Source organism: Actinomadura harenae (assembly GCF_003696215.1).
In the GTDB taxonomy this organism is placed as follows: Bacteria; Actinomycetota; Actinomycetes; order Streptosporangiales; family Streptosporangiaceae; genus Spirillospora; species Spirillospora harenae.
In genome coordinates, this window is record NZ_RFFG01000013.1 from 54,392 (window position 1) to 110,273 (window position 55,882).

Sequence of the window (55,882 nt, forward strand, 5' to 3'; positions counted from 1 at the left end):
CGTCAACACTTTGCTACGCTGGCACCATGGACGAAGGACTCGCAGACCTGCTGCACCGCGTGGTCATGCTGTTGGGCGAGGCGGCGCGGCAGCGCACCGACGACCGCGACGGCCTGACCTACAGTCAGATACGACTGCTGGGCACGCTGGAGGACATCGAGCCGGTGACCCAGCACCAGCTGGCGCAGGCACTGTCGGTGTCCGACCCGGCGATCAGCCGGGCGCTACGACCACTGGTAGCGGGCGGCATGGTGACGGTCACCGTCGACCCCGAACACGCACGACGGCGGCTGGTCCGCCTCACCGAGGCGGGCCGGAATGCCTTCCGCACCGCGGGAAAGCCCCTCCACGACGAGTTCCGCGCCGCACTGGTCGCGGCCGGCTTTCCCTACGAGCGCTACCTCCAGGACACCCACCGACTGGCCGAGCTCCTCGCATCCGACTGAGCCCCCAGGCCGATGGCCGCCTGCCGCCGCTCCTGGCGACCGCTGAGCCCCAGAACCGCGACCGCTCACCACCATCAGATGACCGCCAGCAATCTTCAAGACCCTGCACCTGCCCGCTTCCACCGACCCAACCTGCGAGGACGGCTCCGGGACCTGCGCGACCCGAACGCCGTCGAGGACGAGCCGGAGGAGTAGGCCTCATGGTGAACGGGCGCGACGATCTGCGACGCGTCCTGGACACCGAACCCCGATCCTGGCGACCCGGCCGCCACCTCTGTCCCGCCGTTCTTGGCCTACCTGACCATCGATGCCTCACCAGCGGAAGCGACCCGCACAAGGCGATGCGGCCACGCGGCCGCATCCTGGCCGCCGCGCGCAGCACCGCCGAACAGCGCCGCACCACCCTTCCACGCCACCGAGTCCACCGTGACGATCGGAATCTCCGGCCATGACGTGGGGATGTGCATCGTCCACCTGCGCGCCGCGCTGGCGACCGAGCACAGGCTGACGCTGCGCGACCGGGCCCGGTGACCCGCGGAACAGAACATCGCCTCGCCATGGTGAGAGGGGTGCCGGTGGGGTTTTCTCGTCCGCTGATCAGGCGCATCCTCGTGGCGAAGGCAGCAGCGAGGAGTTCGGTATGGCGCGGACGTGGACGGGCGCTGACGCCACGGCCCTGCGTCGGGGGCTGGGGTTGACGATCGAGGCGTTCGCGCGCCGGGTGGGGGTGGCGGCCCGCACCGTGGATCATTGGGCGGCTCATCCACAGGTGGTTCCGCGTTCTGGCCAGCAGGCGGCTTTGGACCGGTTGCTTGCGGCGGCTCCGGCGGGGGTGCGGGATCAGGTGGCTGCTCCGGCGGGGCGTCCGATGCGGGTCGCGGTCGCGGTGGTGGCCCGCGCGGGCATGGTGCTGCTGGTGCGGCGGCGGGACGAGGGGCCAATCGGCTGGCAGTTCCCCGCCGGGGTGATCAAGCCCGGTGAGGACGGCGGCGCCGTCGCCGTCCGGGAGACCCACGCCGAGACCGGTGTGCATTGCACGGTCGCGGAGCACCTGGGGTGCCGGGTTCATCCGGTGACCGCGGTGGTGTGCGACTACTTCGTGTGCTCCTACCTGGCAGGGCGTCCGGTGAACCGGGACCCGGCGGAGAACACCTCGGTGGCGTGGGCACCGATCGGTAAGCTGACCGAATTCGTCGGCCCCACGATCTACCCGCCCATCCTGACCGCTCTGGAGGAGTGCCGTGCCTGACCTCCCGCCGGTCGCCGCCGCCGTCATCGTCGAGCGCGGCCGGGTCCTGCTGGTCCGCCGCCGCCATCCGGAGGGCGACCTGGTCTGGCAGCTTCCGGCCGGGGAGCTGGAGGACGGCGAGACCGCCGCCCAGGCCGCCGAGCGCGAGACCGCCGAGGAGACCGGCCTGAAGGTGACCGCAGGCCGTCTGCTGGGGTCACGGGTCCACCCCGACACCGGCCGCTTCCTGCTGTACGTCGTCTGCGAGGTCACCGGCGGGCACGCCCATGTCGCCGATGACGAGGAGATCGCCGAGGTCGCCTGGGCCGAGCTCGACGGTCTGGCCAACTACCTGCCGCACCCGTTCTTCGGCCCGGTCCAGGAGCACCTGGACGCGCTCCTCCACGCCCGCTGATTGCCGAACATGCGCCCGGTGCGCAACGGCGTTGCGTGGCCGGGCCGGGCGGCGCGGGCGAAGGTCGAGGAGACAGCACAGTTCGTCCTCTCGGGAGGTATCCCATGGCCACCGAAGTGCTCGCCACGACCCGCGACCCCCGCACCTTCGTCGACCCCGACGTGTGGGACCGCGAGATCGCCCTGTTGGTCCGCGACAACCCGTTCGACCGCGTCATGGCCGAACGGATCTTCGGGCAGGGCATCGCCTACCTCATCACCGCGATGGAGAAGTGGGACGACAAGGCTGTCCGCGCTGTCGAGTGGAGGTCTTTGGCGGGAGCTGAAAGGTTCGCGTGATGTGAATTACATTTCTTTCGCCGTGATCTTTAGAATGGCCGGTCGTGGCCATATGCGACCTGGCGTGTTTTCTTGACGGTAATTCATTCGTGCTGCGAGGATCGCACTTCTTGTCCGGGGGGATCTTTGTTCGACAATTGCATGGAGGCAGCACATGGGGCAGCAGCATCGGGGTTCCGCGGCGGGTCTGCGGCGGAAGCTGGTCGTGGTGGGGGCCGTGGTGGTCATGGGGGTCGCCGGCAACGTGGCGGCGGCGGAGGCGGCGACGCCCGCCGCGCCCAAGGTCCTGGCCAAGTTCAATGTCGACTTCTCGGCCCGGTCGATGGCCCGCGGGACCAGGGTCATCCACTGTGAGATCCGGTTCATCGGTGACCACGGCGGCATCCCGCACAAGTCCGGTCACGTGCACGGCACCGTCAACGTCCGCACCGGTGTGACCTGCACCCAGCCGCTTCGGATGATCCGCGGGAAGGTCGGTCTCTTCAGCAACCGCGGCAGCAAGATCAAGGCGTTCGGGAGCACCGGAGCGCGCACGGCCAAGGGCAACGCGGCGCTCGTCTGCAAGTCCGGCAAGTACCACGGCGAAGCGGTCGCGACCCTCTACGCGCCCGCCGGGTACTCCCCTAGCGTCGCCAACGTCGGCAAGAAGACCTCGACGGTCTCCATCCACTGCTGACGCAGGTCACCGGTTGACCTCGTCGCTGTCCGCCCACACGGGGTCGGTCACATCGACCGGGACGGTCTCCAGGCGCTCGTCCGCCAGTAGCTCGGCGATGAGCGCCCTGGTCCCTCCGAGGTAGGTGGAGTCCAGGTCCGTTTCCGTCGTGACACACCATGCCCGGTCATCGGGCCAGAACAGGTTGGGTGACTGCGGAAAGAGCGGCATCGCGAGTTCCCCGGCAGCGTCAAGAGGGCCCTCGAGCAGGAGATATGCGCGTTCCGGCAACTCCACTCGGGGGCCTTCGGCGATCTCTGGCGGGAATTCCGGCGCGAGCACGTCGGGTTCCCACTCTTCGCCTGCGTCCGCCGTGAACGTGGCGGTCGCCTCCGCCGGGGCCGGTCCGTACCCGTCCCAGACGCAGAACCAGCAGCGGTCGGCCGTCGTGGTGTGCTCGGCGAGGATGTCGCACAGCGCCGCCAAGAGCGGGGGTGTCAGCGACCCCGGGTCGGGCTCTTCCACCCACGGCCGCGCGGCGCCCGTCCGCGGAACGGGCCCGGCCAGCGCCTGGAACTGCACTCGCGGATGCACCGTCCCACCCGACCACTCGGCCACCCGCGCCCAGGTCACCGGGCTTCTGTCCGCCGCGTAGGCCGGGTGAAGGATCCGCGCGTACGCCTCGAAGCCGTGCGGCACCAGGCCGCCCACCCCGGACCCGAACGGTCCGACGCCCGCGACGACCCAGTCGGCCGGACGGACATCGCCGCACGGGGAAAGCCGTGAACGCCGAGCCATCACCCGGACCTCCGATCACGCATCTCCCGCCACACCCTCGCACAGTACGCCTCGTCCGGCCCCGGTCCTCTCTGTGCGCGTCGCCTTGGTCCGCTGCCCGGCCGTCGCGCCGACTCTAGGTGGATGGTCGGGTGAGTCTGGCGGCCACGGCGTCGAGGACCCAGTCGAGGCCGGTGGCGAAGGACGTCTCGGCGTCGACGTCCGTGCCGTCGTGGACGGCCTTGGCCAGGGTCGGGAAGCGGCCTGTGTTCAGCATCTTTGTCAGGTACGGGCCGGAGGCTCGTTGCCAGTCGTGCTTGGACAGGCCCGTGGCGCGCTCGGCTCGCAGGCTCGCGACCTCGCGCCGGATCGCGCCGGTGCAGTAGGAGCCGACGGTCTCCACGGCGCGCAGCATGGTGTCGAGGTCGGCGAGGCCGTCGAGGGCGGCCAGCGTGGCCTCGCCGACGGCGAGGGCGTTGGGGCCCAGGGCCGGACGGCCGCCGAGCAGGTCGGCCAGCCATTCGTGACGCAGGACGGTCCGCCTGGTGCGGTGGGCGTGGGAGCGCAGTGCATCGCGCCAGTCGGCGGGCTGCTCCTCGGGGAGCATCTCGGCGTACGCCTCGTCCACCATGAGGTCGAACAGTTCCTCCTTGGAGGAGATGAATCCGTACAGCCGCATCGGGCCGGCGTCCAGCCGGGCGGCGACCTTGCGCAGCGACACCGCCTCGAGGCCGCCCTCGTCGGCCAGCGCGGTGGCGGCGGCGACGATGCGCGCCCGGTCGAGCGGCGCGGGGCGGGTCGGCGGTTCCGGTCGGTCCCACACAGTCATGGTTCACACCGTACTGTTGCGATACATCGTACTTGAACAATACAGTGTATCGACATGAGACATCGTATCGCCGTGATCGGGGCCGGCCCCGGCGGCCTGACCTTCGCTCGTGTCCTGCACCGCCACGGTCTCGCCGTGACCGTCCTCGAACGCGATTCCGCCCGCGACGCCCGTCCCTCGGGTGGCACGTTGGACCTGCACACGGGGCTGGGTCAGCTCGCGCTGGAAAAGGCCGGGCTGTCGGCGGAGTTCGAGGCGTTGTCGCGTCCCGAGGGGCAGGCGATGCGCATTCTGAACACCGACGGGACCGTCCTGCGCGACTGGCGACCCCGTCCAGATGAGCAGGCCAATCCCGAGATCGACCGGGGGCACCTCCGCGACCTCCTGCTCGGCCCCCTCGACGTCCAGTGGGGACGGGGCGTGACGGAGGTGGTGCCGGGATCCCCGGACGGCGCGCTGGTCCACTTCGCCGACGGACGCCAGGAGACCTTCGACCTCGTGGTCGGCGCGGACGGCGCCTGGTCCCGGGTCCGCCCAGCGATCTCGTCCGCGACGCCGCGCTACACCGGCATCACCTCGATCGAGACCTCCGTGGACGACGTCGACACCCAACACCCCGACCTCGCCCGGCTGATCGGCGAGGGTTCCGTGGCCGTGTACGGGGCGAACCGCGCCGTCGTCGCCCAGCGCAACAGCGGCGGCCACGTCAAGGTGTACGCGAAGTTCCGCGCGCCGCTCGACTGGCATACCGACCTCGAACGGAATCTGGGCCTGAGCGGGCGCGCCAGCCTGGACCTGGCCGACGCCGAGGCCGTGCGGTCAAGCCTGCCCGCCCTGTTCGACGGATGGGCCGCTTCCGTCCTCGACCTGTTCCGGTACGGCAGCGCTTTCGTTCACCGCCCCTTCTACGTCCTGCCCGTGGCTCACACCTGGGTCCACACCCCCGGGGTGACGTTGCTGGGCGACGCCGCTCACCTGATGCCCCCTCTGGGCGCGGGTGCGAACCTCGCGATGCTGGAGGGCGCGGAACTCGCCGAGTCCATCGCCGCCGGTGGCGATCTGGACGAGATCGTCCGCGCCTTCGAGGAGCGGATGTGGGCACGGGCCGGCACGTGGGCGCGGCTCACGGCCGACGGCCTGGAGCGCCTCGTGAGCCCGGACCCCGCTCAGGCCCTCGCCGTCTTCGACGAAGTCCAACCCTCCTGACCGCCGATCGCAGCGACGCGCCCTTCCGGCTTCTGACCTGTGTCTTCGTTCGAACACGGTCTTCCCCCGGCCATGCGCCTTCAGCGTGGATGTCAGGGTGCGGGTCGGGGTCGATATCAGGGTGGTCCCGGAGGTATCGCCGCCTTGGGGGATCTAGTGTGAGCGCCGCGCAACGAGGCCCGAGGAGAAGGCGAGCAAGTGTTTCTGAACAAGAGTGGACGGCGTTCGGCCGACCACGGTTCCGGTGGGGTGGCCGACGGCCGTGCGGTCGTCAGCCTGTCCGCCGTCCATAAGAGGTACGGGAGCGGCGCGAATCAGGTCGTCGCTCTCGACGGAGTGGACCTGTCCTTCCACGCAGGCACGTTCACGGCCGTCATGGGCCCGTCCGGGTCCGGCAAGTCGACGCTGCTGCAGTGCGCCGCCGGGCTGGACCGGGTGGACGACGGCCAGGTGCTCCTGGCCGGAGCCGATCCGGCCAGGATGTCCGAGACGGCTCGGACGATACTCCGCAGGGAGAAGATCGGTTTCATCTTCCAGCAGTTCAACCTGCTCCCCTCGCTGACCGCCCGGCAGAACGTCGAGTTGCCTTTGCGCCTGGCCGGGCGTCCGCCGCACCGAGAGGACGTGGACCGGGTCCTGGCGGACGTGAGTCTCGGCGACCGCGCGGAGCATCTGCCGAGCGAGCTCTCCGGCGGCCAGCAGCAGCGCGTCGCCATCGCCCGCGCGCTGGTCACCGGACCCGAGGTGCTCTTCGCCGACGAGCCGACCGGCGCGCTCGACTCCCGGACCTCCCGCGACGTGCTGTCGCTGATGCGGCGGATCGTCGCCGAACGCGGCCAGACCATCGTCATGGTCACCCATGACCCGATCGCCGCGTCCTACGCCGGACGGGCGGTCTTCCTGGCCGACGGCCGGATCGTGGACCAGATCGAGGACCCCACGGCCGAAGGCGTCGCCGCCCGCATGGGGCGCCTGGAGGTGCCGCCGTGCTGAGCATCGCCGTGTCCACCGTCCGCACCCGGTGGGTCGGTTTCCTCGGCGCGTTCGTCGCGCTCGCCCTGGGCACCGCCATGACCGCGATGATGGTCCTCGCCCTCTTCGCGACCCAGAGCGCGCCGCATTCCGGGCCGCAGCGCTTCCCCAAGGCCGACATCGTGGTGGTGCCCGCCGATCCGCGCGGTGATCCCGCGCACCTGCCCGCGTCCGTGCCCGCCGGCACGGTCGCGCGAATCGCCGCCGAAGCCCAGGTGACCGCCGACCGGACCTTCGAGGTGGCGGCGGACGGCGTCCCGGCCGATGTGGGACACGGTTGGTCCGTCGCCCGGTTCACGCCTTACCGGCTGCTCGCCGGACACGCTCCGGTGGCCCGTGACCAGGTCGTCCTCGGCGGTGGATCCCGCTCGCGGCTCGGTCGCACCGTCGAGATCACCACCCCTGCCGGTCGCGGCGTCTACACGGTCGTCGGCGTCACCGGACAGGTCTGGTTCGAGGACGCGGTGTTCTTCACCGACGCCGAGGCGACGCGGATCTCCCCGCCCGTCAACGCGCTGGTCGTCACGGGGAACCCGAACATCACAACGGTCAAGAAGGCCGCCGGCGCAGGGATGCTCGTCCTTGGCGGAGACAAGCGGGTCGACGCCGACCCGGACCCGTCGGGCGGCGCCAACGAGTTGATGAGCGCCAGCTCCATGGCGGGCACCACGATGGCCATCTCCACCTCGGTCGCGGCCTTCATCGTCATCGCCACCTTCGCGTTCGTCGTGGACCAGCGCCTCCGCGAGCTGGCCCTGCTCCGCCTGGTGGGCGCCACTCCCCGGCAGGTCCGCCGCATGGTGCTGGCCGAGTCCGCCCTGGTGGGGGCCGTGGCGGCCGTCGTCGGCTGCCTCCTGGGGACCCTCGCCTCAGGCGTCCTCAACACCTGGATGATCGACCACGCCGTCGCCCCGCGCTGGTTCGAGATCGGCGTCAACCCCTTCGCGCTCGTCATCGCCTTCCTCCTCGGTCTCGGTTCCGCCCTGGCCGGTGCGGCCAGTGCCGCCTGGCGCGCGTCCCGGGTGCGTCCCATCGCGGCGCTGAACGACGCCGCAGCGAACCGCCGCGCCATGACCCCGCTGCGCTGGCTGCTCGGACTCGGCATGCTGGCCGGCGCCCTCATCGCCGGTTACCTGCTGCGCGACACCCCGGAGATCGCGGTCAACCCGCGCAAGTACGGCATGGTCCCGCTCCTGTTCACAGGTGCCTTCGCGCTCCTGTCCCCCGTCGTCGTCCGGCCGGTCGCGCATGTGCTGACGTGGCCGCTCACGCGCCTCGGCGCCACGTCGCTCCTCGTCCGGCAGAACATCCTCAACGCCCGGCGCCGCACGGTCTCCACCGTCGTCCCCGTCGTCGTCGCCGTCGGGCTGGTGGCCACCATGCAGTGCGTCCAACTCGCCGGTGACCGGGCCCGGGTCGACCAGGCGCGGCAGCAGACCCGCGCCGACTTCGTCGTCACCCCCGAGCGGAGCGCGGGCCTGGACGCCAAGGCGGTTCAGGCGCTGGGTTCCGTGCCCGGGGCCACGGTGACGACGGTGACCCCCATGCGCATCTACGTGGGCACGTTGCAGGGGGACGTCGTCGACACCTTGACCGGCCAGGCCGTGCCCGCCCACGCGCTGGGCGACGTCCTCACCCCCAAGGTGGTGGAGGGCTCGCTGCAGAACCTCGGCGACGACTTCCTCGTCATCGACCAGAGGACCGCCAAGGGCGACGACCTCACCCTCGGCCAGCGGGTCTGGACGTGGCTCCCGGACGGCACCCGCCACCAGACCACGATCCGCGCCATCATCCAGACCGGTCTCTACGGGGACGCCACCTTCATGTCCGCCGCCCTGACCCCTGCCGGCACGGGCGCCGACCGTGCCTGGATGACACTGCGTCCCGGCGCCGACCGCGACGACGTGGCGCGGCAACTGGGCGCCGTCCTCGCCCACCAGCCGGTCAAGGCCGTCCCGGCGGACGCCTACTTCACCCACATGAAGAGCGCGGTCGCGGCCAAGTCGGCCACGGCGGCGACGGTCATCCTGGGCATCTCGGTCGGCTACTCGCTGATCGCGGTCGCCAACACCCTGATCATGGCGGCCGCCGGACGCCGCCGCGAACTCGCCGCCCTCAACCTCGCGGGAGGCACCCGCACCCAGACCCTGTGCATGGTGGGCACGGAAGCGGTGCTGGCCGCCGTGACCGGGGTGCTCCTCGCCCTCTGCGCCGGAGCCGCCACGACCGCCACACAGAGGCTCTCGCTGAGCCGCCTCGTCAACGCGCCCCAACTGACCGTCCCCTGGACGGAGATCTGGCAGACCGCGGCGCTCTGCACAGCCGTCGCGACAACGGCCGCAGTCCTCTCGACCTGGCGCACCACACGAGGCCAGGCCATCGACGCCATGGGCGCACGCGAGTAGAAGCCCGAAGGTCCACCCGTTCAATCACTATTCGCATCTCATTGGCTACGTAGTGTGATGTACGGTGGCGGGGTGATCATGCGATGGGCGCCGTCGGCGGCGCTGCCCGGTTGGGCGGCGGCCGTGCGGATGGCGCTCATCGCGGTCCTGAGCCTGCACCTGGGCCTGTGCCTGGGAGAGCCGCCCGGGGCCGACGCCGCGCCGCCGGATGGCCGCGCCTTGCAGAGCGTCCTTGCCAGCGGGCTGGTCCTCGGCTCCTTGCCGCAGCCGTCCGCTGCCGCCCTACCGGTCGTCGCGGTCACGCCGGTCGTCGCGGTCGAGCCGACCGTCGCGGTCACGCCCGAGGGCACCGTTGCCGAGCGGGCCGTGGCGGCGAGGGCGGGCGGCGGAATCTCGCTCGGCTCCCCGGCGGGTGGTCGGCACACGCACCACGACGCGTGCGCGGCCTTCACCAGCCCGGCTTCGGGGCAGGCGGCGGTGCCGTCGCCCGTGACCGTGGTGACCTGGCCCGCCCGTCCGGGCCCGGGACGGCGTGCTGCCGGTCCGGCCGCGGCCCCGGCCGGTGACGTGTCCGGCGCGGGCCTGCTGCGCCGTTTGTGCGTCGCGCGGACCTGATCAGGCGCCCGCGGTCCGTCTCTGGCTCGTTCCGGGGAACGCATGGCGTTTCCGAGCGCGCTGCTCCACCTTCGTCCTGCTTGGCCTCTGCATGCCGCGCGGTGTGTTCCAACGCTGCGTAACGGCGGAGCGTCCGGCGCGGAAGCAGGGGTCGTGCGCGAGTCGGCCAGTGGCAGACCGTGGTTCACCGCCCCGTCAGCCCTTCCCGCATGCGCACACAAGGACGTCGAGCATGAATCGTGTTCCCCTGCCTGTTTCCGCGGCCCAGCATCCGTCCGCATCCGCGCTGATGCCGGACGCGGCGCCGTTGCCGCCACCCAGTCAGCTGTTGTCCGCACCCACTTGCCACAACCTCGACGGCGTCGTCGGGCACACGCCGGTGCTGTGGATTCCCGACCTGCTCACCAGCGACCACGGCCCCGGGCAGCGCGACGCGCGCGAACGGGTGGGGACGGGGTTCTGGGCCAAGCTGGAGGGCCGCAACCCCGGCGGCATCAAGGACCGGGCGGCGCTGCACATGGTCGCGGCAGCCCGCGGCCGCGCCGACCTCGCGCCGGGCGCGCCGATCATCGAGTCGACCAGCGGGACGCTCGGGCTGGGCCTGGCGCTGGCGGGCATCACCTACGGGCATCCGGTCACCGTGGTGACCGACCCGGGCATGGAGCCGCTGGTGGCGCAGCTGCTCGGCGCCTACGGCGCCCAGGTGGACATCGTCACCGAACCGCATCCGGTCGGCGGCTGGCAGCAGGCGCGCCGCGACCGCGTCGCCGAACTGCTGAACCGGGCGCCCTCGGGGGCGTGGTGCCCTGACCAGTACGGCAACCCCGACAACGTCGCGGCGTACCAGGGACTGGCGCTGGAGCTGGCCGGTCAGCTCGGCCGCGTCGACGTGCTGGTGTGCGCGGTCGGCACCGGCGGGCACAGCGCCGGGACCTTCCGCGTGCTGCGGCGGTTGTGCCCGGACGTGCGGCTGGTCGGGGTGGACACGGTCGGGTCCACCATCTTCGGCCAGCCCGCCCGTCCCCGCCTGATGCGCGGGCTGGGGTCCAGCATCCACCCGGCCAACGTCGACCACGACGCGTTCAGCGAGGTGCACTGGGTCGCGCCCGCCGAGGCGGTGTGGGCGTGCCGACGGCTCGCGGCCGCCCGGTACGCCACCGGCGGATGGAGCGTGGGCGCGGTCGCGCTGGTCGCCTCCTGGCTGGCGCGGACCCTGCCCGGCCACCAGCGCATCGCCGCGATCTTCCCCGACGGGCCGCTGCGCTACTTCGACACCGTCTACAGCGACGCCTTCTGCACCCGCCACGGCCTGCTGGACGCCGTCCCCGCGTCCGGGCCGGTCGCCGGGCCCGAGCAGATCACCCGGCCGGACGAACGCGAGGTGACCCGCTGGACCCGCTGCCGCATGACCGGCCCGGCCGCCCGCGGCGGCGACGAACCCGATCGTCGGACGGATCACGATCCGCATCACGTCGGCCACCAGGACCGGCCGACCGGACCGGGGACGGCGTGGTGAGCGGCACGCTGGCGCAGGCGCGCTCCTTCTCGCGTCCGGTGCAGGTGCTGCTGGTCAACCAGGTCGGCATCAACATCGGGTTCTACATGCTGATGCCGTTCCTGGCGGCCTACCTGACCGGCCCGGCCGGCCTCAGCGCGGCGATGGCCGGGCTGGTGCTCGGAATCCGCAACTTCAGCCAGCAGGGCATGTTCCTGATCGGCGGCACCGTCGCCGACCGGCTCGGCTACCGGCCCGCGATCATCGCCGGGTGCGGGCTGCGGGTCCTCGGATTCGCCGCGTTCGCCGCCTCCACCACCCCCGCCGTGCTGATCGGCGCCGCGGTGCTGACCGGGCTCGCCGGCGCGCTGTTCAACCCGGCCGCGCGCGCCTACGTCGCCGTCGAGGCCGCCGACCGCAGGACCGAGGCGTTCGCGGTGTTCAACGTCTTCTACCAGCTGGGCATCCTGATCGGCCCGCTGGCCGGGCTGGCGTTGCTGGGCTCCGGGTTCCGTGCCGTCTGCATGGCCGCGGCGCTCATCTTCGCCGTCCTGACGGGTCTGCAACTCGCGTTCCTGCCCGCGCGGCGCCCCACCGGCCCCGACACGCTCACCGAGGGGAGACGGCCGGTGCTGACCGACTGGCGACGCGCCGCCGGCGACCGTGCCTTCACCGCCTTCGCGGTGTCGATGCTGGCCTCCTACGCGCTGTCCTTCCAGGTGTATCTGGGGCTGCCGCTGGAGATCCAGCGGCTCACCGGCCACCAGCACGCGGTGGTCGTGGTGTTCGCCGTGCAGGCCGTCCTCGCGCTGGCCGGACAGGTCCGCCTCACCACCTGGTGCACGGCCCGCTATCGTCCCGGGCAGGTGATCTGGCGCGGTCTGGCGGTGATGGCGGCCGCGTTCGCGCCGATGGCCGCCGCTGCCGCACTGCCCGCCGCCGGGGGCGGTGGCCGACCGGCCGGCCTGGTGGAGGCGGCCATGCCGCTGGGACTGATCCTGGCCGCCGCCGTGCTGCTGGCGGTCGGCACGATGCTGGTCTTCCCGTTCGAGATGACCGTCCTCACCACGCTGGGCCCGCCGCACCTGCTCGGTACCTACTACGGCGTCTACAACCTGGCCTCGGGCATCGGCATTCTGACCGGCAACCTGCTGTCCGGCGCAGCCCTGGACGCCGCCCGCACCCACGGCATGCCCGCCCTGCCCTGGCTGGCCCTGACGGCGGTCGGCGCCGTCTCGGCGCTCGCCGTCGCCGCACTGGACCGCCACGGCCACCTGACCGCACCAGCGGCCGAGCCCGCCCACTCCACCGTCCCGGCCAGGTGACGACCGTCCGACACAGGGGTGGGCTGGGATGATGCCGGATGAGCTTCGGCAATTTCGCCCGCAAGGTGCGTGATCCCGGCCTGCCGCTCGGACGGCGTGTATCGGCGCTGCGCTCCTGCGTGCAGCTGTACCGGCCCATCGGCTTCGAGGCGACCCTGAGTTTTCTTGAGGCCGAGGCCGGGCCGTTCAACACCGACGAGGACGCCTTGCTGCGCGCCTTGGCCGTCCTCGAGGCCAGCCGTGCGGCCTGGAACGTCGAGAAACAGGCCTACGCGGCCGACCGGCGGCAGGCCAAGCGGCGAGGCGAGCGGCGGCCTCGGCCCGGTGCCCCCAATCCGTACGTGCGGAAACACTGGTACGGCGCGCAACGAGAAGCGGCCCTGCACGCCGTGCGCTTCTGGCACCGGCAGCGGCTCGCGGCGCTGGTCGCCGAGGACGACCGGTCCTCGCGGGAGCTGCGCGAATGCGTTGAGCTGTGCCTCGATGCCGGCGGTCACCTGGCACCCGTTCAGCGTCGGTCGCTGGCCCGTTGCGTCGACGAGCTCACCGGTCGTCTGCGGGGCGGGCTGTGGCATGACGACCGCGTGGAGTACGTCCGCGTCCGCGACCTGCTGGTCGTGGCCCGGCATATCGAGGTGGCCACCTCGCCCCCATTTGTATAGGTTACTTATTTAGATTGCTGATGTAGTTGGGGGTGTCTCCGATCGCTTCGTCCGATGACCTGGACGTCACGGCGCTGGGCCATGCCATGGAGCAGTTCACGGCGGCGTTCATCCGCCTGGCGTCGGTCGAGCAGATGAGCTTCACCACCCTGGGCGTGCTGCACACGCTGGCGGGCCGCGGGCCGATGCGGCTGTCCGAGCTGACGGCGAGCGAGCGGGTGACGCAACCCGCGATGACGCAGCTCGTCACACGGCTCGAGCGGGACGGCCTGGCCGTCCGGTCCCCGGACCCCTCGGACGGACGGGCCGTGTTGGTGCGGGTCACGCCCGCCGGGGCGAAGGCCGTCGAGGCACGCCGGACGGAGCGCACCGATCGCCTGACCGCCATGTGCGACCAGCTCGACCCGCATCATCGGCAGGCGCTCGCCGCGTCGTTGCCCGCACTCCTTGAAATGGCCCGGCTCGCCGCCGCTCAAGCACCCGGCAGGCCGACGGCACCGCGTCCCCCAGAAGGAGCCACGTCATGACCGCCCTACACGGCTTCCCCTTGGAGCCCACCCCGATCCACGTGCCGGACGAGGTCCTCGATGACCTGCGCACCCGTCTCGCACTGACCCGTCCGCCGCTGGACGAGGGGAACGAGGACTGGTCCTACGGCGTCCCGGACGGCTACCTGCGTGAGCTCGTCGCCTACTGGCGGGACGGCTTCGACTGGCGCAAGGCCGAGGCCGCCATCAACGCCTACGAGCACTACCGGGTGGACGTCGACGGCGTGCCGGTGCACTTCATGCGCAAGCCCGGCCGCGGCCCGCGTCCGGTCCCGCTGATCCTCACCCACGGCTGGCCGTGGACGTTCTGGCACTGGTCGAAGGTGATCGACCCGCTCGCCGACCCGGCCTCGTTCGGCGGCGACCCCGCCGACGCGTTCGACGTCATCGTGCCGTCCCTGCCCGGCTTCGGATTCCCCGGCCCGCTCACCGGATTCCCGGACGTCAACTTCTGGAAGGTCTCCGACCTCTGGCACACCCTGATGACCGAGACCCTGGGGTACGAGAAGTACGCCGCCGGTGGCTGCGACATCGGCGGGATCGTCACCAGCCAGCTCGGCCACAAGTACCCGGACGAGCTGTACGGCATCCACATCGGATCGGGCCTGCCGCTCGACTTCTTCACCGGCCCCCGCGCCTGGAGCCTCACCCGGAACCGTCCCCTCACCGACGACCAGCCCGCCGACGTCCGCGCGCGCATCATCGAGATGGACCGCCGCTCGGCGTCCCACCTCGCCGTCCACATGCTCGACGGCGCCACCCTGGCCCACGGGCTGAGCGACTCCCCCGCCGGACTGCTCGCCTGGATGCTGGAGCGCTGGAACGCCTGGAGCGACAACGGCGGCGACCTCGAGTCCGTCTTCACCAAGGACGACATGCTCACCCACGCCACGATCTACTGGGTGAACAACTCGATCGCCACGTCGATGCGCTACTACGCCAACGCCAACCGCTACCCCTGGACCCCGGCCCACGACCGCACCCCGGTCGTCCAGGCCCCGGCCGGCCTCACCTTCGTGGCGTACGAGAACCCGCCCGGCATCCACACCGCCGACGAGCGCGTCCAAGCGTTCAAGAACGGCCCGCAGGCCACCTGGTTCAACCACGTCAACGTCAACGCCCACGACCAAGGCGGCCACTTCATCCCCTGGGAGAACCCCGACGCCTGGGTAACCGACCTACGCCGCACCTTCCACAACCGCAGACCCTGAACACGGCCGGGGGCACCTTGTCCGCACCCTGGAAGAGACCATCCGGACCTACGCCAACCAGATTCAGGTGTTGGGGCTGCGCAACCAGGAACTCCACACCCAAGTCCACGCCTTTGGTGCTCGTCGGGCATCCCTTCAGCCAGTCGGCCCTCCCACGATCGCTCCAGCCCAGCAAGCCGAGGTGCAAAGCACCGCAGAATGAAGAGGCCAGCCCCCGAAACGGGAGCTCGAAGTACCCTGAACTGCACTTCTCCAGCCTCGAGAATGCGCGGCGGCGTAAACTACGACTGTGGCCGACTCGGGCGATCTTCTCTGGCAGGCGCACTCCGGGAGCATGACGCCCGCCGAGGGGCTCGCCGCATTGGACGAACTGTATGGTCCACAGTTCTCCTCGGCAGACCAGGACCGTGCCGACGCATGGGCCCGGCGTGCCACCGGGCAGGCCAAGGATCCCGGCGACGACCGACGCCTGGAAGAAGCGGACAGGCAGATCGCCAGCAGGTACGGCCGGTCGGTCGGGCTCGCTTCCTAGCCCGCGCGTTCCGCTCTCGTCCCCCCCCAGCCGCTCCCCCTCCGGACTGATGACCGACTTCTCCCAGCGCATTCCCGCCGGCGTCCACGGCCGCGTCCTGGACACCTCCGCCCTCATCGACCTGGCCACCGACGTAACCTGTACGGCACCGCAACGTCGACCTCATGAGCTGCAGGTTTCACGCCTCCTCCTCCGCGCCATTTACGCGAACGAAGAACGCCTCGCCAACACGGAAGAAAGGCTCCCCGATCGGGTCGAGAGCCACTCAAGTAAGATGGAGGATCTGATCCTCAGCTTGAGAGTCCAGCAGGAGTTGATACGCCTACTGGTCATTCTCCCGCGACTGCTCCCGCTCGCTTAGTACGGCTCGCCAGGGTGTTCCCTGGGGCGCCGCCTGACTCGCCGCGATCTGAGCAGCGCGTTGGTGCAGGTGACTGCGCCCTTGGGGGTCACGAACAGAGTCGCATGCCGAGATCCACCATCGATGAACGAACTCATTGAGCGGCGCCGGGTCGAGACTGACCCTCACCTCGTCCAAGACCGCCTTCAAGCCCGCGTCGAACGCCTGACGATCTTGAGACGTCACCAGTGCGGCCCTGATGTCACGCAGTCCCTTTTCCGGAACGCCCGCTTCTCCGACCAGGGCGTCCTCTGGTTGTGCGGTCATTGAGCCTCCCACGGCAGGGGACGGCGCGACGTGGGCGCGCCGATCGGCGACGTCCGGCGGCCGCTGTTACAGCCCCCGATCTTCCTTGAGATCGGGGGCGTTTTCTCGGCTCATGGCCGTGAGACAGGGCGGCCTGGTGGCGAGGGACGAGCAAGTTGTCGACGCGGGCCGGATCAGGCCGTGCCGCTGGGGGTTTCTGATTCGCGGCGGGTGAGTACCAGGGGGCCGTCTTCGGTGATGGCGACCGTGTGTTCGGAGTGGGCCGTGCGGGAGCCGTCGGCTGAGCGGATGGTCCAGCCGTCGGGGTCGTAGACGATCCGGTCGGTCGTGCGCGCGAGCCAGGGCTCGAGCGCGAGGGTCAGCCCCGGGCGGAGCTTCAGGCCGCGGCCCGCCCGTCCCTTGTTGGGGACGTGGAGGTCCTCGTGCATGGTGCGGCCGATGGCGTGGCCACCGAACTCGGTGTTGACCGAGTAGCCGTAGTCGGCGGACACCGCCCCGATGGCCGCGGAGATGTCGCCCAGGCGGTTGCCCGGACGCGCCGCGTCGATCGCCGCCTCGAGCGCCTCCTCGGTGGCGCGGATGATCCGCAGGTCCTCCTCGGCGGCGGTGCCGACGATGACGGTGCGCGCCGAGTCGGCCACCCAGCCGTCGATGCTGACCGCGATGTCCGCACTGAGCACGTCACCGTCGCGCAGTGTGTAGTCGTGGGGCAGGCCGTGCAGGACGGCGTCGTTCACCGACAGGCAGATGACGTTGCGGAACGGGCCGCGCCCGAAGGACGGCGCGTAGTCCCAGTAGCACGACTCCGCGCCGCGTCGTTTGATCATGCCGCGGACGTGGTGCTCCAGGTCCAGCAGGTTGACGCCCACGTCAGCGAGCCGGCCGACCTCGGAGAGCACCTCGGCGACGAAGCGTCCCGTCACGTGCATGCGCTGGATCTCCGCAGGCGTCTTCAGTTCGATCATGAGCACCTCGCGTCACAGAGTATTGGTATTACTATACCGCCCTTCTCGTCCTTGCCGGTACAGTAATACCAACCTATGCTGTGGCCATGGTCCGCCAACCACTCACGCCCGAGCAGATCGAAGCCGGTCGGCGTCTCGGCGCCATGCTGCGCCTCGCGCGGGCGGGCCGCGACCTGGCGGAGGTCGCGGACGCGGCCGGCATCTCGCCGGAGACCCTGCGCAAGATCGAGACCGGACGGCTGCCGTCCCCCGGGTTCGGCACGATCGTCCGCCTGGGCGAGGCGCTCGACGTTCCCGTCCAGGAGCTCGCGACGACCTGGCTCGGCAGCGACCTGCCGCTGGAGGCCGCCTCCTAACCGTCGTCCACGGCGTGCCCGAGGTAGCGGCTGGAGTTGTGGAACGGATGGCAGTCGGCCACCCATTCGACCAATGCCCTGGCCTGCCGTCACTGTGGACCGGGACGGGCGGCGTCGTCGGCGAGCAGGTTCAGGTCCAGGTCCAGGAAGACCGTCTCGAAGGTCACCGCCGCGGACACGAACGCCTCCCGCAGGTTCTGGCCCCTGGCCCGCCGGAAGATCTCGATTCGGCCCCCTCGTTGAGGGCCGCGCAGTCGGGATGGTGACCGGGGAACGGCGGGATGACGCGATCCAGCCGCGTTCTGGCCCACTGCTGCAACTCGCGAACCTCGTCCACGGCGACGTCCTTTGATCATTCGCGCGCCGGTCTCCCTCGCAGGGAATCACTCACGGTCACGATTCGTCAGTGGAAGTGGGTGACATGCTGCGCGTCCGCACGGCAGAGCGGGTTCACCGCGCAAGCCCCGGCCGCCGTGGCGGTCAGCAGAAGGCGGCCAGATTCCACGGGGGCTGTGCTGCGATCTCGGTGGTCGTGGGTGCGCGCAGGCGCGCCTGGACCGCGTAGACGACGATCAGGTGATCGCGGTAGGCCTGACGCAGTGAGCCCTGGTTGGCCGCGAGGAAGGCGCGCACGTCGGCGGCGACGGGGGTGCGGCAGCGCGGCCGGCCGATCACGACGGTGTCCACCCGGCTCAGGTCGGCGGGAACCTGGTAGTGGACGGCCCCGGGCAGATGGACGCCGGTGAACTCCCAACCGTAGATGCCGCCGGCCAAGACCGCTCCGCGCAGGTTGTGGAGTGCCATCACCTTCGGGAGATAGGTGGTGCCGGCCGGCCGAGCGTGCAACGTGCGCCACGTGTCGGCCGCGGCCAGTCCCGCGGTCCAGGTGAGTGCGCCGGCGAGCAGGACCACGACAGCCGGCCGAACCCCGCGGCGGACGGCGCGCACCCGCTGGGCCAAGGCGGCGAGGCCGAGCGCGGCCAGGGCGATCGTCGGTGGCAGCCACATCGCCCAGTAGAAGCCGAGGGTCACTCTCGCGAGGAAGCAGTGGAACAGCACCGGTGCGACCAGCGCAGCGGCGCACCAGCCGACCAGGCGGTCCCGGCGCAGGATCAGGGCGCTCACCCAGCCGATGGCGAGTACGCCGACCACCACCGGTCCGAGGCCGTGCCCGGCGAACCACAGGTTCGTCCACCAGGGCGGGTGGGCGGTCACCCGTCCGGCGAAGCCGATCAAGTGGCCGTCCTCGGCGTGCTTCGTCTGGAACTCCAGCATGAAGCGGATCCGCGGCACAGGGTCGCCGAGCGGCAGGTACAGCGCGACGAACGTCAGCGCGGAAACGGCGCATGCAACGGCGGTCTGCGCCAACCGGGTCATCAACTCACGCCGCTCACGCAGGACGAGCACGAGGCCGAGCAGAACCGGACCGACCAGGCCGAGGAAGCCGTTCGCCTTCGCTCCGGCGGCCAGCCCGGTGAGCACTCCGGTGCCGGCGGCCCAACGCCAGCCGGGACGTCCACGGTGCTGAAACCAGAACCACCCGGCGGCCATCGCGCCGGTCGCCAACAGCTCCGCGACCGGGTCGAGCATCGCGTACCGGCCGAAGCGGTACGCCACACCGGGGATGTGGGTGGGGACGAGGGTGACCAGCGCTCCGGCGAGCAGGCCGGTCCACCGGCCGGCGACGCCGCCGATCCAGCAGCCGAGCACGACGCCGGTCGCGAGCGTGCACAGAACCGCGACCAGGCGGGCGGCGGTCAGGCTCGGGTGCCCGGCGATCACCTGGGCGATCCCGAACAGGTACTTGGCCAGCGGCGGGTGCTCGAAATTGTCGACCGTGAACGTGACGGCGGGGCCCATCGGGAGCTGCCGGCCGTGCAGGTAGCGCCAACCGGCCGTGACGTAGACCAGCTCATCCACCAGGTGCGCCTGCCTCGTCAAGGTGAGATTGGCCAGGTTCTGGAGCGCGGCCCACAACGACACCGTGATGAGCGCGGCGGGGAACCCGCGGCCACGAAGGCGTGCGCGCGGCTTCGGTCCCGCGAATGCCGGGAGCCGGTGCGGCGCGGTCACCATGTCGGTCGCTTCCGGCTCACCCGCTCACCGAAATCGCCGCGCTCCTGGTGGGCGAGCCCTCCTGCCGACGTCCCCCGATTGATCGACTCCACCCGAATCCCCCGTAACCGCCATCGACCGCCCGAAGAGCAAGATCATAAACGGTCGATGATCAAGCCCCCCGAAACCGGCCGTTGGATGCTCCGGGACCGGGTCCCTCACCGCCGGCCGCGTTACGCGCTGGACCAGGAACAACGTCGGGCCGGCCGCCGTCCACGAGCCGACCGGTGTGTCGGCTCCGCGCCGAGGGGTTGTGAGGGCTGGGGCCGTTCGGGTCCCGTCCACTGCCACGATGGCCCCCATGGGAACACGTGCGCGGTGGGACGAGACGTACCAGGCCCTGCTCCCGCAGGCCCTACGGCCTGTGGAGGAGACGCGCCGAGAGTTCCGAGAGGCCGTGTTTCATGCGTGGCTGATGTGGCATGGCGAGACCTCGAGTGAACAACTCGACTCGTTGGCCACCGATGATGAGATCCGGACCATCCGAGCTTTGGAAGAGTCGTGCTCGCTGGGCTGGCGCAATGCCCTGCTGGGCCGGACGCTCGCCGAGCATGGGCACGAAGTGCTCGGTCGGCCTAACGGCGGCCCACATGGGCTCTGGGGTGTGCCGGCGTGCACGATGGCCGATCAAGGATTTCGTCCGCCGCGCGTCCCCGTACGCAGGGGGACACTGCGCGACGTTCTGGCCAGCGCCAGGAACCAGTACAGCTTTGAAGTCGACACCATCCGCGATGTGCACGCCTCGCTGACAGCGGTGCCTGTCGGGGATCGGCCGCCGGCCGACCGGGTGCGTGAGGTGGTGACGCGGCTGTGTCTCGATGCCTGGCACAAGGAGGTGGAGGTCGACGACCGGTGCGGCTGGGACGACGCCGAGTGGTGGCAGTACCTGAACCTGGAAGACCTCCTGACGTGGACGGCCGTCGCGCTCGGGCTCCCCGGCGAGTACCCGGAGAAGTACGGCGACCTGGTCGATCCGGTCGCCGGGAGGACCGCGCCGGATCCGCTCAAGGCGTGGCACTGGCAGGCCATACCCTCGACCTTCGTCTCCGAGCTGGGTGACGCATGCGTGGACCTGGCCCTCACACTGCGCTGACCACGCGTCCCTGGGACGACGAGGCGTCGCGATGTCTACGAGGCGTTGCGGGGCCCGGACCTTGGACGGTGAGGTCCTGGTCAGGCGATGCCGCCGTTGGCGAACAGGACCTGACCGTTGGTCCAGCGGCCGTCGGGGCCGGCCAGGAAGGCGACGGTGCGCGCGATGTCGTCGGGCGTGCCGAGCCGCCCCAGAGGGGACGCGGCGGCGATCTGGCCGACGAGCTCGTCGCTCTTGCCCTCCAGGAACAGCGGGGTGGCCGTCGGGCCGGGCGCGACGGTGTTCACGGTGATGTCCTTGCCGCGCAGCTCGCGGGCCAGGATCAGGGTCATCGCCTCGACCGCGCCCTTGGTCGCCGCGTACGCGCCGTAGGTCGGCTGCTGAAGCCGGGTGACGGACGTGGAGAAGTTGATGAGCGCGCCGCCGCTCCGCAGCCTCCGGGCGGCGAGCTGGGAGACCACGAACGTGCCGCGCACGTTGACGCGGTGCATCCGGTCGAACGCGTCCAGGTCCAGGTCGGCCAGCGGGGCCAGGAGCATGATGCCGGCGGTGTTCACCACCACGTCGACCCCGCCGAACCGCTCGTGCGCGATGTCGAACAGGTTCGTCATGTCGTCGGCGTCCGCGACATCGCCCGACGCGGCGACGGCGGTGCCGCCGCGAGCCTCGATCGACGCGACGACCTCCTTCGCGCGCTCGGCGCTGCCGGAGTAGTGCACGACCACGGACATGCCGTCGGCGGCCAGGGCTTGCGCGACCGCGCCGCCGATGCCACCGGAGCCGCCGGTCACGATCGCCACCCGGACGCCTGAACGCTCACTGCTGATCATGACTGATCCCCTCTTCCATGATGTGAACACTTAGTACATTAATCACCCACAGGCTCACTGTCCATACTTATGTGACCTACTTGTACATATAATCGCGGTCAGGGACGGGCCACCAAGGAGGAGCGCACATGGAGCAAGCGGACGACGGCACACCCGCGCTGAAACCCGGACGCGGACGCCGCAAGGCCGACGACGTCCGGCGGGCCACCCTCGTGGCGGCGTCCGAGCTGCTGATGGACGAGGGCGTCGGCGCCGTGACCTTCTCCAAGGTCGCCGCCCGCGCCGGGGTCAGCAAGGTGACCCTCTACAAGTGGTGGCCCTCCCCCGGCGCACTGGCCCTCGACGCCTACTTCGCCACGTCCCGGGAGACCCTCGCCTTTCCCGACACCGGAGACGTGCGACACGACCTCACCGAACAGCTGCGGGCGTTCGTCGACCTGATGAACCGGAGCGGGACCACGATCGCCGGGATCGTCGGCGCCGCCCAGAGCGATCCGGACCTGTCCGAGGCCCTCTCCACGCGCTACGTCCAGCACCGGCGTGCGCTCGCCGTCGAACGCCTGAGCACGGCACAGCAGGCGGGCCAGATCCGCGAGGACGTCGACCTGGAGTCGATCGTCGACCAACTCTGGGGCGCCTGCTACCACCGGCTGCTGCTCCCCGCGCAGCCCCTCACCCACGAGTTCGTCGACCATCTGATCGCCAACCTCCTCCGCGGCATCACCCCGGGTTGACGGCCGCCACGGGGCCCGCCGAAGTACACGGCACCGCTTGTCCGACGCTCCTGCCATGATGTTCGGGATCGTCCGCTGGACGTCTCCTCCTCTGCTCTCACAGGAACGGAGCTGCGCCGACGCCCGCCCCCAAGAGCGGACCGCGGCCTGACAACACCATGACCGTCCTCAATCGCCGCGCCCTCAACCGCGCCGCCCTCGCACGCCAGCACCTGCTCGACCGCAGCGGCGCCTCGGTGGAGGAGGCGGTGGCCCACCTGTGCGGCCTGCAGGCGCAGGAACCCCAGGCGCCGTTCGTCGGGCTGTGGTCCCGCCTCGCCGACTTCCGGCCCGGGCAACTGGACGACGCGTTGACCGGACGCACCGTGGTGCGGACCCACCTGATGCGCCGCACCATCCACCTCGTCCACTCCGATGACGTGCTCGCGTGGCGGGCGCGCCACGACGCCATGCTGCGCCAGCGGGTGCTGAGCACCTACCGGCTCGAGCTGGCCGGGATCGACGTGGACGACCTCGCCGCCGCCGGCCGCGAGGTCGTGGCGGACGGACAGGCCCGGACCATGAACGAGCTCGTCCAAGCCGTCGAGGACCGCTGGCCCGGCCCGCCACGCCGGGCCCTGGGCGAGCTGCTCGGCTCCCTCATCCCCAGCGTTCAGCTTCCACCCCGCGGCCTCTGGCAGCAGACGGCGGGCGTGCGCAACCTGCCGTTGGCCACCTGGCTGGGACGGGACGTCGCCCCCCTGCCCGCCGACCCGAGCGACCCCGTCGGGCAGCGGCTTCTCCGCCGCTACCTCGCCGCGTACGGGCCCGCGTCCAGCTCCGACTTCCGCGCCTGGTGCGGTCTCGCCGGGCTCTCCGCCGCGGTCAAGGCGGTCCGAGACGAGCTCGTCGTCTTCCACGACGAGGACGGCCGCGAACTGCTCGACCTGCCCGACGCGCCCCGCCCTCATCCGGACACCCCGGCCCCGGTCCGGTTCCTCCCGGCCTTCGACAACGCCATCCTCGGCTACCAGGAACGTGGCCGCATCATCGACGCCGCCCACCGCGGCCTGTCCGTCGCAGGGCACCGCACCGTCCTGGTCGACGGCCGCGTCACCGCCACCTGGACCGCACGCGACCACACTCTGCGCATCAGCCCCCTCCGCCCCCTCACCGATGCCGAACAACAAGCCGTCCGAGCCGAGGCCGACGAACTGGCCACCTTCCTGGACGAAGGCATCCAACACGTCCACGTCGACACCGAAGCCTGAGGAGCGTCTGGCTGGACAGCCTCAGCTGTCCTGGGCCGCGCCGAGCGCGGCCGTCGCGTCCAGGAAGTCCGCGAGGACCTGGTCGATGTGGTCCCGCACGGACCGACCCTCACGGTGCACGTTCCTCGACGCCTTGCCCATGAGCCTGGCATCCGCTCGTGCCCGCGCGCAGGTCCCAGCGTGATCGTCTGCAAAGGGTCGTGTTCACGCGGAGCGGGTCCCCTCCTGTTCTGGCGGATCGTCGCCGACCCGGCCGACGGTGAGACTTGATGGGAGAGGTGCTTTGCCATCCCGGTGTCTCAGGAGACCCGCTCGGGTGTTGTTGATCTGCAGGTCCCGCGTCCGTCGGCGTGGGGCGGGCGGTTTCGGGTTTGTGTGCCCCTGTGACGGTGCATGTTCAGGAGGCTGGGCGGGCGTTGCCCGCGTGGGGATCGAGAGGGATGAGGATCATGGGTGAGTCTGGGTTCTCGCAGATCAACGAGGCACCTGCCGCTGAGCCGGTCGCTCTGACGCTGCCTCAGGTGGCGTCGTGGATCGGCCCGGGCGCCAATGAGCCGGTGACCGCTGCTGAGATCGCCGACGCGCTCGGCGAGGAAGACCTGGGACGGGTCGCGGTCGCGCTCGGGAAGGATCCCGCCGAGGCCGCGGCATATCTGGCCGACCGGCTGCCGCAGGCGACCGAGGCGGCGACGCCGGACGGGCCGGTATCGCGTAGTGCCCGTCGTGACGCCCTCGGCCCTGACACGCTGCTTGTCCTGTTCGACGAGATTCCCGACCAGATCGTCATCCGGGAGCCCGAGCAGGGGATCCACTTCGGGCTCGGCTGAGCTCCTGAGGGCGCCAGGGCGGGTCGTGGCGGTCGGCACGGCCACCGGTGGTCGGTGGCAGCCGCCCTTCCTCAGCCGGCCTGCGTAGACCAGATCGTGCCCGGCTCTCATGGAGGATCCGTGCCACAGGACATAGCCTTCGATCTCCCGTTCCCCCTCGCTCTCAGCCCCGACCTCGAAGGCGCGCGGCTCGGCAATCTGGAGTGGGTGCAGCAGCTGGGCCTGGTCACGAAGGGCCGTTCGCTGGAGTGGTACCTCTCCTGGGACATGCCACGCCTGGCAGCGCACGGCTTCCCCTACGCCAGGGGGACGGCTCTGGACCTGTGCACGGACGCGATGGCGTTCTTCTTCGTATTCGACGACCAGTTCGATGGCCGGCTCGGCCAGGACCCCGCCGGGGCCGCCCGGGCGTGCCGGCAGCTGATCGACATCGTTCACGGTGCCAGGCCGCGGGCCGGTGCGGACCCGTGCGCGGTGGCGTTCGCCGACATCTGGGCGCGCAGCACCGACGGCGCACGTCCCGGCTGGGTCGCACGGACAGCGCACGAGTGGGAGTACTACTTCGCCACCCAGGCCCACGAAGCCATAGGCCGGCTCCGTGGGACACCGGCGGACATGCAGACCTACCTCCAGATCCGGCGCGGCATCTCAGGCACCGGCCTGCCCCTGTCTCTCGGAGAACGAGCCGCCGGCATCACCGTCCCCGCGGCCGCGTTCCACAGCCCGCAGCTACGGATCATGCGCCAGGCCGCCATCGACGTCACTTTCATGTGCAACGACGTCTACTCCTTGGAGAAGGAGGAGGCACGCGGCGACATGGACAACCTGGTCCTGGTCATCGAGCACAGTCGCCACTGTGACCGTGACGAAGCCATCACCGGAGCCTGCGAGGAAGTCCGCCGGCGCGTCGAGCGGTTCCAGGAGCTCGCCCGGCAGGTGCCCGGCCTGTGCGCACAGCTGGGACTGACCAGCGACGAAGTGACCGACGTGCGCGCATTCGTCGACGTCATGACCGCATGGATGAGCGGCTACCACGCCTGGCAGACCCAGACCCACCGCTACACCCACGCGCCCGACGTTGTCCCCCACACCGGGCCCGGCTACTTCGACCAGGTACTCAACACGTAACCCCGCAGGGACGCCCGCCCGCAGACGTCGCCCGCTTGATGGACCCGGACCAGATCGAGCCCGGTCCGGAGGCGAGGGGCGTGGCGCTGGTCCACCTGGCGGGTTCAGACCTGGTCTTCCGTGGGCCGGGCGACGAGGCCGAGGCTGCCCCGCGCTTTCGTCGTTGAAGCGTTCGACAACGGCGCGGCGGGTGGGTGGGTTACGGGATGGCGGTTTCGATCTGGGCGAGGTGGGCGGCGAGGATCTCGTCGAAGGCGGCGCGGCGGTCGGCTCCGAGGGGGCGGATCTCTCGGGCGAAGTGGGACAGGGCGGGGAAGCGGTCGGGGTCGGCGCCGAGGACCGCGACGCGGAACTGCTCCATGCCCTGTTCGTACTCGCCGGGGGTCAGGGTACCGAAGCCGCCCTCGGAGGCGATGAGCGCGGCGAGCAGGATCACGACCCGGTGGTAGCGGGGCGGGATCTCCTCGTCGGGCAGGCCTGACGTCCACAGGGCCTGGAGCATCTCCTCCATGACCAGCCGGGAGCCGGTGCCGCCGGATCCGTAGCGTCCCCAGACCGCGGCGAGCTCGGGGTGCTGGCCGAAGGCCTCGCGCAGGCGCAGCGCGGTGGCGGTGATGCGCTGCTTCCAGTCGCCCTCGGGGCGGTAGCCGTCCATCGCGGACGCGAGGATCCGGTCGGCGACCGCGCGCAGCAGCTCGGTCTTGTTGCGGAAGTGCCGGTAGAGGCTGGAGGAGTCGGTCCCGAGGGCGGCGGCGAGCTTGCGCACGCTGAACGACTCGGTGTCGCTCGTGCGCAGCATCTCCGCCGCCGTGTCCAGGATCTCCTCGGTCGTCCAACGCCTTCGGCCTGCCATGTCGCCCCTCTCGTCCGGGTTCAGCCTAACCTATGCACTTGCCGTTGCACGCACTGCGTGCATAATGAAGTCGCCCGCTGGGCGAGGGCCCGGCCGAGAGGCGGAAGGAGATGGACATGAGCGAGACCACTGCGGTGAAGCGGCCGCCGGAACCGGACTTCTCGACGATCACGACGGAGGAACTGCTCGCCTACCGGGCCGCGGAGAACGCCTGGCGGGCGTCCAGCGCGGCATGGGAGTTCATCGGAGTGCCGGACCCCGGGGCCTCGATCGAGTGGCAGGACGTCGCGCTGCCGGGCCGCGACCTCCCCGTCCGGGTGTACCGGCCGGTTTCGACGGGCGACGACGACGCCCGGGCCGTTCTGCCGCTCGTCGTCCACGTCCACGGGGGTGGTTTCGTGGGCACTGCTGCGCAGTGCGACTGGACGAGCAGCCGCCTGGCCGCCGGGCTGCCCGCGGTCGTCGTCTCGGTCGAGCACCGTCTCGCCGCGCCCGGCAGCCCGATCGCGAACGCCGCCGACGACGGCTGGGACGTGCTCCGGCACGTCGTGGAGCACGCCGGGCAGTGGGGCGTCGACCCGGCGCGCGTGGCGGTCTTCGGCGAGAGCTTCGGCGGGCTGATCAGCGCCCTGACGGCCCTGCGGGCCCGGGACGCCGGGCTGCGGCTCGCGGCGCAGGTGCTGGTCAACCCCGCGGCCGACGTGTCCGAGACGATGTACGACCACCCCTCGGTGACCGAGTACGCGTACAGCCCTTCCCGCGCGCTGCCGCTGCTGCGGCTCTTGCGGCGGCTCGCCGTCCCGGCGGGGACGGACGGCCGCGCGTTCTCGCCGCTGCACGCGGACGACCTGAGCGACCTCGCCCCCGCGCTCGTCGTGGTCCCGACCATGGACGCGCTCGCCGATCACGGCCGCCGCTACGCCGAGCGGCTGCGGACGGCCGGGACGTCCGTGCGGCTCACCGAGTATCCGGGAGCGCGGCACGCGTTCCTGACGCTGCCGGGACTGGAACCGCAGGCCGAGGCCGCCCAGACGGAGGTCATCGAGTTCCTCCGCGCGGCCCTGGTGAAGTGACGGAGGAGCGATGCGCACCACCCCCCTCGGGCCCAGGGGGGCCGGTGAACAGGCGGTCAAGGTGCTGGTCGACGGCGGTCAGGGCGTCCTGGGGTTCGATCACGCCCAGTTCGATGAGCGGGGTCAGGCCGGTGAGCGTCAGGAGCAGGTTGGTCTCGGTCGCGGGGTCGCGGTCGGGGCCGATGTGCCCGTCGTCGATCGCCTGGCGGACGATCCCCTCGACGAGGTCGCGGCCGTGGGCCAGCCCGTCGCGGACGCGCGCGTGGATGGTCGCGTCGTGCAGGGCCTCCAGGACGTAGGCGGCGCTCATCCGGCTCGTCACCCGCGCGTCTGGATGGAGCGGGAGCATCTCCGTGAGCATCACGCGGAGCACGTCACGGGGGTGCGGCGGGTCGCCGAGTTCGCTGACGCCTTCGGCGACGCGTCGTGACGTCCGCTCGGACGCGAGGTCCATGGCGAAGGCCAGCATCTCTTCCCGGGTGGCGAAGTAATGCTGCACCGCGCCGTGGGAGATGCCCGCCTCCTGGGCCACCTCGCGGACGCTCGCGTGCGCGATCCCGCGCTGTTCCACCACGCGCCACAGCGCTCGGGCGATCGTCTCGCGGCGTTCGCGGTGGTCCACCTGCTTGGGCATCGTCGGCCTCCCCTGTTTTCATACAGTTGACATATTACAGCTGACCGGTAAAAGCTGGTAGTCCGTTCGCGAAGGAGGGCATGGCATGTCCAGACCACCGAGAGCACGGACCGCGGAGGGTCTCGTCGAAGGGTTCTGGCGGGGAGGGCATGCGGCCTTCCGCGGCATTCCCTACGCTCAGCCGCCGGTCGGGCCATTGCGGTTCCAGGCGCCCGCCCCGGTCAAGGAGTGGGACGGGACGAGGCGGGCGACCGAGTTCGGCCCCGTGGTCCCGCAGGCGGGACCGACCGCCGAGACCTCGGCCGGGGACGACTGGCTCACGCTCAACGTCAGCACCCCGGCCCTGGGGACGTCCGGGCTTCCCGTGCTGGTCTGGATCCACGGTGGCGCCTACATCGCGGGGGCCTCCAACGATCCGATGTACGACCCCGCGGCCCTGACCACTGCGGGTCTGGTCGTGGTGAGCATCAACTACCGGGTCGCCGCCGAGGGTTTCGTGCTCCTTCAGGGCGCGCCCGCCAACCGCGGGTTCCTCGACCAGATCGCGGCCTTGGAATGGGTACAGCGGAACATCGCCGCCTTCGGCGGAGACCCTGGCCGGGTCACGGTGGCGGGACAGTCCGCGGGGGCGGGGTCGATCGCGGCCCTGCTGACGATGAAGCAGGCACGCGGGTTGTTCCGCAGGGCCATCGCGCACTCGGTGCCGGGAACGCTGTGCACGCGCGCGCTGGCGGAAGAGGTCGCGGCCGCGCTCGCGAGCCGGGTCGGTGCGGCGCCGGACGCCGAAGCCCTGTCCGCCGTCGATCCCTCGCGCCTGGCCGCCGAGCTCACCGCCCTCGGCGCCGACCTTCCCGGCGGTCACGAGAACTGGGGGCGGCTCGCGCGGACCGGTGTCGCCGTGTGCCCCGTCCTCGACGGCGCGGTGTTCGCCGCAACTCCCTGGAACGCGTTGGCCGAGGGCCGCGCGGACGGCATCGAGCTCCTCACCGGGCACACCCGTGACGAGTTCCGCCTGTTCAGCGTCATGATGGGACGGTTGGGCACCTTCACCGAGGACGACGCTCACACGGCCTTGGACCTGTTCGCCCCGCCGCCCGACGGCCCGGCCGCCTACCGAGCCGCCCACCCCCGGGCCACTCATGAGGAACTGCTCGAACTGGTGTACTCCGACGCCCTCTTCAGGATGCCCTCACTCAAGCTGGCCGAGGCGAACCGAGCGGCCGGAGGCACGTCGTTCCTCTTCGAACTGCAGCTGGCGGCCACGGCGTCCGGTGGGGTTCTGGGCGCATGCCACAGCCTTGACGTCCCCCTGGCGTTCGGCACCCTGGACAGCCCGGCCGGACGCCAACTCTTCGGCGACCGGGCTGCGCCAGAGGTCGCGGCGGTGTCCCAGGAGCTTCGGCGGGCCTGGGTCGGCTTCGCCACGTCCGGCGACCCCGGCTGGCCCGCCCACGGGCCCGAGCAACGGCTGACCCGCGTCCTGGACGTCGAGTCGAAGACCCTGCCCTACCCGGAAGCGGCCTCTCGCCGGATCTGGGAAGGCCATGACCCGACCGCCTTCGACCTCAGGTGGAACGCTGTCTCTTAAGAGGGCGTGCTTGTCGTGCCGGTGGGTTGGCAGCGGTGCTGCGGGCCGAGGACGCGCAGCATGTCCAGGGCCTCGGTCCCGCCGGGCGGCGGGGTGAAGACCCGCAGCCGCTGGTCCGCCGCGGGCGTCGCCAGCACCTCGCAGTCGAACTCGATCAGGCCGAGCTCCGGATGCATGAGGCGGTACGGATGCGACCTGCGCACCGCGACCTCGTGCCGGTCCCACAGCGCCGCGAACTCGGCGCTGGCCGCGCGGAGCCGCTCGACCAGCGCGCGGGACGCCATGTCGCCCCCGCGGCGGGTCACCGCGGCCCGCAGGTCCGCGACCAGCTGCCGGGCGTGCTCCTCGTGCTCCTCGGCCGCGAAGTGCTCCCGGACGTCCGGCTCGGTGAACCAGCGCAGCGCGATGTTGCGGTCCTCCGGGGCCACCGCGCACACGCACCCGAACAGGGCCTTCGCCATGTCGCTCTGCGCGAGCACGTCGCCCAGATCGCTCAGGACCTGGGCCGGGACGCCCTCCAGCTGGTCGAGCAGGTACAGCATGCTCGGCCGCAGGTACTCCCCAGCACGCGCCCCCTCCGGCGGACGGTGCCCGGCGAGCAGGTACAGGTGGTCCCGCTCGTCGATGGTCAGCCGCAGCGCGCGTGTCAGCGCGGCCAGCATCTGGACGGACGGCTGCGGGCTCCTGGCCTGCTCGAGCCGCATGTAGTAGTCGGTCGACATCCCGGCGAGCGCCGCGACCTCCTCGCGCCGCAGTCCCGGTGTGCGCCGCCTCGGCCCCTCGACCAGCCCGACGTCCCGTGGAGCCAGCCGTCCCCGGGAGCGGCGCAGGAAGTCGGCGAGGTCGGCGCGGTTCATCCCCATATCGGAAGTGATACCACCGCACGTCACGCACAGCGGCAGCGGCGGCGGCGCCTCCTGGGACCGCCGATCCTAGGGAAACCGTGCCGCTCCCGCGCCGCCACCACCGGCGGCATAGTCGCGGTGTGGCCATCGAAGGCCTCATCGAACGAGCGGAGATCACACCGATGAAGGAATCCATGCTGGACGTGCCCGGCGCGCGGCTGCGTCATTTCGTGCGCGGCTCGGGCCCCCTGCTCGTGCTCATTGCGGGCGGCCCTGGGGACGCGTCGATGAACGAGGCCCTCGCCTCCCACCTCGAGGACCGGTACACCGTCCTCACCTACGACCGGCGCGGCCTGTCGGGAAGCACCACCGACGAGCCCGAGGTGACGCCGGCCACGCATGCCGACGACCTCTCCCACCTGCTCTCCGCTCACACCTCGGAACCCGCCCACGTCTTCGGCAGCAGCCTCGGCGGACTGATCTCGCTGGAGCTCGCCGTCCGGCACCCCGAGCAGGTCGGCGTGGTCATCGCGCACGAGGCGCCGGTCACCCGGCTGCTGCCCGAGCCCGAACGCGTCGCCGCCATCCAGGACTTCCTCGGAGCCGAGGAGGTGTTCCAGGCGGAAGGCGTCATGGCCGGACTGCGCAGGTCCGCGACGTTCCTCGACATCGACCCGACGGACCGTGAGCCCGACGTCGAGCCGGCCGCTTGGGGGCCGGACATGCTGCGGAACGCCGAGTTCCTTCTCACCTACGACACCCCGGCCATCCGGGCTCACGTCCTGGACCTGGCCGAGCTCAAGGGCTCCCCCGCCCGTGTCGTGCCCGCCGCCGGTGAGAGTTCGCGTCACATCTGGCCGCACAAGTGCGCGCGGCTCCTCGCCGAGGAGCTGGGCACCACCTGCGAGATGCTCCCCGGCGGGCACAACGGCTACGCGTTCCGGCCCCGCGCGACGGCCGAGCGGATCCACCAGGTGCTGACCGAACGGTCCCGCCAGTCCGTCGCGAGCTGATCCCGCGCTGAACGCGGGCGCGGTTCCACGAGGACGGCGGGACCAGTGTCCTGCGGGTGACGGGGGCCGCACCTGGGCGGAGCGGCCCCCGGCGGTCAGCGGTCGGTGCCGACCCAGTTCTGGGACACGAGGGCGTTGCACGACTGGATCTGGGCGGGGAGCTCGTTGGTGAGCTCATAGCCCTGGATCTGGAGGCACTTGTGCGAGCGGGGGTTCACCAGCTTCACCCCCGGGAACTGCGTGAGGTTCGAGTCGACCGGGCGTTCGACGTGCCAGAGCTGCGCCGGCGAGTTGTTGCACTCCCAGAGCTGGACCTTGGTGCCGTCCGCGGTGCCGCTGTCGCTGACGTCCAGGCACTTGCCCAGGGCGCGGACGGGCGCCGCCGGGGCGAAGATCTCCCACTTGGCGAACTGGGCGGCGCGGTCGGAGTCGTCCAGCGGCATGCGCTTCTGGACCATCAGGTCGTTGAACATGGCGGCGTACGAGCCGTAGTCCTTCGCCGGGAGGGTCCAGGACTGCGGCGGGCTCGCGTTGCAGGTGTACTGCTGGACGACCGTGCCGTTCGTGGTCCCGCCGGACTTCACGTCCAGGCAGAGCGGGGAGCCACCGTCGGCGGTGTCGCCCCGAACGAGCCGCGTCGCGGACACGGCGGGCTGGGCCCGGTCGGTCGCCGGGATCGGCGCGCCGTTGGAGGTGTAGGTGACGTTGAAGGACGCGTCGCCGCCCTCGTCGCACAGGGTCTGCCCGCCGAACTGGTTCGTCACCCAGAACGCGCCGTTCTTGTACGTCATGCATCCCGGGTGGGTGCGGTCGAAGTACTTGGGCGGCCGCTCGTCCGTCGGCGGGTCGATCCGCAGGTACGACATCGTCGTCAGCGAGGTGAGGTCGACGAGCTGCGCGTCGGTGGTGGCGTTGTCGCGCGGCGCCCACACGTTCTCACCGGAGCCGGTCATGATCGCGACGTCGTGGTGCGGGCTGGTGTCGGAGGTGATGAGGCCGAGGTCCTGCTCGAGGAAGCGACCCGGGTTCGCCTCGGCCTCGAAGCTGTAGCCGTGGCGTCCGTTCGGGGCGGTGGCCGTCCGCACCAGCCAGCGGGTCGCGGTGCCGGACGCCGTCGTGGCGCTGACGGTGTCGCCGCCGTTGGCGTGGTCCTTGCCCGGGACGGGCGTGGAGGCGACCTTCTGCCCCGCGTTGCCACCCCGCGTCACGGTCATCTCGACACGCGGGACGGGCGGCGGCACCGGGACGTCCACGGGGCTCCCGGTCGTGGCGTCGAGCACCTTGTAGGCGCGCGACCCGGTGTTGACGCCCTTCTCGTGGTAGTCGCAGCCGCCCTGGAGGACGAGCCGGCCGAACTCCGCGCCGGTCTTCTGGGTGAGGCAGACGTCGCCGTTTAGTATGTGGCTGCCGTTGTCGGGGCCGTCGAACGTCCACAGCGTCTTGGTCTTGGTGACCGTCGGGCCGTCCTGGCCCTTGCCGAGGTAGTAACCGGGCCGGACGACCGACTCCAGCGACACCGACAGCCCGCCCTCGCGGTGGACGAACCACTGCGTGGCGAACCGGTTCACGGGCTTGAACGCCGTCCCGTTCCCGCTGTTGAGCGGCAGGTACCAGCCGGTGGCGTCGCTGCCGTCCTGGCCGTTTCCGCCGCCGCCGAGCCCGTACGCGGACGCGGTGCCGACGTCGGCGATCGCGATCTTCTTGCCGGTGTAGGACGGGTAGATGCCCTGGGTGAACAGCTGCACCGCGCCCGCCGGGGTCTGCGTGACCACCGGAAGCGGCCCGGGGTCGGGAGCCGCCGCGATGGGGCTGAAGACCTGGTCGGGGCCCTGCGCGCACGCACGCGCCCTCAGGAGGCGGTCGCCCGTCATGGCGTCGTCGACGGCGACGAGGCAGGTGCCCGGCTCGGCGGCGAACTCCAGGCCGCCCCACGAGTTCTGGACGAACCAGATCGGCCCGCGTCCGGAGATCCCGCCCGCGGCGTCGCCGCTGTGGCCGAGGTAGGTGCCGGGCGTGTAGTCCGCCTCGAAGGACACGTGGCCGCGTCCGTCCGAACGCTCGATCCAGGTCTGCGCGTTGGCGTCGTCCGGGCGGACGGTCAGGGGGAGGTTTCCGGCCCCGCCGAGGAACCCGCCCGCGGCCAGGCCCAGCTTGACCTGGACGCCTTCGTTGGTGCCGTCGGCGATCGGGCCCGGCAGCGGGTCGCCGGCCGCCGCCGTCGCCGTCGCCCGCGTGATCGTGGCGAGCCTGCTGACCTTGCCGATCTTGATGCCGCCGGTCTTCGGCGTGGTGAAGCGCTTGGCCTTGGGCTGGGCCTTCGGCAGCGCGTCGTAGCGGCTCGGCGCGCTCGCGGTCGGCTTCGGCGCGCTCTTGGCAGAGGGCGAGGCGTCCGCCGCGACGGCGGGGCTCACGGTGAGCCCCGCCGTCAGGACGGCCGCGACCGCCAGATGTCTAGTTGATGTCACGGACCGCATGCTGCGGCCCGCGGATCAACAACCGATCATTGTGGCGGCAGCGCCGACTTCAGGTAGGCGATGGCGTCGTTGATCGTCTTGCCGTTCATCGGGGTCAGGTCGAGCGCGCCCACCTCGCTCTTCAGCCGGCCGGCGACGCCGGGCTGGTCGGCGGCGATCGCGGCGGTCTGGTAGTCCTGGGCCACCGAGTTGAGCCGGTCGGAGAAGTCCGCGGGCACCTGCACGGCGCCCCAGCCCGTCCGGTAGAAGAGCGTCAGCGTCCGCACCAGGTTGCCGAGCTCGGCCGTCTTCGCGGCCAGCGCGGGATCGGCCTGGGTGAGGGAGGACATCGCGGGCGACACCGCGTAGAAGGCGTCCTCGACCCGCGCGTACCGCGCCGACGGCTCGAGGATGTTGTCCCGCAGCCAGGTCATCTCGATCTTCAGGTCGTCGATGTCGTCCTTGTACTTGGGGTCCATCAGCATCGCCATGTGGATGAAGCAGCCGGCCTTGGTGCAGTCCGGGTCCGCCGGGGGCTCCCAGTCCGGGGTGATGTCCACCTTCGTCCACGCGTCCTGCATCTTCTGGGCGTACAGGTCCCCGTACGTGCTCCGGGTCACCTGAACGGTCGCCGCCATGGCGTCCTTGATCTGCGAGTCGGGCCCGAGGAGCTGGGTGAACGCCCGGTAGAACATCATCGAGGCCGTTCCCTCGCCCAGGTTCTGCACCGCGTAGTAGTAGGCGTGGTTGGGAATGCCGCTGTTGTAGTGGACGCCGCCGTTGTCCATGCAGGTCGATCCGTACTGCGACGCCTTCCCCGCGCTCCCCCACCTGGTGGGGTTCCGCACGTCGCGCAGGGGGTCGGTGCCGATGGCCGTGTTCGCGCCGATGGTCCAGTCGTCCGTGTCGCCGCCGGTCAGGTGCCGTTCGGCGATCGCCATGATGTCGGAGAACGACTCGTTGAGCGCCCCCGACTGGTTCTGGTACTTCAGCTTGGACGTGTACTGGGTGACGGCGTGGGTCCACTCGTGGACCGTGATGTCGTCCTTCACCATGCCGTTCGCGAAGGTGACCGTCAGCCCGTTCCAGAAGGCGTTGGGCTTCTTCATGCTGTACTTCGCCAGGCGGGTCGTCATCTTCGCGCCGTGGTCGTCGTAGCCGTCCCGGTGGAAGTGGTCCTCGTAGAAGTCGTAGGTGTGGCCGGTGAAGTCGTACATGTCGTCCAGCTGCTTGTCCCCGGTCGGGGCCTCCCCCTCCTCACGCCGCGTCTGGAAGAACGTGGAGTGGTCCTCGTCGTCCAGTTCCTCTTCCAGGACCTCCCGGTTCAGCGCGTCCGAGCTCTGCTTCTCGCGCGTCACGACGGTGCCGGGACGCCGGGCGTCGATCAGGTAGTCCCAGGCGCCGGTGCTTTCGAGGACGCGCACGGACCACACCAGGGTGCCCGGCATCGAGGTCCGACCCGCGACCGGGGCCAGGGTGTAGATCTGGAGTTCGGGACGTCCGGAGGCCTTCGCGCCGCGCAGCTGCGCGATCGCGGTCGCCGTCGCCTTGTCCGCCGTGACGGTCGGGGTCGTCGGCGGGGCGGCGACGTCCGGGCGCATCCCGTTGCCGACCGCGACGACCTTGCTCTTGTCCTTGCTCAGTGCGACGTTGACCAGCGCGTCACGGACCGGGACGCCGCCGATGACCTGCTGGAAATGCTGGAAACGGCCGTTCTCGGTGTCGTCGGTGCGGACCGGCTTCAGCTGCGCCGCCGGGTCGGCGACGCCGAAGACTCCCGCGTTCGCGCGCATCCACTTCGGCACGTCGCCGCCGGTGGCCGGGCTGTTCACGGCGAGCATCGACGGCGTGCCGCGCTTCCCGTCCTTGACGACGCCGAACGACTTCCCGCTCTCCGCCCGCAGCCGGTCGAGCGCACCCGGAACGCCGGCCCGCTCGAACGTCCCCTTGCCGGGCTTGCCCGGCGCCGGAGGCGGTGTCGGCGCGGCGTCCGCCACGCCCGCCGAAGCGACCAGGACGCCGACGACCCCGGCCGCGCCCAGCGCGAGCCCGCGCCGCCCGCCGAACCGCCGCCGCATGGCCTGGGTCACGCGCGTGGCCGGGGAACGCAGCGGCCGTCCGACCGCGAGCGCCAGGACACCCGCGACGGCCGTCCACCCGAACCCGAGCAGGAAGGACGCGCCGACCTCCGGACGTACCGCGAACAGTCCCGACGGCTCGACGACGGCCGCCGCGCCCGCGCACAGCGCGCCGAAGAACAGCGCGGCCCACGCCAGCGTGATCAGCGCCTGCCGCCGTCCGTCCGCACGGCGCGCGGACATTCCCGCGGCGACCGCCGCGACCGTCATGGGCAGCAGGCCCACGACCAGCGGCGCGAAGCCGTGGGACGACAGCAGCGCGAGCGGGCGGACCGTCCCGCTGAACCCGATCGCCTCCGTCCGCCAGTGCAGCGGGACGCCCATGGCCCCGGCCAGCGCCGCCACCGCCCCGGCCAGGCCCGACGGCAGCTCCCGCACCGGCGCGCTCAGCGTCCCGGGCAGCGCCCGCGCGGCCGTCCCGCCCGCCCAGGCGAGCGCCAGCCCCACGGCGTAGGCGGCGACGCCCGCCCCGGCCCCCCGTGACAGGAGCCGTACCGAAGTCCTTCTCATCCGACCCGTTCCTCTCGTCCGCCGGGGGGCGATGCCGCCCGGCGGGACCACCGATCCCGCGGCGCGCGGGACCGCGCGCCGTCACATGGCGGAGCGAGTCAAGGTCACGGTGATCAACGTCCGGTCAACGCGCGATCACCGCCGCGGGTGGACTCCGGGCCGGGCGCGCGAGCATGATCCGGTCCATGGCCGACACGAGTGAGCGGGCGCTGCTGAGCGCGCCCGGCGAGGGTGAACTGATCGACGTGGCCGGGGTCGCGCACCTGTTCCGGCTGACCGGCGGGCAGACGGGCGGACGGTTCGCCTTCGAGGAGTTCCGGCTCGAGCCGGGCATCGTCGGGGCGCGTCCGCACGTCCACGAGCGGCACGACGAGTACTTCTACGTCCTGGACGGCGAACTCACGCTGCACAACGGGGACGGCGAGACGAGCGTCGGCCCCGGGCATCTGCTCGCCGCGCTCCGCGGAACCGCGCACGGGTTCCGGAACGCCGGGACCGAGCCGGTCCGCGCCCTCTGCCTCTACACGCCCGCAGGCTACGAGGACTACTTCCGTGAGGTGCACGCGGCGGTCGCGGCCGGGGCGACGGTCACCGACGAGTTGCTCACCGAGTTCCGCGCCCGGCACCACACGCGGCCGTCCTGATCTGAGCCGGGTGCGGGAACCCGTGGGGTCCCGCACCCGGAAGGGCCGGTCAGGGGCGGGACGGGCCGGGGTCGCTGGTGGTCGGGCGGCCGTTCTCGAGGTGGCCCGCGTAGCGGCGGAGGAAGGCTCCGGACGTGAGGCCGACGTCGTACCAGCCCTGGGTGTCCGAGACCTTCCAGTGGAACACGTGCGTGGCGTGCGGGTGCAGTGTGTGCTTCTGGGTTTCGCGGGTGCGGCCGTAGGCGTTGGTGGCGGTCACCTCGACGGGGGTGCGGCCGGTGTTGCGGACCCTGACCATCACGCGGGCCTGCTTGTCGTGGGAGAACTCGGCGACCAGACCGGTCGCGGAGTCCCCGGCGAACTCGCAGAGCGAGCCGTTCGGGCCGTAGTAGGCCAGGTGGTAGGCCTTGTCGACCGTCCAGTGGTCGGAGACCGTGTCGTTCGCCGCCACCGCGTAGCGGCGGGGCGCGGACGCGGGGGCGAGGCGGTCGTACACGTAGAACGCGGCGCCCGCCTTACCCCGGTTGTCGAACTCCAACGCGAACCGGCCGTCCCGGCCCGACACCTCGTTGACCAGCAGGTCGTAGGGCAGCGGACGCGCCGGGCGGACGCCCCGCTCCTGCTCCGGCATGGTCTGCGGCGTGGACACCTCGTACGGCTTGCCCTTGGACGCGGGCGGCGCCGGGACGGGGAAGGCCACCGGGCGCGGGTCGACGCCCCGGGAGAAGTCGAACGCCGAGGTCAGGTCGCCGCAGACGGACCGCCGCCACGGGCTGATGTTGGGCTCCTCGATGCCGAACCGCTTCTCCAGGAAGCGCAGCACCGAGGTGTGGTCGAAGGTCTCCGAGCACACCCAGCCGCCGCGCGACCAGGGCGAGACCACCAGCATCGGCACGCGCGGCCCGAGGCCGATCGGCTGCTTGCCGCCCGGGTCGGTGCCCGGAACGAGCGGGCTCATCTCGTCCGGGTACTTGTCGAGATCGATGAACTCGTCGTCCAGGCGCGCGGTGAGCGACCGGGACAGCACGCCACCGGCGTTCGGCGCGCTCGCGGACGGCGGCATCGGCGGGACGACGTGGTCGAACAGGCCGTCGTTCTCGTCGTAGTTGACGAGGAAGACCGTCCGTCCCCACACCTCGGGGTTGGCGGTGAGGGCCTCCAGCACCTTGTTCAGGTAGTAGGCGCCGTTCGTGGACGTCGACGACGGGTGCTCGGAGTACATCGACGGCGGGACGATCCACGTGACCTGCGGGAGCCGGCCGTTCTTGACGTCCTCGGCGAACTCCACGAGCGTGTGGGTCGACGCGCCCTTGTCCGGCAGCGGACCGGACGCGCCCTCCTGCCGCTGATACCTGCGGAAGAACTCCAGCGAGTTGTCGGTGAAGTTGTCCGTGGCGTCGCCGGGGATGCCGGTGCCGCCCTGGTACAGCTTCCAGCTGACCCCGGCCTTCTCGAGGCGCTCGGGGTAGGTCGTCCAGGTGTAGCCGTTGGTGCCGTTGCGCTCCCACAGACCCGGGCCGTTCGGCTTGGCTCCGAGGCGGTTCTGCGCGTCGATCGTGCCCGTCCACAGGTAGACACGGTTGGGCGCGGTGTCCGCGTGGACCGAGCAGAAGTAGGCGTCGCACACGGTGAACGCCTCGGCCAGGGCCCAGTGGTACTGGATGTCCTCCCGCCGGACGTACCCCATCGTCAGGACGTCCTGCTTCTGGTTCACCCACGCGTCGTGGCGGCCCTCGTTCCAGGCGAGGTGGCCGCTGCTCCAGCCGTGGTTGGTGCCGGGGATCGCCTCGGTGTGCTCCTGCGGGTCCACGTACCAGGGCAGGACCTGGACGGCGCTGTCGGCCAGGCCGCGCGAGTGGTAGTCGCCCGTGTGGACCTTGGCGGCGGGCTGCCGCCAGACCGGGTCGCCGTTCGGCAGCAGATGCGGCCGCGGGTCGCCGAACCCGCGCACGCCGCGCATCGTGCCGAAGTAATGGTCGAAGCTGCGGTTCTCCTGCATGAGGATGACCACGTGCTCGACGTCCTTGATGGTCCCGGTGCGGCCGAGCGCGGGCATCGCCAGCGCCTTGGTCACCGCGGGAGGGAACGCCGTCAGTCCCGCCGCGGCCGTACCCGCGCCCATCAACTGCATGAACCGCCGCCTGTCCAGCGTGGTCACCGAACCTCCCACTGATCGCTCCACGTCGAAAACGGGAACGATCATGGCAGCGAACCCGGCGTCGCCCCAGGTCAGGACGTCGACAACGGCATGAACGGACCGAGGCGCCCGGGTGACGCCCCCGGGGTTCGGGACGCCCGGACCGCAAGATCGCAGATCTCGGTAGATTCCCGGCATGAGTGTTGCGGAACCGACCGAGGCCGAGGCCTCCGACCTGGCCGATTCGCTGTGCGGGATCGTCACCGACTACCCCACGGACAACCCCCGGACGACGCTCCAGGAGTGCGCCGACCGGCTCGCCGCGAACCCGGGCGGTCCCGGACGTGACGGTCTCGTCGTCATCCTGAACGCGACGTCCTGGTACGCGGCCTCGGGCCGGATCGGCGCGTCCGCGCTGCTCGAGGACATGGCGGCGGCACTGCGCGCGGCGCTGGCGACGCTCGACCCGGACGCCTGCGACGGCGGCCACCCGCACGCCGAGAGCGCGGACTGGGACCCGGAGTCGGCCGTGACCGTCGGAACCCGGCTCCTCACGGAGGAGGGCCGCGGCCTCTACGACCCGGACGAGCACGACCTTCCCCTGGAGGCGTGGACCTGCCCGAAGGCGGTCGCCGCGCTCGCCGCCGAGGCCGTCGAAACGCTGGCCGAGGGCCTGCGGACGATGAGCGGCGAGGGTGTCACCGACGGCCTCGACGAGCGCTACGTCGGCCCGGACGGACGCGTCGACGTCCGCCTCCTCGCCGACACCGTGTACGAAAGGCGGCGGAACCACGAGGCGTCGGCCGCCTCCGGGCTGTGGGCCGCGCGCCGGATCGTCTCCGACGTGGCGGACACCCCGCGGGACCGTCTCGGCGTCCTGTTGTCCCTCGGCCTCTGCGTCTCGGTCTGGCACGAGGGGCTCGTCGCCCCCTACCTGCCCGCGATGGAGGCCGCCATCGCCACCGTCGACCTCGCGGCGGGCGAAGCGCCCTGCCCCCACGGCGACACGCCCCACCCGTGGTCGGCCACCCCCCACCGCGAGCGTCTCGCCGCCGTCACCGCCCTCTTCGGCCCCGAGGAGCCGTCCCCCGAGGCGCTCGCCCTGTGGTCCTGCCCCCGCAACCTCACCGACCTGGCCGAACAGTGCCTCACGGACTTCAGGAACTGGCGCACCATGCGCATGTACGACTGACTTCTGCTCAGAACTCGCCGCGCGGACGGGCTTCGGCCGCGGGCCGGGGCGTCCCGTCCTTGGATCTCACCCACGCGGTGAAGGCTTCGATCGCGTCGACGACCGCCTCGAAACGGAACGAGTGGTAGAGGTCGAAGGCATGGTTGCCGCCGCGCAGCTCGGCATAGACGACGGGGTTGGCCGAGGCGCGGCGGAGCCGGTCGGCGAAGTCCCGGGCCTCGGCCACGGGCACCAGTGGGTCGAGGTCGCCGTGGGCCACCAGGAACGGCGGGGCGTCCGCGTTGAGGTGGCCCAGCGGCGAGGACTCGGGTCCTTGTCCGAAGTAGTCGCCGTACCAGCCGTTCAGGTAGACGGCGCCGGTCACGGTGGTGTCGGCTTCCTCGAAGCCCGGTTGGTAGGCGGGGTCGTTCGGGGTGAGCGCGGCCAGGGCCGCCATGTGCCCGCCGGCCGAGCTGCCCGCGACGAACAGCGTCGCCGGATCGGCGCCGTAGTCGTGAGCGTGTTCCCGTGCCCAGGCGATCACCTTCTTGAGGTCGATCAGGTGGTCGGGGTGCCGGGATTGGGGCTGGAGCCGGTAGTTGGCGCTGACGCACACCCAGCCCCGGCTCGCCAGGCGGCAAAGCAGCGGCAGCGACTGGCTGTTCTTGTGGCCTCCCGAGTAGGTGCCTCCGTGCATGTGGATCAGGACGGGCGCGCCTTGTGGGCATGAGCGCTGGTGGTAGACGTCCAGCAGGTTCCGGCGGCCTGCGTCACCATAGGCGAGGTTGGGCACGCGGCGGACGTCCGAACGGCGCCGGAGGACGGGCAGGAAAAGGACGCGGGCCAGCGGAGGCCGCCGACGCAGCCCGGTGGCGAGGTCGGCGTCCAGGGTGGCGCGCCATCCGGCGCCGAGGCCCTCGTCCATGGCGCGGTCGATCCGCGCCCGGTCCCCGATTCCGCGGCGGGCGATGACCACGAGCCCGAGCGTGGTCGCGGCGGCGATGCCGACGATCGCCCAACCGCCCGCCGAATGGATGTCGCCCTCGGCGAACGCCAGCAGCGTCGGCAGGAACAGCATGTAGAAGAAGGCCGCGAACGGCACCTCATTGGCGACGAGCCCGAAGTAGTAACTCAACCTCTGAAGCGGTTGCGGCCGCCGCACCGGCGCCAGCGCGCACAGCGCGCCGATGGCGACGGCCGACACGGTGATGAGGTAGCCGAAAGGCACAGAACCTCCAGGGACGAATCGCGGGGACGACGAGCACGGAAGTGACGTGTGCGAGGGCCCAATACTCCACCGTCGCCCGCTTTTCGATCAACGTGCTCCAGCGCCATCGTCGTGAGGCCCGGGGTTGACGATGCGGGGGTGCGAAGGCGTCCAGGAGAGTTTCCGGAACCCCGGCGCCGTCCTGGAGACTTGGAACGCGTCCCCTTCCCCCACTCGTCCTGCCCGGGCTGCCCGAACCGGCCCTCACTTGATCGCCCCAGGCCGCTTATGCCGGGGTGGGGCGGGCGTGGCCGAGGTAGGTGACCAGGGGTTTGCCGGTCGGTTCGAGGACGAAGCCGGTCAGGCCGGGGATCGCGTCGTCGTCGATCCTTCCCGCGCGGCGGGCGACGGTGGCGCGGACGAGGTCGAGGACGTTCTTGGGCTTGAAGGAGCAGATGTCCTCGTTCTCGAGGCCGTGCGCGGCGAGGGCCGCGGTGACCTCCTGCGGCGTCCGCAGGCGGGCCGTGGCGTAGCGGCCTGAGGGCATGATGCGGGTGAACGGCAGCGCCTGGAAGGCCCCGAGGTAGATGAGGCGGGAGAGCGGCGTCCGGTTGACGGTGTCGTAGAACAGGACGCCGTCCGGGCGCAGCAGCCTGGACGCGTGCGCGACGACGCGTCCGAGGTCGCCGGTGATCTCGAAAGTGTCGGCGTAGAAGACGAGGTCGAAGGACGCGTCGCCGAGCCCGGGGTCCTCAGCGGGCGCGGTCAGGAACTCGACGGGCCCGCCGCCCGCCTCGCGGGCCATCGCGGTCGCCTCGGCGGACGGGTCCAGGGCGACGACGTCCAGCCCGAGCCCGGCCAGCCCGCGGGCGAGGAGGCCGCGTCCGCCGCCGACGACCAGGGCGGATCGCCCGGACGGGTCGATCCCCAGCCGCCGCAGGACCGAGGTCACGTACTCCAGCCGGACGTCCTGGAAGGTGAGCGCCCGGATGTGGCGGCCGTCGATGGCGCCGGGCGTGCGCGAGTCGAGTTCGATGGTCGGTCCCATGAGGCTCCCCCTCGTGAGTTTCCTTAGGAAACCCGACCTTAGTCCCCTAAGGGAACTCGCATACACTCGGGGGGGTGACCAGAACCCCGCTCACCGACGTCGCGTGCTCGATCGCGCGCGCCACCGACCTGTTCGCGGACGCGTGGACGGCGCTCATCATGCGGGACGTCCTGGTGGGCGTGAACCGCTTCGACGACCTGGCCCGCGACCTGGGTATCTCGCGCAAGATCCTCGCCGCGCGGCTCTCCCGGCTGGTCGAGGAGGGCGTCCTGGTCCGGGAGCGGTACCAGGAGCACCCGCCCCGCGAGCACTACCTGGCGACCGAGAAGGGCGAGGACCTGTATCCCGTCCTGCTCGCGCTGATGCGGTGGGGCGACCGCTGGTACGGGGAGTCCGGGCCGCCCGTCCGCATCCACCACCTGGACTGCGGACACGACACCGAGGCCGTCACCGCGTGCGCCCACTGCGGCCACGAGCTCACGGCCGGCAACACCACCCAGCTGCCCGGCCCCGGAGGCCGCATCGGCCCCGGCACCCAGGTGATCGGCCCCCTCATCGCGTCCCGCAACCCCTCACCCTGACCACCCCACTCTCATCTTGACGTTGACAAGTTCACTCGCCGGCTGCAATCTAGTCGATGTCAAGATTCGTGGACCAGGAGAAGAGGGATCGTCATGAGCGACGACAGCGGGCGCATGCGGCAGATGTGGCATCTCCTGGAGCCCCTGCACGCCGTCCTCTACTACGCTCCCGAGGTCCTCGAGGAAGTGGAGGCACTCGGTTACGACACCGGCGAGCGCTGGCCGAGCTACTTCCCCCTGCGGGCGGCGCCGCTCGGGGCACCCGGATCGCGCCAGGTCGCCTCCGCGTTCTACAGCTTCAGCCCGCGCATGGTCGCCGAACACGTCCCCGCCGCCTGGGACGTCGCCGCACCTGACCAAGTGCTCGCGGCCCGGACGCGCGGCATCGACCGGGCCTACCGCGCGCTCATCGGCGAGCGAACGGGCAGCGCCGATCTCGCCGAGGCGGCCGCGCTCGCCCGCCGGGCGGCGGAGGCCGCACCCACGAACGGCCGCCCGCTGGCCGCCGCCAACGCCGCGCTGCCCTGGCCCCAGGAGTCGCACCTCGTGCTGTGGCAGGCCGCGACGATCCTGCGGGAGCACCGCGGCGACGGCCACCTCGCCGCCCTCCTGACCGCCGGCCTCGACCCCGTGGAGGCCCTGGTGTCCTTCGCCGCGATCGGCGCGGCGCCGGCCGAGGTCTTCGCCAGCCGCGGCTGGAGCGAGGACGAGTGGACGTCGGCCCGCGAGCGGCTCATCACGCGGGGACTCCTGGACGCCGACGGCATGGCGACCGACGCGGGCCGCGCCCTGCGCGCCGAAGTCGAGCGCCGTACCGACGAACTCGCCGCCGCCCCCTGGAACGCGCTCGGCGCCGAGGACACCGCGCGGCTCGCCGAACTCCTGGGCCCCCTCTGGCTGGACGTCCTCGGCTCAGGACTACTCCCCCGCGAGACCACACTCGGCATCGGAAAGATCTGAGGAGCAGAACGCGGCAAGGGCCGACAGAGGAGAGGGCTGCTGGGGTCGACGGGGATTGCCCTCGCGCTTGAGGGTTGACGGCTGGTTCGGGCTGGCCGCTGAGGCTGCGTGCGGCGAAAGCTTCCGGGATCGGTTCAACGGAAAACTGGACGTCATGGCTTCCGGGAACGGTCCTGAGCCTGCTCGGACCTGGTTCCGGCCGCCCCTCTCCTGTCATCCCACACCGTCCGTCAGATGACGGACGCTCCGCCATGGAGGCACCCATGAGCTCGAACTCGGTCGATGGATATGTCCCGGTCATCGACCTCTCCACCCGGCACGAGGCGCCCGGCCGCGCCGCGCTGGCCGAGGCGATCGGCGAGGCCTGCCGGACGTCGGGCTTCTTCGTCATCGTCGGTCACGGGGTCCCGTCCGGGCTCGTCGACCGGATGCACACGGCGACCACCGCGTTCTTCACGCTGCCCGACGCCGAGAAGGACCGGATCGCGCACCGCCCCGGCTTCTCCGGATTCCGCAGGTCCGGCGGCACCACCGCCCAGAGTCTCGACCGCAGGACGCCACCGGACCTCTGCGAGTCCTTCGGCGCACACGTCACGGGAGAACTGAGCGACCGGGAACGCGAGGCGCTCGGCGACTACCCGGCGACCTGGAAACTCGCCAACCTGTGGCCCCAGAACCCGGCCGACTTCCGGGAGGTGTGGCAGGAGTACATGGCGGCGATGCACGCGCTGTCGGCCGACCTGCTGCGCCTGTGCGCCCGCGCCCTCGGGCTGGACGAGGACCACTTCGACGACAAGTTCGACCGGCACGTCTCCTCGCTGGTCGCCAACTTCTACTACCCCCAGGTGGACGAGCCGCTCCCGGGCCAGCTCCGCAGAGGCGCCCACACCGACTTCGGCGGACTGACCGTCCTGTACCAGCAGGACGACAAGGGAGGGCTCCAGGTCCTCCAGGGCGAGGACACCTGGCGCGACGTCCGCGCCATCCCCGACAGCTTCGTGATCAACATCGGCGACCTGATGGCCCTGTGGACCGGCGGACGGTGGGTCTCGACCATGCACCGGGTGGTCAACCCCGAGCGGGCGGACACCTCCTCGCGCCTGTCCGTCCCGTTCTTCTTCCAGCCCAACCACGACGCCACGATCGAGCCGCTACCGCCCCTCACCCCCACTCCCGGCCAGGAGCGGCCCCAGCCCGTCATCGCCGGGGAGTGGATGGCGATGAAGATGCAGAAGCTGTTCGCCGCCGCCCGGTAGAGCGAGGTGCGATCCCTTAGGGCGTGGTCGGGCCGTCCGCCTCGTGGGCCCAGATGAGGCAGTCGTGCCAGGTGTCCTGTTCGGGGTCCTGGTGCGTCCAGGTGCGGCAGTGCCGCGGGAGTCGCTCCTCGAAGCGGAAGCCGATGCGCTGGGCGAGCCGTTCCGAGCGGTCGTTGCCGGGCTCGATCTCCAGCCACACCCGGGGAAGGGCGAGCGCTTCGTGAGCCCAGAGCGTGGTGGCGAGGGCGGCGCGTGAGGCGATGCCCTGGCCGCGCTCCTCCGGGCGGAGCCAGTACGCCACCTCGACGCTCCCGGGGCCGTCCGGTATCAGGCCGACCGCGCCGAGAAGGCGTTCGTCCCGGAAGATGCCGACGCTGAACTGGCCTCCCGCCGCGGGATCCCAGTCGGTCAGGGCAGCGCGCGCGTCGGACGGAGTGTACGGCCCGAGAAGAGGGCCCCACAGGGAGTGGCCGGGTTCCGCGGACGTCGCCTCGACCACCGAGGCGACGTCCGCGGCGTCCAGAATGCGGAGCTGGAGATCATCGTCGCCGAGTGATGGCGCGGCGAGCCCGGACAAGCTGGCAATGTAGCTGGTGTTCATGCCCATGTGGCCTACTATGCAGACAGGAAGGTAGGTGGTCAAGTGCAGTACATCGCCTACATCGGCAACATGGCGAAGCTGACCGTCGAGCTGGTCAACGGTGATGACCCCAGTGAGCTGCGGCATGAGTTCTTCGGCCAGCATCACATCGCCGCCCCTCGGGCCGACGAGCTCGCGAGGCTGCTTCCGCTCCTGCGCGACGCCGTCGCGACCGTCGCGGACGCGGGCTCGATCGAGCCCGTCAACGTCCTCCTGGAGACGTTCCCGCCCACGATGATCGTGAGCAGCCATGACGAAACGGGCACGCCGCACCTGCACTTCGCGCGTGACGGCGAGGACGCCGTGTCCTGGCTGGGACGCAGTTGCGCCGCCGCGCTCGCCCACGTGATCTGCGGTGATCCGCACGTCACCGTCGGCCGGTGCCAGGCGGACGGCTGCGAGCGCTTCTACGTCGACGACTCCCGCAACCGCAGCCGCCGGTTCTGCTCCAACACCTGCGCCAGCCGGACCACCGTCGCCGCCTACCGCGCCCGCCGCAAGAGCCAGGACGCCGGCGCCTGACCGGACCTCACGGCGCCCCTCAGGGGGATTCGATGAGCGGACGCAGGGACGCCTGGATCTGCTCGTCCGTGGGGACGACGTCGACGGTGTTCCCGGCCAGGTGACTCTCGTAGGCGCCGAGGTCGAGAAGGCCGTGGCCGCTCAGGCTGAACAGGATGACGCGTTCGGCGCGTTCCTCGCGCGCCTTCAGGGCCTCGTCGATCGCGGCGGTCACGGCGTGGGCCGATTCGGGCGCGGGGACCAGGCCCTCGGCCCTCGCGAAGGCGGCCCCGCAATCGAAGACGCGCGACTGGCTGTAGGACGTCGCGTCCATCAGGCCCTTGTCGTACATCGCGCTGACGATCGGGGCGGCGCCGTGGTAGCGCAGCCCTCCGGCATGGATGTGGTACGCGGTGAACGTGTGGCCGAGCGTGTACATCTTGACCATGGGCGTCACGCCGGAGTAGTCGGTGTAGTCCAGGAGGTATCTGCCCCGGGTCATTTTGGGGCAGGCGTCCGGCTCCACGGCCAGGAATCGTGTGGCGGCGTTCTGCTCCTGCGCGGCACGGTAAAAGGGGAAGGTGATTCCGGCGAAGTTGCTGCCCGCGCCCATCGCGCCGATCACCACATCGGGGAACTCCCCCGCCATCCGCATCTGCAGGAGGGCCTCCTCACCGATGACGGTCTGGTGCAGCAGGACGTGGTTCTCGCCGCTGCCGATCGAGAACCGCGCGTTCTCGCGGGCGGCGGCGTACTCGATCGCCTCGGCGTTCGCGATCCCGAGACTGCCCGGCGAGTCGGGATCGGCGCGCAGGGCGGCCCGGCCCACCTCGGTCTCCGCACTGGGGCTCTCGATGACCCGCGCGCCGTTCAGCCGCATCAGCGTGCCCCGATACGGCTTCTGCCGGTAGCTGGACCGCACCATGAACACGGTGCATTCCATGCCGTAGGGGTGGCACGCCATCGACAGGGCGGTGCCCCACTGACCGGCGCCGGTGCCCGTCACCATCTCCCCGACCCCGGACCGGGCGTAGTAGTACGCCTGCGCCAGCGCGGTGTTGATCTTGTGGCTGCCGGACGGGCTCGTCCCCTCGTACTTGAAATAGATGTGCGCGGGGGTGTCGAGGTCCTTTTCCAGCCGCGTCGCGCGGTAGAGCGGCGTCGGACGCCAGCGCTGGTATTCCGCCCGGACGGGTTCGGGGATCTCGACCCAGCGGTCGCGGCCGATGCTCGGCCGGTACATGGAGAGCGGCAACTGCGGATTCAGCGTTCTCCGCTCGCCGTTCACCCGCGGCGCGGAACGCGGAGGGGGCACCTCGAACGGCAGATCCGCGAGGATGTTGTACCAATGCGTGGGAACCTGCCCGGCGTCCAGTTCGAAGGCGTGGCGCATGTTATTCGCCCGCGCCCTTCGCGTCGACGACCTGCCGGATCATTGCGACGAGACTTCCCACATCGCTCAGTTCCGCGGCCATCACGTCCTCGTCGTCGATCTCGATGTCGAACCGCTTCTCAATCTCGACGAGGATGTGCAGCAGGCTGAGCGAGTCCAGTCCCACCACCGGCGAGTAGAGGGAGACCGTGTCGTCGAGTCGTTCGGGGGCGATGCCCAATTCGAGGACGCCGATCACGACGTTCTTGATCTCCACTGCCAGTTCCGGATTCATGGCACGATCCACGGCATGTCCCTCTTCTGCAGTCGTCGGCTCGGGGATTTCCTTGCGGAGCGGGATTCTTGATGGAAACCGATATCCGGAAGTCGGGACTTCACCGGCGACAGGGCGTCACGTGCCGGCGACTCGGGCCGTGGGCCTCGCCCGCCGGGGTCTCCCGGCCATGCCGGGCAGACCCGCCGGGACCGTCCACGGGCTGCGACGTTCACCACTGCGGTTGACTGACGGTCGGTACCGTACGACAGGCATCTGCGCAGTGCAAGAGATTGCACCAAGCCGTTGGCGATCGTGTGAACCGCCCGAAACTCACCCTTTCCAAGATCGGATGTCTCATGGACAATGGGCACCGGCTGATGCGGCCGGGCCCGGTTTTCCGTGGTCCGGCTCCCGTGAGGCGAGGGGTGGAGCATTGTGATTCCACACAGTGATGACGCGGTCACTTCGTGCCGCCCGACAGGGAAGCGCTCGTCGTTTCCGTCCACCGGTCCTCCACCTTCTGCGGCGACCTAGCCGGATCATTGGAAACCACCCGTCCCCGGGTGCCTTCTTTCACCGCGTCGACTGGTTTCGCGCGGGCGGGAGCCCTTCGGTTCCCGATGTCGCATGTGATTATGCTCGGCTGAACGGAGAGCCATGCGATTCGAATGGGATGACGACCAGGACGGGCTGTACCGGGATTTTCGCAGGCTCGGCGAAGAGGCGTTGAGCGAGGACGTCGCCGAACGCGACAGGGCCGGTCTGTTCAGCCACGAGGATTGGAAGGCCTGCGCCGAACGCGGATTGCTCGGGCTGATGCTGCCGCCCGAGTACGGCGGCGCCGGACGCGACCCGGTGACCTATGCGCGGGCGATGGAGGGCTTCGGCCACGGCTGCCGCGACAACGGCCTCATGATGGCGATGGGCGCGCACGTCCTCGCCGCCGAGCTCCCCGTCTGGAAGTACGGCGACGAGGAGCAGCGGCGCAGGTACCTGCCGGAACTCGCCGCCGGACGGCTCATCGGCGCCAACGCGATGACCGAGCCCGGCAGCGGGTCGGACGCCCTGTCGCTCACGACCACGGCCGAACGCGACGACGGCTTCTACCGGCTCACCGGGCGCAAGGTCTTCGTGACGAACGCGCCGGTCGCCGACGTGTTCGTCGTGTACGCGACCGTCGGCCGGAACCTGGGGTTCACCGGAGTGACCGCGTTCCTTGTGGAGCGCGGCGACGTCGGCGTCTCGGTGAAGGAGCAGGCCGAGAAGATGGGGCTGCGCACCGCCCGCTGGGGTGAGCTCGAACTGGACGGATGCCGGATCCCGGCGTCCCGGCGGCTCGGGGCCGAGCGGCAGGGCGGGGCGGTGTTCGCGCGGACGATGGCGTGGGAACGGTCCCTCCTGCTGGCGCCGTGGCTCGGCGTCCTGGAACGCGAGATCGACGCGTGCGTGCGCCACTGCCGGCGCCGGCGCCAGTTCGGCAAGCACATCGGGCATTTCCAGTCGGTCTCGAACCGGATCGTCGACATGCGGATCCGCTGGGAGCTGGCCCGGATGCTCCTCTACCGCGCCGCGGCCGAGCTCGACGGCGCGGAGCCGACGATCTTCCCCGAGGCCGGGAAGCTGTATGTGAGCGAGGCCGCCGTGGAGATCTTCACGAGCCTGACGCAGATCTACGGGGCGCTCGGCTACTCGTCCGACGGGCGGACCGAGCGGAACCTGCGCGACGCGATCGGCATGACCATCTCGTCTGGCACGTCCGACATGCAGCGCGTGGTGATCGCGGGGAAGCTCGGCATCTCCTGGCCGGACACCGAAGGGAGCGGGGACGCGAAATGAGCGGGCTCGACGACCACCTCCGCCACTGGGCCCGGACGCGACCGGACGCCCCGGCGGTCGAGTACCAGGGCCGGACGCTGACCTACGGCGAACTGGACGCGCGCAGCTCGGCCCTCGCGGCCACATTGATCGGCAACGGTGTCGCCCCTGGTGACAGGGTCGGCCTGTGGGCGCGCAAGTCGATCGAGTCGGTGATCGCGATCCACGGCGTCCTGAAGACGGGCGCCGCCTATGTTCCGATCGACCCGAGCGCGCCGTTCAAGCGGGCGGGCCACATCATCGAGCACTGCGACGTCGCCTGTGTCATCGCCCAGGACGACCGTGTCGGATGGCTGCGGGAGCACTTCTCGTGCCCGATCGTGTCCGTGGGCCCGCAGCCACTGGACGAATCGGTCATCGGCTGGGACCAGGCCCTGGCCGCCACCGGCGATCCCGGCCTGCCGGACGTCGATCTCCAGAGCCCCGCCTACATCCTGCACACGTCGGGGTCGAAGGGCACTCCCAAGGGGGTCGTGCTCTCCCACGGCAACGCCGTCGCGTTCGTGGAATGGGCGGTCGGCGAGTTCGGCCTGGGGCCCTCCGATCGGGTCTCCAGTCACGCGCCGTTCCATTTCGACCTGTCCGTCCTGGACCTGTTCGCGACGTGCGCCGCGGGCGGCTGCGTCGTGCTGGTGCCGGAGAGCCAGGTCGGGCTCGGCGGCGCATTGAACAAGTTCGTCACCGACCAGCGCATCACCGTGTGGTACTCGGTCCCGGGCGCGCTGACCCGGATGCTCGCGGCGAAGAACGGCGACCTGCTGGCCGGGTCGTCGCTGCGGGTCGTCCTGTTCGCCGGGGAGCCGTTTCCGCTCACCCACCTGCGGCGGCTTCACGCGCTCGTCCCCGGGGCGGCCTTCTACAACCTGTACGGACCGACCGAGACGAACGTGTGCCTGTTCCATCGCGTCCGGGCGTCGGACGTCGAGCCGCATCTCACGCGGCCGGTGCCGATCGGGCGGCCCTGCCCGTACGCGCGCGCGTTCGTGGTCGACCGGGACGGACGTCCGCTGGACCCCGAGCCGGGACGGACCGGGGAGCTCTGCGTCGCGGGCGACTCGGTGATGCTCGGCTACTGGCAGGACGACGCCCTCACGGCGTCGAAGACCCTGCTGATCCCGCGGGACGGCGCGGAACCGCTCGAGGCGTACCGCACCGGTGACCTCGTCCGGATCGACGACGACCTGAACCACGTGTTCCTCGGACGCGAGGACGACATGGTGAAGATCCGCGGCCACCGGGTCGAGATCGGCGAGGTCGAGGCCGTCCTGTCGGCCGCGGAGAACGTCCGGGAGGTCGCGTGCGTCGTGGTCGGCGACGGCCCCGACGACCGCGTGATCGAGGCGTACCTGGTGCCGGAGGAGGATCCGCTCGACGTCCCGCGGGTGCGGCGGCACTGCCTGGCCGAGCTTCCGCGCTACATGGTCCCGGAACGCTTCCATGTCGTCGCCGGGCTCCCGACGACCGGGACCGGGAAGATCGACCGGCGCGGGCTGGCCGGTGCGTAGGCGGGCGCGGCGATGAAGGTGCTGACCGAGACCTGGTGGAGCGCGGCGATCGGCCGGGAGAAGACGGTGACGGTCGTGCTGCCGCCGAGCTACTCCCCCGTCGGCGGCCCGTTCCCCGTGCTGTACCTGCTGCACGGCTTCGGCGGGAACCGGAACACCTGGCTCCAGTGCGCGAACCTCTCGGCGGTGGTGGACTCGCACCGGCTCGTCCTGGTGCTCCCCGAGTCGGGACGCGCCTGGTTCATCAACGACGCGCGAGGACGGCGCTACGAGGACTACCTCGTCCACGAGGTGGTCGACCACGTCGACGCCGCCTTCAACACCGTCCCCACCCGGGACGGACGGGCCGTCGGCGGCTTCTCGATGGGCGGGGCCGCCGCGCTCTACCAGGCGCTGCTGCACGGCGACCGGTTCTCGGTCGTGGCCAGCAACGGCGGCGCGTTCGAGGCCCCCCTGAGAGAGGGCGACCCGTACGAGGCCCTGCGCGGCGACCGGAATCTGGCGATCCCCTCCACCCGCGACCACGAGCGCGTGTGGGGGCCCGCCGGCAGCGAGGTCAGGCGCAGATACGACCCCTACTCCCTCATCCGGAACCGCGACCCGAGGCACCCGATCGAGGTGTACCTCGACATCGGCCTGGACGACTACCCGCGGATGATCTCCATGAACCGGAGGACGCGGGACGCGCTCACGGCCGGTTCGGTCCCCCACGAGTACCGGGAACGCCCCGGCGGGCACGACTGGGACTTCGTCGACGCCGGGCTCCGCGACCTCTTCGCGTTCACGCAGGGCCACCTCCTTTCCGCGTGACCGTTTCCGCCCCAGACAGGACATCGACAAGACGAGGGACGACGGAGGACTGCTCATGTGCGGCATCACCGGATGGGTCGACCGGACGCGGGACCTGCGGCGGCAGCTCCCCGTCCTCTCGGACATGACACGGACCCAGACCCCGCGCGGCCCGGACGCCGAAGGCGTCTGGCTCTCCCGCCACGCCGCGTTCGGCCACCGGCGGCTCTCGGTGATCGACATCGAGGGCGGCGCGCAGCCGATGCTGCGGACCGGACGGCGCGGCGAACAGGCCGCCATCACCTTCAGCGGCGAGATCTACAACTTCCGGGAGCTGCGCGCCGAGCTGACGTCGGCCGGGTGGACGTTCACCACCCGCTCGGACACCGAGGTGCTGCTCATCGCCTACCTCGAATGGGGGCCGGACTTCGTGCACCGGCTCAACGGGATGTACGCGTTCGCCCTCTGGGACGAGGCGGAGCAGCGGCTCCTCCTCGTCCGGGACCGCCTCGGCATCAAACCCCTCTACTACGCCGCGCTCGGCGACGGCGTCGTGTTCGGCTCGGAACCGAAGGCGCTGCTCGCGCACCCCGAGATGGCCGCCGAGGTGGACCTCGAGGGCGTCGCCGAGCTGATGGTCGTCCCCCGCGCCCGGACGCCCGGGAACGCCGTCTACCGGGGGATGCGGGAGGTCCGGCCCGGCCACCTCGTCGTCGCCGACGCGTTCGGCGTCCGGGAGAGCCGGTACTGGCGGCTGGAGGCCCGCCCGCACACCCTGGACTTCGGCGACACCACGGCCGACGTCCGCTCGCTGCTCACCGACATCGTCGAACGCCAGCTCGTCGCGGACGTCCCGGTCGGGACGCTGCTGTCCGGCGGCATCGACTCGAGCGCGATCACGGCCATGGCCGCGCGGATCTTCGGCGGCGAGCTGAGCAGCCATTCGGTGAGCGTCCCGGCGCCCGCGACGCCGGGAAGCGACTCCTGGCGGCCGAGCCCGGACGAGCCGTACGCCAAGCTGGTCGCCGAACGGCTCGGCCTCAAGCACTTCGTGACCCAGGTGAGCACCGGCGACCTCGTCGACGGCCTCGAACACGGCCTGCGGGCGCGTGACCTTCCGGGCTGGGGCGACCTGGACACCTCGATGTACTACCTGTTCCGCGCGGTGCGCGAGGAGTGCACGGTCGCGCTGTCGGGCGAGGCCGCCGACGAGATGTTCGGCGGCTACGCCTGGCAGCTGGACGAGCGGTTCGTCCAGCACACCTCGTTCCCCTGGATGTACGGGCGGCGGCAGCCGCAGCACCTCCTGCGGGACGAGATCAGGAACGCGATCGGGCCGGAGGAGTACGAGGACGAGCGCTACCGGCGGGCGCTGAGCGAGGTCCCGCACCTGGACGGCGAGGGCCCGGCGCGGCGCAGGGAGCGGGAGGTCTTCCACCTCGGGCTGACGCGGTGGCTGGGCGCGCTGCTCGACCGGAAGGACCGGATGAGCATGGCCGTCGGGCTGGAGGTGCGGGTCCCGTTCGCCGACCACCGGCTCGCCGAGTACCTGTTCAACGTCCCGGCGGACCTGAAGGCGCACGGCGGGATCGAGAAGGCGCTCCTGCGGCGGGCCACGGCCGACCTCCTGCCGGAGGAGATCGTGACCAGGCCGAAGAGCGCCTACCCCGCCAGCCAGGACCCGGGGTACGTCGCGGTGATGCGGGACCGCGTCCTCGGTCTGCTGGAGGTGTCGGACGCGCCGCTGTTCACCCTCATGGACCGGGAGAAGGTCCGGACGGCGGTCACCTCGGAGCTGGACACGCTCCCCGGCCCGATCACCGCCCGGACCTCCGCGATCGGTCTCTCCTACCTCCTCGAACTGAACCGCTGGCTCACGACGGTGCGGGTGGTGGTGTAGCCGGGTCAGGGGGCCTGGGGGCGTCCCTGCCGCGGCAGGGCGAAACGCTCGCGGAGCTCCGCCTTGCGGATCTTGCCCGTCGCCGTTCGCGGGAAGTCGTCGACCAGTTCGAGGCGCTGCGGCCAGTAGTTCTTGGTCATGCCGGCCTCGTCCAGTGACGCCTGGAGGTCCTCGAGGGCGACCGCCGCGCCGGGACGGGCCGGGCTCACCACCGCGGTGATCGTCTCGTCCTCGCGGTCGTCGTGGACGCCGATGACGGCGACCTCGCCGACCGCGGGGTGCCGTCCGATGATCGTCTCGAGGTCGGTGACCGGCGCGATGTTGGCGTTGCGCAGGATCATGTCCTTGGCCCGGCCGGTGATGCGGATGCCGCCGCGCCCGTCGGGCCGGGCCAGGTCCCCGGTGTCGAACCAGCCGTCCTCGTCGAGTTCGGCGTCGTACAGGTCGTCCCGGCGGTAGTAGCCGAGGCACTGCGTGGGGCCGCGCACCCACAGGACTCCCTCGCCGTCGGCCTGGTCGGAGACGGGGTCGATCCGCAGTTCCATGTCGGCGATGGGGCTGCCGTCGCTGTGCGCGGCCCAGTCCTCCGGGTCGTCGCGGCGGGTGATGGCCGCCGGGCCGTTCTCGGTCATGCCCCACAGGGAGAACAGGCGGAGCCCGAAGACGTCCCTGGCGTCGTCGATGAAGTACGGCGGGACCGGCGCCGAGCCGGTGACGAGCCACGCGAAGTGCGGGAGGTCGCGCGGCCGGGCCCGCTGCTCCTCGATGAGGGTCAGCAGGTAGAACGGCGCGGTGTAGAAGAAGACGACGCCGTGCTCGGCCATGAGGTCGAGGGCGTCGCCGGGGGCCTTGGCGTCCTGGAAGGCCATGGTGCCGCCGAGCATCAGCGGCATCAGCATGCCCTGCACGACGCCGGTGTAGTGGGTGTACAGCGCGGTCGTGTACATGACGAGCGTGTCGTCGAGCCCGAAGACGTCCGCCTCGCCCCGGATCGCCGCGTACAGCGTGTTCTGGCTGTGCAGGACGCCCTTGGGCTCGCTCGTCGTGCCCGAGGTGAACAGGACGAGGTACGGGTCGTCGGGGCCGAGCTCGCGGGCGTCGAGCAGGTGGGCGTGCCGTTCCTCCCAGGGCGACCCGAAGAAGAACGACTCGAACACCTCGGTGCCGTCCGGGCCGGGGCCGTCGGCGACGAACACGCGCTCCAGGGACGACAGCTCCGCGGCGAACT

General features: G+C 71.1%; 53 protein-coding genes (1 of these 53 only partly in view). 35 read left to right on the forward strand and 18 right to left on the reverse strand.

All coding sequences use genetic code 11. The features are described from left to right. Window positions 1–26: 26 nt before the first annotated feature. The 5 genes from EBO15_RS09680 (at window position 27) to EBO15_RS09700 (ending at window position 3,103) form a co-directional block, all read left to right on the forward strand. Entirely contained in the window at window positions 27–446 is a 420-nt protein-coding gene (locus EBO15_RS09680; RefSeq protein ID WP_122193994.1) for a MarR family winged helix-turn-helix transcriptional regulator, read from the forward strand. Window positions 447–1,290: 844 nt separating this feature from the next. Further along, window positions 1,291–1,695 (forward strand): NUDIX hydrolase, encoded by a 405-nt coding sequence (locus tag EBO15_RS09685; RefSeq protein ID WP_199744433.1) that lies wholly within the window; start codon window positions 1,291–1,293, stop codon window positions 1,693–1,695. Beyond that, window positions 1,688–2,089 carry an NUDIX hydrolase gene (locus EBO15_RS09690; RefSeq protein WP_122193996.1) on the forward strand — a complete coding sequence of 134 codons (402 nt, stop codon included), beginning with the start codon at window positions 1,688–1,690 and terminating at the stop codon, window positions 2,087–2,089. The genes EBO15_RS09685 and EBO15_RS09690 overlap by 8 nt, the downstream gene beginning before the upstream one ends. Window positions 2,090–2,193: 104 nt before the next feature. Beyond that, window positions 2,194–2,427: a hypothetical protein gene (locus tag EBO15_RS09695; RefSeq protein WP_122193997.1), complete on the forward strand. Its 234-nt coding sequence runs from the start codon at window positions 2,194–2,196 to the stop codon at window positions 2,425–2,427. A 154-nt stretch (window positions 2,428–2,581) separates the two neighbouring features. After that, window positions 2,582–3,103 carry a hypothetical protein gene (locus tag EBO15_RS09700; RefSeq protein WP_122193998.1) on the forward strand — a complete coding sequence of 174 codons (522 nt, stop codon included), beginning with the start codon at window positions 2,582–2,584 and terminating at the stop codon, window positions 3,101–3,103. 6 nt (window positions 3,104–3,109) lie between these two features. On the opposite strand, the gene EBO15_RS09705 is transcribed toward EBO15_RS09700, so the two are convergent. Next, on the reverse strand, window positions 3,110–3,880 hold the full coding sequence (locus tag EBO15_RS09705) for a hypothetical protein (protein WP_122194052.1): 771 nt from the start codon (window positions 3,878–3,880) through the stop codon (window positions 3,110–3,112). Window positions 3,881–3,995: 115 nt separating this feature from the next. Beyond that, entirely contained in the window at window positions 3,996–4,688 is a 693-nt protein-coding gene (locus EBO15_RS09710; protein ID WP_122193999.1) for a TetR/AcrR family transcriptional regulator, read from the reverse strand. Between the two features lie 54 nt (window positions 4,689–4,742). On the opposite strand from EBO15_RS09710, the gene EBO15_RS09715 reads away from it, so the two are divergent. The 11 genes from EBO15_RS09715 (at window position 4,743) to EBO15_RS44105 (ending at window position 16,080) form a co-directional block, all read left to right on the forward strand. After that, window positions 4,743–5,894 carry an FAD-dependent oxidoreductase gene (locus EBO15_RS09715; RefSeq protein ID WP_122194000.1) on the forward strand — a complete coding sequence of 384 codons (1,152 nt, stop codon included), beginning with the start codon at window positions 4,743–4,745 and terminating at the stop codon, window positions 5,892–5,894. Between the two features lie 249 nt (window positions 5,895–6,143). Then, window positions 6,144–6,887 (forward strand): ABC transporter ATP-binding protein, encoded by a 744-nt coding sequence (locus EBO15_RS09720; protein ID WP_122194001.1) that lies wholly within the window; start codon window positions 6,144–6,146, stop codon window positions 6,885–6,887. Further along, entirely contained in the window at window positions 6,881–9,331 is a 2,451-nt protein-coding gene (locus tag EBO15_RS09725) for an FtsX-like permease family protein (RefSeq protein WP_122194002.1), read from the forward strand. Before EBO15_RS09720 ends, EBO15_RS09725 begins: the two co-directional genes overlap by 7 nt. Window positions 9,332–9,403: 72 nt before the next feature. Next, a complete protein-coding gene (locus tag EBO15_RS09730; protein WP_122194003.1) occupies window positions 9,404–9,946 on the forward strand; it encodes a hypothetical protein in 543 nt (180 codons plus the stop codon). Between the two features lie 328 nt (window positions 9,947–10,274). Next, the gene (locus EBO15_RS09735) at window positions 10,275–11,462 is read left to right on the forward strand and encodes a PLP-dependent cysteine synthase family protein (RefSeq protein WP_325051886.1); all 1,188 of its coding nucleotides are present in this window, start codon (window positions 10,275–10,277) and stop codon (window positions 11,460–11,462) included. After that, window positions 11,459–12,766 (forward strand): MFS transporter, encoded by a 1,308-nt coding sequence (locus EBO15_RS09740; RefSeq protein ID WP_122194004.1) that lies wholly within the window; start codon window positions 11,459–11,461, stop codon window positions 12,764–12,766. Before EBO15_RS09735 ends, EBO15_RS09740 begins: the two co-directional genes overlap by 4 nt. A 38-nt stretch (window positions 12,767–12,804) precedes the next feature. Continuing rightward, window positions 12,805–13,428 (forward strand): hypothetical protein, encoded by a 624-nt coding sequence (locus EBO15_RS09745; RefSeq protein ID WP_122194005.1) that lies wholly within the window; start codon window positions 12,805–12,807, stop codon window positions 13,426–13,428. A 32-nt stretch (window positions 13,429–13,460) separates the two neighbouring features. Beyond that, window positions 13,461–13,955: a MarR family winged helix-turn-helix transcriptional regulator gene (locus EBO15_RS09750; RefSeq protein WP_233616083.1), complete on the forward strand. Its 495-nt coding sequence runs from the start codon at window positions 13,461–13,463 to the stop codon at window positions 13,953–13,955. Next, window positions 13,952–15,187 carry an epoxide hydrolase family protein gene (locus tag EBO15_RS09755; protein WP_122194006.1) on the forward strand — a complete coding sequence of 412 codons (1,236 nt, stop codon included), beginning with the start codon at window positions 13,952–13,954 and terminating at the stop codon, window positions 15,185–15,187. Before EBO15_RS09750 ends, EBO15_RS09755 begins: the two co-directional genes overlap by 4 nt. Before the next feature lie 289 nt (window positions 15,188–15,476). Beyond that, window positions 15,477–15,719: a hypothetical protein gene (locus tag EBO15_RS09760; protein WP_122194007.1), complete on the forward strand. Its 243-nt coding sequence runs from the start codon at window positions 15,477–15,479 to the stop codon at window positions 15,717–15,719. Between the two features lie 49 nt (window positions 15,720–15,768). Next, complete coding sequence (locus EBO15_RS44105; protein ID WP_158628170.1) at window positions 15,769–16,080, forward strand: hypothetical protein; 312 nt, start codon at window positions 15,769–15,771, stop codon at window positions 16,078–16,080. On the opposite strand, the gene EBO15_RS45915 is transcribed toward EBO15_RS44105, so the two are convergent. Together EBO15_RS45915 and map are read right to left on the reverse strand one after the other, a co-directional pair. Further along, window positions 16,042–16,386 (reverse strand): DUF6247 family protein, encoded by a 345-nt coding sequence (locus tag EBO15_RS45915; RefSeq protein ID WP_122194008.1) that lies wholly within the window; start codon window positions 16,384–16,386, stop codon window positions 16,042–16,044. The genes EBO15_RS44105 and EBO15_RS45915 overlap by 39 nt on opposite strands. Window positions 16,387–16,559: 173 nt before the next feature. Further along, window positions 16,560–17,351: a type I methionyl aminopeptidase gene (gene map / locus EBO15_RS09770; RefSeq protein WP_122194055.1), complete on the reverse strand. Its 792-nt coding sequence runs from the start codon at window positions 17,349–17,351 to the stop codon at window positions 16,560–16,562. Window positions 17,352–17,437: 86 nt separating this feature from the next. Between map and EBO15_RS09775 the strand changes: the two genes are divergently transcribed. Beyond that, window positions 17,438–17,707, forward strand: a complete 270-nt coding sequence (locus EBO15_RS09775) for a helix-turn-helix domain-containing protein (protein ID WP_122194056.1) — start codon at window positions 17,438–17,440, stop codon at window positions 17,705–17,707. A 480-nt stretch (window positions 17,708–18,187) separates the two neighbouring features. Here the strand turns inward: EBO15_RS09775 and EBO15_RS09780 are convergent, their stop codons facing one another. Then, the gene (locus EBO15_RS09780) at window positions 18,188–19,648 is read right to left on the reverse strand and encodes an ArnT family glycosyltransferase (RefSeq protein WP_158628171.1); all 1,461 of its coding nucleotides are present in this window, start codon (window positions 19,646–19,648) and stop codon (window positions 18,188–18,190) included. A 475-nt stretch (window positions 19,649–20,123) separates the two neighbouring features. On the opposite strand from EBO15_RS09780, the gene EBO15_RS09785 reads away from it, so the two are divergent. After that, entirely contained in the window at window positions 20,124–20,915 is a 792-nt protein-coding gene (locus tag EBO15_RS09785) for a hypothetical protein (protein WP_147481435.1), read from the forward strand. Window positions 20,916–20,995: 80 nt separating this feature from the next. Here EBO15_RS09785 and EBO15_RS09790 read toward each other — a convergent pair whose 3' ends face one another. Then, window positions 20,996–21,745 (reverse strand): SDR family oxidoreductase, encoded by a 750-nt coding sequence (locus EBO15_RS09790; protein WP_199744434.1) that lies wholly within the window; start codon window positions 21,743–21,745, stop codon window positions 20,996–20,998. Window positions 21,746–21,873: 128 nt separating this feature from the next. Here EBO15_RS09790 and EBO15_RS09795 point away from each other — a divergent pair, with 128 nt between their 5' ends. The 4 genes from EBO15_RS09795 (at window position 21,874) to EBO15_RS09810 (ending at window position 25,684) form a co-directional block, all read left to right on the forward strand. Further along, window positions 21,874–22,479, forward strand: a complete 606-nt coding sequence (locus EBO15_RS09795) for a TetR/AcrR family transcriptional regulator (protein ID WP_122194011.1) — start codon at window positions 21,874–21,876, stop codon at window positions 22,477–22,479. A 158-nt stretch (window positions 22,480–22,637) separates the two neighbouring features. After that, window positions 22,638–23,729 carry a winged helix DNA-binding domain-containing protein gene (locus EBO15_RS09800; RefSeq protein ID WP_122194012.1) on the forward strand — a complete coding sequence of 364 codons (1,092 nt, stop codon included), beginning with the start codon at window positions 22,638–22,640 and terminating at the stop codon, window positions 23,727–23,729. A 449-nt stretch (window positions 23,730–24,178) separates the two neighbouring features. Then, window positions 24,179–24,556, forward strand: a complete 378-nt coding sequence (locus tag EBO15_RS09805) for a YidB family protein (RefSeq protein WP_147481436.1) — start codon at window positions 24,179–24,181, stop codon at window positions 24,554–24,556. Window positions 24,557–24,676: 120 nt separating this feature from the next. Beyond that, on the forward strand, window positions 24,677–25,684 hold the full coding sequence (locus EBO15_RS09810) for a terpene synthase family protein (protein ID WP_122194014.1): 1,008 nt from the start codon (window positions 24,677–24,679) through the stop codon (window positions 25,682–25,684). Window positions 25,685–25,883: 199 nt separating this feature from the next. Here EBO15_RS09810 and EBO15_RS09815 read toward each other — a convergent pair whose 3' ends face one another. Further along, entirely contained in the window at window positions 25,884–26,537 is a 654-nt protein-coding gene (locus EBO15_RS09815) for a TetR/AcrR family transcriptional regulator (protein ID WP_122194015.1), read from the reverse strand. A 116-nt stretch (window positions 26,538–26,653) separates the two neighbouring features. On the opposite strand from EBO15_RS09815, the gene EBO15_RS09820 reads away from it, so the two are divergent. After that, a complete protein-coding gene (locus EBO15_RS09820) occupies window positions 26,654–27,610 on the forward strand; it encodes an alpha/beta hydrolase (protein ID WP_122194058.1) in 957 nt (318 codons plus the stop codon). On the opposite strand, the gene EBO15_RS09825 is transcribed toward EBO15_RS09820, so the two are convergent. Further along, window positions 27,576–28,244, reverse strand: a complete 669-nt coding sequence (locus EBO15_RS09825; protein WP_122194016.1) for a TetR/AcrR family transcriptional regulator — start codon at window positions 28,242–28,244, stop codon at window positions 27,576–27,578. The genes EBO15_RS09820 and EBO15_RS09825 overlap by 35 nt on opposite strands. Window positions 28,245–28,329: 85 nt before the next feature. On the opposite strand from EBO15_RS09825, the gene EBO15_RS09830 reads away from it, so the two are divergent. After that, the gene (locus EBO15_RS09830; RefSeq protein ID WP_122194017.1) at window positions 28,330–29,832 is read left to right on the forward strand and encodes a carboxylesterase/lipase family protein; all 1,503 of its coding nucleotides are present in this window, start codon (window positions 28,330–28,332) and stop codon (window positions 29,830–29,832) included. Here EBO15_RS09830 and EBO15_RS09835 read toward each other — a convergent pair. Next, entirely contained in the window at window positions 29,829–30,695 is an 867-nt protein-coding gene (locus EBO15_RS09835; protein WP_122194018.1) for a helix-turn-helix transcriptional regulator, read from the reverse strand. The two genes, EBO15_RS09830 and EBO15_RS09835, sit on opposite strands and share 4 nt — an antisense overlap. A 122-nt stretch (window positions 30,696–30,817) precedes the next feature. Here EBO15_RS09835 and EBO15_RS09840 point away from each other — a divergent pair, with 122 nt between their 5' ends. Beyond that, the gene (locus tag EBO15_RS09840; RefSeq protein WP_199744435.1) at window positions 30,818–31,690 is read left to right on the forward strand and encodes an alpha/beta fold hydrolase; all 873 of its coding nucleotides are present in this window, start codon (window positions 30,818–30,820) and stop codon (window positions 31,688–31,690) included. Between the two features lie 95 nt (window positions 31,691–31,785). Here EBO15_RS09840 and EBO15_RS09845 read toward each other — a convergent pair whose 3' ends face one another. Both EBO15_RS09845 and EBO15_RS09850 read right to left on the reverse strand, forming a co-directional pair. Then, the gene (locus EBO15_RS09845) at window positions 31,786–34,155 is read right to left on the reverse strand and encodes an RICIN domain-containing protein (protein ID WP_199744436.1); all 2,370 of its coding nucleotides are present in this window, start codon (window positions 34,153–34,155) and stop codon (window positions 31,786–31,788) included. 35 nt (window positions 34,156–34,190) lie between these two features. Then, window positions 34,191–36,791, reverse strand: coding sequence for a M4 family metallopeptidase (locus tag EBO15_RS09850; protein ID WP_122194020.1), 2,601 nt, complete (start codon window positions 36,789–36,791; stop codon window positions 34,191–34,193). 185 nt (window positions 36,792–36,976) lie between these two features. Between EBO15_RS09850 and EBO15_RS09855 the strand changes: the two genes are divergently transcribed. Further along, entirely contained in the window at window positions 36,977–37,435 is a 459-nt protein-coding gene (locus tag EBO15_RS09855; RefSeq protein ID WP_158628172.1) for a cupin domain-containing protein, read from the forward strand. Window positions 37,436–37,484: 49 nt separating this feature from the next. Here the strand turns inward: EBO15_RS09855 and EBO15_RS09860 are convergent, their stop codons facing one another. Then, window positions 37,485–39,593 (reverse strand): phosphocholine-specific phospholipase C, encoded by a 2,109-nt coding sequence (locus tag EBO15_RS09860; RefSeq protein ID WP_233616084.1) that lies wholly within the window; start codon window positions 39,591–39,593, stop codon window positions 37,485–37,487. A 175-nt stretch (window positions 39,594–39,768) separates the two neighbouring features. Here EBO15_RS09860 and EBO15_RS09865 point away from each other — a divergent pair, with 175 nt between their 5' ends. Then, window positions 39,769–40,764, forward strand: a complete 996-nt coding sequence (locus EBO15_RS09865; protein ID WP_122194022.1) for a hypothetical protein — start codon at window positions 39,769–39,771, stop codon at window positions 40,762–40,764. A gap of 7 nt (window positions 40,765–40,771) precedes the next feature. Here EBO15_RS09865 and EBO15_RS09870 read toward each other — a convergent pair whose 3' ends face one another. Further along, on the reverse strand, window positions 40,772–41,971 hold the full coding sequence (locus EBO15_RS09870; RefSeq protein WP_122194023.1) for an alpha/beta hydrolase: 1,200 nt from the start codon (window positions 41,969–41,971) through the stop codon (window positions 40,772–40,774). Between the two features lie 265 nt (window positions 41,972–42,236). Then, window positions 42,237–42,998, reverse strand: coding sequence for a class I SAM-dependent methyltransferase (locus EBO15_RS09875; protein WP_122194024.1), 762 nt, complete (start codon window positions 42,996–42,998; stop codon window positions 42,237–42,239). Between the two features lie 74 nt (window positions 42,999–43,072). Between EBO15_RS09875 and EBO15_RS09880 the strand changes: the two genes are divergently transcribed. The 3 genes from EBO15_RS09880 to EBO15_RS09890 all read left to right on the forward strand — a co-directional run bounded on the left by EBO15_RS09880 (window position 43,073) and on the right by EBO15_RS09890 (window position 45,795). Next, window positions 43,073–43,579: a winged helix-turn-helix transcriptional regulator gene (locus tag EBO15_RS09880; protein WP_122194025.1), complete on the forward strand. Its 507-nt coding sequence runs from the start codon at window positions 43,073–43,075 to the stop codon at window positions 43,577–43,579. 93 nt (window positions 43,580–43,672) lie between these two features. Next, complete coding sequence (locus EBO15_RS09885; RefSeq protein ID WP_122194026.1) at window positions 43,673–44,539, forward strand: SCO6745 family protein; 867 nt, start codon at window positions 43,673–43,675, stop codon at window positions 44,537–44,539. Window positions 44,540–44,802: 263 nt separating this feature from the next. After that, window positions 44,803–45,795 carry an isopenicillin N synthase family dioxygenase gene (locus EBO15_RS09890; RefSeq protein ID WP_122194027.1) on the forward strand — a complete coding sequence of 331 codons (993 nt, stop codon included), beginning with the start codon at window positions 44,803–44,805 and terminating at the stop codon, window positions 45,793–45,795. 16 nt (window positions 45,796–45,811) lie between these two features. Here EBO15_RS09890 and EBO15_RS09895 read toward each other — a convergent pair whose 3' ends face one another. Then, on the reverse strand, window positions 45,812–46,402 hold the full coding sequence (locus tag EBO15_RS09895) for a GNAT family N-acetyltransferase (protein WP_158628173.1): 591 nt from the start codon (window positions 46,400–46,402) through the stop codon (window positions 45,812–45,814). Window positions 46,403–46,438: 36 nt separating this feature from the next. Here EBO15_RS09895 and EBO15_RS09900 point away from each other — a divergent pair, with 36 nt between their 5' ends. After that, window positions 46,439–46,957 (forward strand): CGNR zinc finger domain-containing protein, encoded by a 519-nt coding sequence (locus EBO15_RS09900; RefSeq protein ID WP_233616085.1) that lies wholly within the window; start codon window positions 46,439–46,441, stop codon window positions 46,955–46,957. Between the two features lie 19 nt (window positions 46,958–46,976). On the opposite strand, the gene EBO15_RS09905 is transcribed toward EBO15_RS09900, so the two are convergent. Both EBO15_RS09905 and EBO15_RS09910 read right to left on the reverse strand, forming a co-directional pair. Continuing rightward, window positions 46,977–48,329 (reverse strand): TrpB-like pyridoxal phosphate-dependent enzyme, encoded by a 1,353-nt coding sequence (locus EBO15_RS09905; protein ID WP_122194028.1) that lies wholly within the window; start codon window positions 48,327–48,329, stop codon window positions 46,977–46,979. A 1-nt stretch (window position 48,330) separates the two neighbouring features. Continuing rightward, window positions 48,331–48,603 (reverse strand): acyl carrier protein, encoded by a 273-nt coding sequence (locus EBO15_RS09910; RefSeq protein WP_122194029.1) that lies wholly within the window; start codon window positions 48,601–48,603, stop codon window positions 48,331–48,333. Between the two features lie 639 nt (window positions 48,604–49,242). On the opposite strand from EBO15_RS09910, the gene EBO15_RS09915 reads away from it, so the two are divergent. Genes EBO15_RS09915 through asnB form a run of 4 tightly spaced genes read left to right on the forward strand, consistent with a single transcriptional unit; the run spans window position 49,243 to window position 54,654 of the window. Beyond that, window positions 49,243–50,421: an acyl-CoA dehydrogenase family protein gene (locus tag EBO15_RS09915; RefSeq protein ID WP_122194030.1), complete on the forward strand. Its 1,179-nt coding sequence runs from the start codon at window positions 49,243–49,245 to the stop codon at window positions 50,419–50,421. Beyond that, window positions 50,418–51,965, forward strand: coding sequence for an amino acid adenylation domain-containing protein (locus tag EBO15_RS09920; RefSeq protein ID WP_122194031.1), 1,548 nt, complete (start codon window positions 50,418–50,420; stop codon window positions 51,963–51,965). The genes EBO15_RS09915 and EBO15_RS09920 overlap by 4 nt, the downstream gene beginning before the upstream one ends. A gap of 12 nt (window positions 51,966–51,977) precedes the next feature. Continuing rightward, window positions 51,978–52,775 (forward strand): alpha/beta hydrolase, encoded by a 798-nt coding sequence (locus tag EBO15_RS09925; RefSeq protein WP_122194032.1) that lies wholly within the window; start codon window positions 51,978–51,980, stop codon window positions 52,773–52,775. Window positions 52,776–52,830: 55 nt separating this feature from the next. Beyond that, window positions 52,831–54,654 (forward strand): asparagine synthase (glutamine-hydrolyzing), encoded by a 1,824-nt coding sequence (asnB, locus tag EBO15_RS09930; RefSeq protein ID WP_122194033.1) that lies wholly within the window; start codon window positions 52,831–52,833, stop codon window positions 54,652–54,654. A gap of 5 nt (window positions 54,655–54,659) precedes the next feature. Here asnB and EBO15_RS09935 read toward each other — a convergent pair whose 3' ends face one another. Next, on the reverse strand, window positions 54,660–55,882 hold the 3' portion of the coding sequence (locus EBO15_RS09935; protein ID WP_122194034.1) for an AMP-binding protein. It continues 433 nt past the right edge of the window; the window shows 1,223 of its 1,656 coding nt (coding positions 434–1,656); the start codon falls outside the window, past its right edge; its stop codon occupies window positions 54,660–54,662.

What these genes read in the sequence shown, in the direction of transcription:
- EBO15_RS09775 (WP_122194056.1), top strand. Translation starts at nt 17,438, where the DNA reads ATGGTCCGCCAACCACTCACGCCCGAGCAGATCGAAGCCGGTCGGCGT.
- EBO15_RS09790 (WP_199744434.1), bottom strand. Translation starts at nt 21,745, where the DNA reads ATGATCAGCAGTGAGCGTTCAGGCGTCCGGGTGGCGATCGTGACCGGC.
- EBO15_RS09865 (WP_122194022.1), top strand. Translation starts at nt 39,769, where the DNA reads ATGAGTGTTGCGGAACCGACCGAGGCCGAGGCCTCCGACCTGGCCGAT.
- EBO15_RS09835 (WP_122194018.1), bottom strand. Translation starts at nt 30,695, where the DNA reads ATGGGGATGAACCGCGCCGACCTCGCCGACTTCCTGCGCCGCTCCCGG.
- EBO15_RS09905 (WP_122194028.1), bottom strand. Translation starts at nt 48,329, where the DNA reads ATGCGCCACGCCTTCGAACTGGACGCCGGGCAGGTTCCCACGCATTGG.
- EBO15_RS09855 (WP_158628172.1), top strand. Translation starts at nt 36,977, where the DNA reads ATGGCCGACACGAGTGAGCGGGCGCTGCTGAGCGCGCCCGGCGAGGGT.
- EBO15_RS44105 (WP_158628170.1), top strand. Translation starts at nt 15,769, where the DNA reads ATGACCGACTTCTCCCAGCGCATTCCCGCCGGCGTCCACGGCCGCGTC.
- EBO15_RS09895 (WP_158628173.1), bottom strand. Translation starts at nt 46,402, where the DNA reads ATGGGCATGAACACCAGCTACATTGCCAGCTTGTCCGGGCTCGCCGCG.
- EBO15_RS09795 (WP_122194011.1), top strand. Translation starts at nt 21,874, where the DNA reads ATGGAGCAAGCGGACGACGGCACACCCGCGCTGAAACCCGGACGCGGA.
- EBO15_RS09785 (WP_147481435.1), top strand. Translation starts at nt 20,124, where the DNA reads ATGGGAACACGTGCGCGGTGGGACGAGACGTACCAGGCCCTGCTCCCG.
- EBO15_RS09915 (WP_122194030.1), top strand. Translation starts at nt 49,243, where the DNA reads ATGCGATTCGAATGGGATGACGACCAGGACGGGCTGTACCGGGATTTT.
- EBO15_RS09890 (WP_122194027.1), top strand. Translation starts at nt 44,803, where the DNA reads ATGAGCTCGAACTCGGTCGATGGATATGTCCCGGTCATCGACCTCTCC.
- EBO15_RS09815 (WP_122194015.1), bottom strand. Translation starts at nt 26,537, where the DNA reads ATGGCAGGCCGAAGGCGTTGGACGACCGAGGAGATCCTGGACACGGCG.
- EBO15_RS09700 (WP_122193998.1), top strand. Translation starts at nt 2,582, where the DNA reads ATGGGGCAGCAGCATCGGGGTTCCGCGGCGGGTCTGCGGCGGAAGCTG.
- EBO15_RS09680 (WP_122193994.1), top strand. Translation starts at nt 27, where the DNA reads ATGGACGAAGGACTCGCAGACCTGCTGCACCGCGTGGTCATGCTGTTG.
- EBO15_RS09920 (WP_122194031.1), top strand. Translation starts at nt 50,418, where the DNA reads ATGAGCGGGCTCGACGACCACCTCCGCCACTGGGCCCGGACGCGACCG.
- asnB (WP_122194033.1), top strand. Translation starts at nt 52,831, where the DNA reads ATGTGCGGCATCACCGGATGGGTCGACCGGACGCGGGACCTGCGGCGG.
- EBO15_RS09800 (WP_122194012.1), top strand. Translation starts at nt 22,638, where the DNA reads ATGACCGTCCTCAATCGCCGCGCCCTCAACCGCGCCGCCCTCGCACGC.
- EBO15_RS09825 (WP_122194016.1), bottom strand. Translation starts at nt 28,244, where the DNA reads ATGCCCAAGCAGGTGGACCACCGCGAACGCCGCGAGACGATCGCCCGA.
- EBO15_RS09885 (WP_122194026.1), top strand. Translation starts at nt 43,673, where the DNA reads ATGAGCGACGACAGCGGGCGCATGCGGCAGATGTGGCATCTCCTGGAG.
- EBO15_RS09820 (WP_122194058.1), top strand. Translation starts at nt 26,654, where the DNA reads ATGAGCGAGACCACTGCGGTGAAGCGGCCGCCGGAACCGGACTTCTCG.
- EBO15_RS09710 (WP_122193999.1), bottom strand. Translation starts at nt 4,688, where the DNA reads ATGACTGTGTGGGACCGACCGGAACCGCCGACCCGCCCCGCGCCGCTC.
- EBO15_RS09755 (WP_122194006.1), top strand. Translation starts at nt 13,952, where the DNA reads ATGACCGCCCTACACGGCTTCCCCTTGGAGCCCACCCCGATCCACGTG.
- EBO15_RS09745 (WP_122194005.1), top strand. Translation starts at nt 12,805, where the DNA reads ATGAGCTTCGGCAATTTCGCCCGCAAGGTGCGTGATCCCGGCCTGCCG.
- EBO15_RS09875 (WP_122194024.1), bottom strand. Translation starts at nt 42,998, where the DNA reads ATGGGACCGACCATCGAACTCGACTCGCGCACGCCCGGCGCCATCGAC.
- EBO15_RS09695 (WP_122193997.1), top strand. Translation starts at nt 2,194, where the DNA reads ATGGCCACCGAAGTGCTCGCCACGACCCGCGACCCCCGCACCTTCGTC.
- EBO15_RS09805 (WP_147481436.1), top strand. Translation starts at nt 24,179, where the DNA reads ATGGGTGAGTCTGGGTTCTCGCAGATCAACGAGGCACCTGCCGCTGAG.
- EBO15_RS09910 (WP_122194029.1), bottom strand. Translation starts at nt 48,603, where the DNA reads ATGAATCCGGAACTGGCAGTGGAGATCAAGAACGTCGTGATCGGCGTC.
- EBO15_RS09850 (WP_122194020.1), bottom strand. Translation starts at nt 36,791, where the DNA reads ATGAGAAGGACTTCGGTACGGCTCCTGTCACGGGGGGCCGGGGCGGGC.
- EBO15_RS09830 (WP_122194017.1), top strand. Translation starts at nt 28,330, where the DNA reads ATGTCCAGACCACCGAGAGCACGGACCGCGGAGGGTCTCGTCGAAGGG.
- map (WP_122194055.1), bottom strand. Translation starts at nt 17,351, where the DNA reads ATGATCGAACTGAAGACGCCTGCGGAGATCCAGCGCATGCACGTGACG.
- EBO15_RS09715 (WP_122194000.1), top strand. Translation starts at nt 4,743, where the DNA reads ATGAGACATCGTATCGCCGTGATCGGGGCCGGCCCCGGCGGCCTGACC.
- EBO15_RS09925 (WP_122194032.1), top strand. Translation starts at nt 51,978, where the DNA reads ATGAAGGTGCTGACCGAGACCTGGTGGAGCGCGGCGATCGGCCGGGAG.
- EBO15_RS45915 (WP_122194008.1), bottom strand. Translation starts at nt 16,386, where the DNA reads ATGACCGCACAACCAGAGGACGCCCTGGTCGGAGAAGCGGGCGTTCCG.
- EBO15_RS09705 (WP_122194052.1), bottom strand. Translation starts at nt 3,880, where the DNA reads ATGGCTCGGCGTTCACGGCTTTCCCCGTGCGGCGATGTCCGTCCGGCC.